This window comes from Flavobacterium sp. B167r, from assembly GCF_056824315.1.
Map to the genome: position 1 here is coordinate 4,116,438 of NZ_CP124859.1, position 57,671 is coordinate 4,174,108.

The 57,671-nt window shown below is 37.2% G+C and carries 44 protein-coding genes and 1 pseudogene (1 of these 45 only partly in view); 24 read left to right on the plus strand and 21 right to left on the minus strand.

The features are described from left to right. Nucleotides 1-477: 477 nt before the first annotated feature. The 5 genes from QLQ96_RS18345 to QLQ96_RS18365 all read left to right on the plus strand — a co-directional run bounded on the left by QLQ96_RS18345 (nt 478) and on the right by QLQ96_RS18365 (nt 4,671). Nucleotides 478-675, plus strand: a complete 198-nt coding sequence (locus QLQ96_RS18345; protein ID WP_482492357.1) for a helix-turn-helix domain-containing protein — start codon at nt 478-480, stop codon at nt 673-675. Between the two features lie 479 nt (nt 676-1,154). Beyond that, a complete protein-coding gene (locus tag QLQ96_RS18350; protein ID WP_482492358.1) occupies nt 1,155-1,727 on the plus strand; it encodes a hypothetical protein in 573 nt (190 codons plus the stop codon). A gap of 3 nt (nt 1,728-1,730) precedes the next feature. After that, nucleotides 1,731-3,848 carry a cation:proton antiporter gene (locus QLQ96_RS18355; RefSeq protein WP_482492359.1) on the plus strand — a complete coding sequence of 706 codons (2,118 nt, stop codon included), beginning with the start codon at nt 1,731-1,733 and terminating at the stop codon, nt 3,846-3,848. A 101-nt stretch (nt 3,849-3,949) separates the two neighbouring features. After that, complete coding sequence (locus tag QLQ96_RS18360; protein WP_482492360.1) at nt 3,950-4,297, plus strand: hypothetical protein; 348 nt, start codon at nt 3,950-3,952, stop codon at nt 4,295-4,297. A 17-nt stretch (nt 4,298-4,314) separates the two neighbouring features. Beyond that, nucleotides 4,315-4,671 (plus strand): hypothetical protein, encoded by a 357-nt coding sequence (locus QLQ96_RS18365; protein ID WP_482492361.1) that lies wholly within the window; start codon nt 4,315-4,317, stop codon nt 4,669-4,671. Between the two features lie 441 nt (nt 4,672-5,112). Here the strand turns inward: QLQ96_RS18365 and QLQ96_RS18370 are convergent, their stop codons facing one another. Genes QLQ96_RS18370 through QLQ96_RS18385 form a run of 4 tightly spaced genes read right to left on the minus strand, consistent with a single transcriptional unit; the run spans nt 5,113 to nt 12,908 of the window. Next, nucleotides 5,113-8,700 (minus strand): DUF8189 domain-containing protein, encoded by a 3,588-nt coding sequence (locus QLQ96_RS18370; RefSeq protein ID WP_482492363.1) that lies wholly within the window; start codon nt 8,698-8,700, stop codon nt 5,113-5,115. Then, complete coding sequence (locus tag QLQ96_RS18375; protein ID WP_482492364.1) at nt 8,690-9,577, minus strand: hypothetical protein; 888 nt, start codon at nt 9,575-9,577, stop codon at nt 8,690-8,692. Before QLQ96_RS18375 ends, QLQ96_RS18370 begins: the two co-directional genes overlap by 11 nt. Next, entirely contained in the window at nt 9,574-10,500 is a 927-nt protein-coding gene (locus QLQ96_RS18380) for a hypothetical protein (RefSeq protein WP_482492366.1), read from the minus strand. The genes QLQ96_RS18375 and QLQ96_RS18380 overlap by 4 nt, the downstream gene beginning before the upstream one ends. A 50-nt stretch (nt 10,501-10,550) precedes the next feature. Further along, on the minus strand, nt 10,551-12,908 hold the full coding sequence (locus tag QLQ96_RS18385) for a hypothetical protein (RefSeq protein ID WP_482492367.1): 2,358 nt from the start codon (nt 12,906-12,908) through the stop codon (nt 10,551-10,553). Nucleotides 12,909-13,862: 954 nt separating this feature from the next. On the opposite strand from QLQ96_RS18385, the gene QLQ96_RS18390 reads away from it, so the two are divergent. The 5 genes from QLQ96_RS18390 (at nt 13,863) to QLQ96_RS18410 (ending at nt 16,955) form a co-directional block, all read left to right on the plus strand. Next, nucleotides 13,863-14,150, plus strand: coding sequence for a hypothetical protein (locus QLQ96_RS18390; RefSeq protein ID WP_482492368.1), 288 nt, complete (start codon nt 13,863-13,865; stop codon nt 14,148-14,150). A gap of 171 nt (nt 14,151-14,321) precedes the next feature. Continuing rightward, nucleotides 14,322-14,492, plus strand: coding sequence for a hypothetical protein (locus QLQ96_RS18395; protein WP_482492369.1), 171 nt, complete (start codon nt 14,322-14,324; stop codon nt 14,490-14,492). A gap of 532 nt (nt 14,493-15,024) precedes the next feature. Continuing rightward, nucleotides 15,025-15,681, plus strand: a complete 657-nt coding sequence (locus QLQ96_RS18400; protein ID WP_482492370.1) for a DUF6766 family protein — start codon at nt 15,025-15,027, stop codon at nt 15,679-15,681. Between the two features lie 69 nt (nt 15,682-15,750). After that, on the plus strand, nt 15,751-16,506 hold the full coding sequence (locus QLQ96_RS18405; protein ID WP_482492371.1) for an SDR family oxidoreductase: 756 nt from the start codon (nt 15,751-15,753) through the stop codon (nt 16,504-16,506). Between the two features lie 149 nt (nt 16,507-16,655). Beyond that, on the plus strand, nt 16,656-16,955 hold the full coding sequence (locus tag QLQ96_RS18410) for a hypothetical protein (RefSeq protein ID WP_482492373.1): 300 nt from the start codon (nt 16,656-16,658) through the stop codon (nt 16,953-16,955). Nucleotides 16,956-17,014: 59 nt separating this feature from the next. On the opposite strand, the gene QLQ96_RS18415 is transcribed toward QLQ96_RS18410, so the two are convergent. Beyond that, nucleotides 17,015-18,154: a Gfo/Idh/MocA family protein gene (locus QLQ96_RS18415; RefSeq protein ID WP_482492374.1), complete on the minus strand. Its 1,140-nt coding sequence runs from the start codon at nt 18,152-18,154 to the stop codon at nt 17,015-17,017. A 51-nt stretch (nt 18,155-18,205) separates the two neighbouring features. Further along, nucleotides 18,206-20,398 carry a hypothetical protein gene (locus tag QLQ96_RS18420; protein WP_482492375.1) on the minus strand — a complete coding sequence of 731 codons (2,193 nt, stop codon included), beginning with the start codon at nt 20,396-20,398 and terminating at the stop codon, nt 18,206-18,208. A 273-nt stretch (nt 20,399-20,671) separates the two neighbouring features. Between QLQ96_RS18420 and QLQ96_RS18425 the strand changes: the two genes are divergently transcribed. Together QLQ96_RS18425 and QLQ96_RS18430 are read left to right on the plus strand one after the other, a co-directional pair. Continuing rightward, entirely contained in the window at nt 20,672-21,094 is a 423-nt protein-coding gene (locus tag QLQ96_RS18425) for a hypothetical protein (RefSeq protein WP_482492376.1), read from the plus strand. A 115-nt stretch (nt 21,095-21,209) separates the two neighbouring features. Further along, nucleotides 21,210-22,190: a hypothetical protein gene (locus QLQ96_RS18430; RefSeq protein WP_482492377.1), complete on the plus strand. Its 981-nt coding sequence runs from the start codon at nt 21,210-21,212 to the stop codon at nt 22,188-22,190. Nucleotides 22,191-22,258: 68 nt separating this feature from the next. On the opposite strand, the gene QLQ96_RS18435 is transcribed toward QLQ96_RS18430, so the two are convergent. Continuing rightward, nucleotides 22,259-22,504, minus strand: a complete 246-nt coding sequence (locus QLQ96_RS18435; RefSeq protein ID WP_482492379.1) for a hypothetical protein — start codon at nt 22,502-22,504, stop codon at nt 22,259-22,261. A gap of 222 nt (nt 22,505-22,726) precedes the next feature. Here QLQ96_RS18435 and QLQ96_RS18440 point away from each other — a divergent pair, with 222 nt between their 5' ends. The 8 genes from QLQ96_RS18440 (at nt 22,727) to QLQ96_RS18475 (ending at nt 36,103) form a co-directional block, all read left to right on the plus strand. After that, nucleotides 22,727-22,978: a hypothetical protein gene (locus tag QLQ96_RS18440; protein WP_482492380.1), complete on the plus strand. Its 252-nt coding sequence runs from the start codon at nt 22,727-22,729 to the stop codon at nt 22,976-22,978. Between the two features lie 163 nt (nt 22,979-23,141). Beyond that, a complete protein-coding gene (locus tag QLQ96_RS18445) occupies nt 23,142-26,396 on the plus strand; it encodes a PAS domain-containing sensor histidine kinase (protein WP_482492381.1) in 3,255 nt (1,084 codons plus the stop codon). Nucleotides 26,397-26,442: 46 nt separating this feature from the next. After that, entirely contained in the window at nt 26,443-26,835 is a 393-nt protein-coding gene (locus tag QLQ96_RS18450; protein ID WP_482492382.1) for a response regulator, read from the plus strand. 551 nt (nt 26,836-27,386) lie between these two features. Beyond that, nucleotides 27,387-30,623, plus strand: a complete 3,237-nt coding sequence (locus QLQ96_RS18455) for a CheR family methyltransferase (protein WP_482492383.1) — start codon at nt 27,387-27,389, stop codon at nt 30,621-30,623. Nucleotides 30,624-30,764: 141 nt separating this feature from the next. Further along, entirely contained in the window at nt 30,765-31,853 is a 1,089-nt protein-coding gene (locus tag QLQ96_RS18460) for a chemotaxis protein CheB (RefSeq protein ID WP_482492384.1), read from the plus strand. Nucleotides 31,854-31,876: 23 nt separating this feature from the next. Next, nucleotides 31,877-35,590 carry a CheR family methyltransferase gene (locus tag QLQ96_RS18465; protein WP_482492385.1) on the plus strand — a complete coding sequence of 1,238 codons (3,714 nt, stop codon included), beginning with the start codon at nt 31,877-31,879 and terminating at the stop codon, nt 35,588-35,590. After that, the gene (locus tag QLQ96_RS18470; RefSeq protein WP_482492386.1) at nt 35,566-35,793 is read left to right on the plus strand and encodes a hypothetical protein; all 228 of its coding nucleotides are present in this window, start codon (nt 35,566-35,568) and stop codon (nt 35,791-35,793) included. Before QLQ96_RS18465 ends, QLQ96_RS18470 begins: the two co-directional genes overlap by 25 nt. Then, nucleotides 35,741-36,103 carry an HNH endonuclease family protein gene (locus QLQ96_RS18475; RefSeq protein WP_482492387.1) on the plus strand — a complete coding sequence of 121 codons (363 nt, stop codon included), beginning with the start codon at nt 35,741-35,743 and terminating at the stop codon, nt 36,101-36,103. The genes QLQ96_RS18470 and QLQ96_RS18475 overlap by 53 nt, the downstream gene beginning before the upstream one ends. Before the next feature lie 335 nt (nt 36,104-36,438). Here the strand turns inward: QLQ96_RS18475 and QLQ96_RS18480 are convergent, their stop codons facing one another. The 5 genes from QLQ96_RS18480 to QLQ96_RS18500 all read right to left on the minus strand — a co-directional run bounded on the left by QLQ96_RS18480 (nt 36,439) and on the right by QLQ96_RS18500 (nt 44,742). Then, nucleotides 36,439-39,060 (minus strand): leucine-rich repeat domain-containing protein, encoded by a 2,622-nt coding sequence (locus QLQ96_RS18480; RefSeq protein WP_482492388.1) that lies wholly within the window; start codon nt 39,058-39,060, stop codon nt 36,439-36,441. 80 nt (nt 39,061-39,140) lie between these two features. Beyond that, the gene (locus QLQ96_RS18485) at nt 39,141-41,126 is read right to left on the minus strand and encodes a DKNYY domain-containing protein (protein WP_482492389.1); all 1,986 of its coding nucleotides are present in this window, start codon (nt 41,124-41,126) and stop codon (nt 39,141-39,143) included. Nucleotides 41,127-41,998: 872 nt separating this feature from the next. Beyond that, on the minus strand, nt 41,999-43,486 hold the full coding sequence (locus tag QLQ96_RS18490) for a hypothetical protein (protein WP_482492391.1): 1,488 nt from the start codon (nt 43,484-43,486) through the stop codon (nt 41,999-42,001). Nucleotides 43,487-43,874: 388 nt separating this feature from the next. Then, nucleotides 43,875-44,330 (minus strand): hypothetical protein, encoded by a 456-nt coding sequence (locus QLQ96_RS18495; protein WP_482492393.1) that lies wholly within the window; start codon nt 44,328-44,330, stop codon nt 43,875-43,877. Between the two features lie 19 nt (nt 44,331-44,349). After that, the gene (locus tag QLQ96_RS18500) at nt 44,350-44,742 is read right to left on the minus strand and encodes a hypothetical protein (protein ID WP_482492395.1); all 393 of its coding nucleotides are present in this window, start codon (nt 44,740-44,742) and stop codon (nt 44,350-44,352) included. Nucleotides 44,743-45,506: 764 nt separating this feature from the next. Here QLQ96_RS18500 and QLQ96_RS18505 point away from each other — a divergent pair. From QLQ96_RS18505 to QLQ96_RS18515, 3 genes and pseudogenes are all read left to right on the plus strand, one after another. Next, nucleotides 45,507-46,088 carry a TetR/AcrR family transcriptional regulator gene (locus QLQ96_RS18505; RefSeq protein ID WP_482492397.1) on the plus strand — a complete coding sequence of 194 codons (582 nt, stop codon included), beginning with the start codon at nt 45,507-45,509 and terminating at the stop codon, nt 46,086-46,088. Between the two features lie 307 nt (nt 46,089-46,395). Beyond that, entirely contained in the window at nt 46,396-47,568 is a 1,173-nt protein-coding gene (locus QLQ96_RS18510; RefSeq protein WP_482492398.1) for an MFS transporter, read from the plus strand. Nucleotides 47,569-48,753: 1,185 nt separating this feature from the next. After that, nucleotides 48,754-49,083 (plus strand): annotated as a pseudogene (locus QLQ96_RS18515) (helix-turn-helix domain-containing protein); the annotation flags it as partial. A gap of 432 nt (nt 49,084-49,515) precedes the next feature. Here the strand turns inward: QLQ96_RS18515 and QLQ96_RS18520 are convergent. The 5 genes from QLQ96_RS18520 to QLQ96_RS18540 form a co-directional block, all read right to left on the minus strand. Continuing rightward, complete coding sequence (locus tag QLQ96_RS18520; RefSeq protein WP_482492399.1) at nt 49,516-49,944, minus strand: response regulator; 429 nt, start codon at nt 49,942-49,944, stop codon at nt 49,516-49,518. A gap of 294 nt (nt 49,945-50,238) precedes the next feature. Continuing rightward, nucleotides 50,239-50,619 (minus strand): helix-turn-helix domain-containing protein, encoded by a 381-nt coding sequence (locus tag QLQ96_RS18525; protein ID WP_482492401.1) that lies wholly within the window; start codon nt 50,617-50,619, stop codon nt 50,239-50,241. Nucleotides 50,620-50,951: 332 nt separating this feature from the next. Then, nucleotides 50,952-52,931, minus strand: a complete 1,980-nt coding sequence (gene mobC / locus QLQ96_RS18530; RefSeq protein WP_482492403.1) for a conjugal transfer protein MobC — start codon at nt 52,929-52,931, stop codon at nt 50,952-50,954. A 31-nt stretch (nt 52,932-52,962) separates the two neighbouring features. After that, entirely contained in the window at nt 52,963-54,228 is a 1,266-nt protein-coding gene (locus QLQ96_RS18535) for a relaxase/mobilization nuclease domain-containing protein (protein ID WP_482492404.1), read from the minus strand. Next, entirely contained in the window at nt 54,213-54,605 is a 393-nt protein-coding gene (locus QLQ96_RS18540) for a plasmid mobilization protein (RefSeq protein WP_482492405.1), read from the minus strand. Before QLQ96_RS18540 ends, QLQ96_RS18535 begins: the two co-directional genes overlap by 16 nt. Nucleotides 54,606-54,917: 312 nt before the next feature. Between QLQ96_RS18540 and QLQ96_RS18545 the strand changes: the two genes are divergently transcribed. Beyond that, nucleotides 54,918-55,211, plus strand: a complete 294-nt coding sequence (locus QLQ96_RS18545; RefSeq protein WP_379799516.1) for a hypothetical protein — start codon at nt 54,918-54,920, stop codon at nt 55,209-55,211. A gap of 582 nt (nt 55,212-55,793) precedes the next feature. Here the strand turns inward: QLQ96_RS18545 and QLQ96_RS18550 are convergent. From QLQ96_RS18550 to QLQ96_RS18565, 4 genes are all read right to left on the minus strand, one after another. Further along, entirely contained in the window at nt 55,794-56,261 is a 468-nt protein-coding gene (locus QLQ96_RS18550) for a JAB domain-containing protein (RefSeq protein WP_482492407.1), read from the minus strand. Nucleotides 56,262-56,567: 306 nt separating this feature from the next. Further along, nucleotides 56,568-56,906: a hypothetical protein gene (locus tag QLQ96_RS18555; protein ID WP_482492409.1), complete on the minus strand. Its 339-nt coding sequence runs from the start codon at nt 56,904-56,906 to the stop codon at nt 56,568-56,570. 12 nt (nt 56,907-56,918) lie between these two features. Then, a complete protein-coding gene (locus QLQ96_RS18560) occupies nt 56,919-57,428 on the minus strand; it encodes a cyclophilin-like fold protein (RefSeq protein WP_482492411.1) in 510 nt (169 codons plus the stop codon). Continuing rightward, a protein-coding gene (locus QLQ96_RS18565; protein ID WP_482492412.1) for a sugar O-acetyltransferase crosses the window boundary here: on the minus strand, nt 57,421-57,671 show its final stretch. The gene runs 340 nt beyond the window's last position; 251 of the gene's 591 nt are visible here — the last part of the coding sequence; its start codon lies off the right edge, out of view; its stop codon occupies nt 57,421-57,423. The genes QLQ96_RS18560 and QLQ96_RS18565 overlap by 8 nt, the downstream gene beginning before the upstream one ends.

The following is a 57,671-nucleotide window of genomic DNA, read 5'->3' on the forward strand; positions in this document are numbered from 1 at the left end:
TTAATAAAATAAATAACGATCATAATAAAATTTATGGCTGATCAAATTCGTAATCTTTTTACTATAATTATAGAAATATAGTTAAAAAATTCCCGAATAATATATATATGGAGACAATTTCAATAGATACGTTAAAATTAAATGTATTTAAGATGAGAAAAATGTATGAACATAATCTATTACTTGTTAATAATTTAATAATTTTAAAGCCTTTTTATTTAAGTATTTTCCTAAACAATACATATAATTTACTAAAAATCAATGCTTTATTTTTAGCAACAGATTGTTTTTTTTTCTATCTTTAGTCTATAAATTTAACTTTCTAAAAAGTTTTTCAATTTAAAAAAACGTGCTGGAATTTAAAATTTAAATTAAAATTTATCTGTGTTTGGGATAATAATTTTAATAAATGATTGTTCTAATTACTACAGACATTAGTTTTAGTAATAGTATTAATTTTTTAATGCATTTAGTGATATGATTGGTATAAAAATTAAGGAAATCAGAGAAAGAAATAAGTTAACTACAGAATATGTGGCTATTCAGATGGAAATGTCATTAAGCCAATACAATAAAATTGAAACAGAAAATGTGGATTTAAAATTGTCTAAGCTTGATAAGATAGTAAAAATTATAGGTGCTAAAAAAAGTGAACTTTTTACAGGAATAACATAACAGAATTCCATTTTAATTATTTTTACAAAAAAGCATTTCTACAGTACCCAAATTCAAGGATAATTTATATTTTTCTTCACCTATTTCTACTTTGTAGTTAATAGGCAAAAATCAAATTGCGACAACATTCGGTTCAAATGTGTATTTCGCTGCATATTTTCTTTTTTAGTAGCTAAAATTTGCTGCGAGGGATAACTCACGACAAACTCAAAAGCATTGTCTTCCACATTATAAAATAGGCAGACAATGCTTTTTTTCTTCTTGATTCTGTTTTATCTGAAAATAAACCGATTCTTACCATTAACAAGCGCAAAATAATAAACAAGTGAGATCTGCATTTTTGCGTTATAATTCTTTGTCTGAAACCTATTTTTTTTATTCATTTCATCAGAATCTTTTGCATCAATTTTTATTTTATGACTCTTTTTTTTGGGAGAGCGGTATATAATGGCTAAATTGTAGATCCAAAAAAAAAATCTATGAAAAAATTACTTCTATCATTAGTACTTACATATATTTTAATTTCATGTGAAAGTAAAAAAGAGCTTGAACTGCAAAACCGAGAAAAAGCACTAAATTTAAAAGAAGAAGAATTTGAAAAAAAAGAGGCTGACTACAAAGCATTAGTGCTAATGCGCGACAGCATAGCGGCTTTAAGAGACACTGTAAAAGCACCTGAGTTTATTAAAGAATGGCCTGAAACTATTAAAGGTTTCTGGAATAGTAAAATGCTGTGCAAAGAATCTAGCTGTAATCAATATGTAATTGGAGATCAGCGCAATGAATCTTGGCAATTTGCATCTGATTCTACGGGAATATACACTTATGTCATCAACAACAAAAAAATTATTAGAGTATTTAAAGCAAAATATCTTGCCGATAAAATAATGCTCGAATTCAGCAGTGATAGTATTGCAAAAAATAAAGTAAAAATGAATGTTATTCTTGATGATATCAAAGACAATGTTATTAAAGGAACGCAAACCATAACCGGACAGGACAACTGCACGGCGAAATTCTCAGTTGAACTTACTCTAGCTCCAAAAAAATAATTTATGTTATTAAGTATCCAACACGTAAGTCTTCCTATTGAAGATCCTGTACTAAAATTCCTGATAGAGCTCATTATAATTCTGTGTATTCCTCTTTTATTGAATAAAATAAAAATACCTCATCTTTTAGGTCTTATCATAGCTGGGGCAGTTATAGGTCCAAACGGATTTAATGTTCTCGCCAGAGACAGCAGTATAGTCGTAACAGGAACTACAGGACTTTTATATATTATGTTTCTAGCAGGTCTAGAAATCGATATGGGAGATTTTAAAAAGAATAAATGGAAGAGCATCACCTTTTCAATATATACCTTCATCGTTCCATTTATATTGGGACTTGCAGGCGGGTACTATATTTTGAAATTCTCCTTTTTGACATCTGTGCTTTTTGCCAGTCTCTTTTCATCTCATACCTTGATTGTATATCCTATGGTGAGTAAATTGGGAATAGCTAAAAAATTAGCTGTAAATATTACTGTAGGCGGGACAATGATTACGGATGTTCTTTCACTTATAGTATTAGCTGTAGTTGTAGGCATGTCCCAAGGCGAAGTAGGAACTGCATTCTGGGTAAAACTGTCTTTATCAATGACGGTATTTGCTTTGATTGTTTTGCTTGTTTTTCCTATTATAGCACGCTGGTTCTTTAAAAATGTTGATGATAAGATCTCACAATATATTTTTGTAATCGTAATGATATACCTGGCTTCTTTGCTGGCAGAATTAGCAGGAATAGAAGCTATCATCGGGGCATTTTTTGCTGGTCTGGCGCTAAACAGGCTTATACCGCAAACTTCCTCGCTGATGAACAGGGTGGAATTTGTAGGTAATGCTATTTTTATTCCCTTTTTTCTTATCAGTGTAGGTATGCTGATTGATTTTAATGCTTTTATTCAAAGTTGGGAAACCATTGGGGTAGCCTTTGTTATGCTTGTCGCTTCTATAGGCGGAAAATATGTTGCAGCAATTCTTACCCAAAAGACCTTTAGACTTACAGATGACGAAGGAAGACTTATCTTCGGAATGAGCGCCGCGTCTGCAGCTGCAACTTTAGCATCTGTGATGGTCGGATATAATATCATTTTGTCTGAAAATGAAGCGGGAGAACCGATCAGACTTTTAAATGAGCATGTTCTTAATGGAAGTATCCTGCTGATATTAGTTTCATGTACTATTTCATCCTTTGTTTCAATGGCGAGCGCGCAAAGAATTGCAGATACAGATAAAGAAGAAACAGTTGCTGGTGCAGGTAATGAAGAAGAAAAGATTCTACTTGCCATTAATCATGAACATACAGTTGAAAAAATGGTTAACCTAGGGCTTATAATCAAAAGTAAAAGCAATATAGACAAGCTTTTTGCCCTAAATATCATTAATGAAGATAAAAGCGAGTCATCTTCAAAAAATGCCGAAAAACTACTTGGCTCAGCTGTAAATCTGGCAGCTGCAGCAGACGTTAAACTGATTCCAATAGCACGGCATGATAACGATGTGACTGCTGGCATCAATAATGTAGTAAAGGAGCAAAACATCACTGACCTGATTATAGGGATTGAAGAAGATAAGGGATTTTCCGCTTCTTTTATATATAATCTTTATAACGCTTACTTGCTTAACAAACTGATAAATGTAATTATATATCATGCCGTTCAGCCGGTCGCTACAATAAAAAAATATACAGTCATTATTCCTCCAAATGCTGAACATGAAGCAGGTTTTTTCCATTCCTTATTAAAGGTTTGGAATATAGGGAAAAATTCAGGCGCTAAAATGAGTTTTTATGCAAACGAAAAAACAATTGATATATTAAAAAATATTGTTGCAAAGGCAAATATTGAAGCTACTTTTAATAATGAAATCTCATGGACAGACATTCAAAATAAAGCTCAAAACCTAGAGCAAGATGAAGGTCTGATTGCTATAATGGCTGATAGAGGCATGCATTCGTATTTATCGCAAATGCAGGAATTGCCCGAAATTTTAAATAAGAAGATCAATAAAAACAATTATATATTAATTTATCCTTTTTCAAAAACTGATAATACGTTTACCGAAAAAAGAGCTGTAAGCAATCTTGATGATTTTGCAGATATCGGAAAAATTATACGCAAACTTTTTTAGCTGAAAGCAGTCTGACTTAATGTAAAAGATCTCAGAACATATTTAGTGCCAAACCCTCTATAGTACCAAAACGTTGCCGCCAATTTTTAACAAACAACACAATGAATATTAAAGATGAACTAAAGAATGAGGCTATTTCAAACACTCTTTCGGTTAAATGGAAAGTCCGCAGTACTATTGGGCCTAATTGGATTGGAAGCAACCGAGAAATTTGTTTTTACAAAAACTCAAAACCTACGGATGAAAACTTGGCTTATTCTTTTTTAAAAGAGTGCTTAATTGAAAAATTAAATATTCCTGAAAAGAGTGAAGACGATACGATTGAAGGTGAAGGCGATTTGTTTATGTTGGGTAATGATTTGTTTATAAAGTACACCATTTCATACACAATGCCATACGACTATCCTCACAAGTATGAAAACGGAGAAGTTGTTTTAATTTCCAAATAATTAAAAAATTCAAAAATATGGTTGGGATAAAATACGATTCGGAATATTTTGAAGGAATAACAGCACCGTATATCGATTGGATTGCGGGCGGAAACTTTGACGGATACCTGATACAAAAAAGTCTAATATTTAGAGAAGTTGATAGCAAGGTGGAATTATACTCGAAAGTTATTAACGCAGAAAGATATGATGGAAATGTTTCAGATACAGTATTGACAGGGCATTACCGAGAAACTGAAAAAAGAACGCTAACATTATTTTTTGATGATTTTGAAATGCGAGGGAAAATATTGGGCGATAACGAAGATATAATAGCATTCTCTGTTTGGGGCAAAACGCTGAACAAAAAGGAGGTCTATAAAATAAATGAATAAAAAAAATGGATGCAACACAAGCTACAAGCAATTTGGGCATTAGGCATAATTGAAATTGGGTTTGCATTTGGAAGATTTGCCTTCCCTATTCGCCATCACTCGAGCGGCAAATCTGAACAATGGGCTTAATTTAGTCGAAAACCTGCTGTAGTAACATACGTTTAAAACTAAAATTAGATATAAAATTTCCAAATAAAAAAAGCCTGAGAATCTGAATCCTCAGGCTTTTCATTTTTCCCCAGTACCCTTCATAGAATATGAATAACTTGATTTATATTAGTTTAGAATATCATTTTAAGATGCGAATACAAAAATTGCATAAAAATCTGCAATAATGTGGTTGAATAATTGGATTGCCTCCCACTATTAAATTGAGTTTAAGAGTATCTCAGAGATTTCCATTCAAACTAACTTTATCATTATTAGCTAAACAATAATTTTCTAAATAATCTCTTGAACAATATTATTTTCTAACAGAGCATCTTCTGCTTCTAATAGTGAAACATCGTCATCTGTAAGGTAAATAACTAATGATGAAGTATATCCTCCAAAGGTGAGTACTCCTAAAATTGCCTCAGGTATATAAAAAGTACCTGTGTTTAGTTCATTTAAAGACAAAAAACGTAATGTTTCACCGGGTATTGTTGCTGTAAGATTACGAGCTAATGTTTTGGGTTTCTTTTTTGAAGAAAGCACATATTCAACAACATATAATACACATCGAAGCGATCCCGCAATAGTCGATGAAAGCTCATTTACTTTAACAACAACAGTGGGTGGGAATTGTGGATTCTTCTTTTTAACAGCATAAACTACTACCCCTTTCACCACACTAACTACTGTAGCTAAATAACCAACATTAGAACTTGCTTCTCCATTAGCAACATCGCTTTTACCGCATAATAATTTACCTGGGTCTACTTCTACGATCCAAGGATTTGTAAATGCGGCAGCTGTTATACCTGCTCCAAGCGATACATACCCCAAAACATCATTAACCTGATTCGTAGAAGAAGCTATGGATGTACCGATATCTGACCATATTTTTACAAACATACTCACCGCAAAACCTGTCTTGAATAAATTTACCACTAAAGGATCAACAGTTTGCACAGCATTCCTCATTAAAATAGCTTCTTTTGAATTATCAATTCCAGATCGGCTTTTTAAATAGGCCAAATTGTAGGTGTTTTTAAAAGCAGTTACTGAATCATCAGTAGGAAAAGGCGCTTGTTTGTACACTACTTTAAACAATACACAAGTAGGAATTGCAATAAGATATGAAATAAGGTCTATAATACTGAAAGAAAGATCATGCCCTGTTATGAATTTAAAAATGTCGGACACTATAGGAATTCTCCATGTGGTATTTAACAAATCTTTAAAAGCTTCAATTAATAGTTTTACCACATCAAGAATAGTTCTCACCACACCTGCTCCAAAATCAATCAAGAACATGGCTACACTTTCTCCTATTTTAAGTAGCCCGCTGAGTACTAACTGCAAGGCTTGACTTGGGTTTTCTTTTATATTAGAAAAATACCCCAGCGCTTCATCAAATGCTTGTTTACCATCACCAAATTCGAAATTTTCAGAAAGAGCTTTCATTTGATCAAGCAAATCCATTATTGGACTGTTATCTTCAATAAAGAATTTAAATTCATTGACCGATGAGGCGTCATTATAATTTTCTTTTACCGAATTGAGCAAGATATTATGATCCAGTGCATGTTCTTTTTCTGGATCGCTCTTTTTGTATTGGTCTCCATAATTACCAAGTGTTGAACCAGTTCCGAGCTCATTAATATAATGATCTACAGCTTCTTTAAGAGTGTCCTTTAATTCGTGTATCCAGGTATCAAAAACACCCTTGACGTGATCAGTTGCAACAACCGAAAAATCAAGTATTGTATTGATATTAAACTTTACAATGTCTGCTGTTCTGCGTATGTCTTCCCATTCAAAAAGGAAGCCAAGCCATTCAAACAATTGTTCAACCTTTACTTTAAGCCAGTTCCATACTCCTTCTACAAAATCAAAGGCTTGCTGCACAAATTCTATTACGGTTTCAAAGACTTTTGTAATACCATCAATTATAAATTCAAAGGCTACTTTTATAACTTCACCTACAGAAACTATGATACGTTTAATCGTACTTACAACAGAACCTACACCTTCTTTAATGGCATTCCAGAAATCTCCCCAATCAATTCCGAGAAATCCTAAAGCATTAAAATTACTCTGTCTGTATAACGATACTTCTTCAAAAGTTAACGTTTTATATGTGGGAAATCCACCTCCAAAATCAATTTCCCAATGCTGTTGATTGACATTAGCCATATTAATGTTTGGAGACCATTTACCAAGTTTGCCTTTTGATTGGTATACAAAATTTTGTTTCCCTGTATTTTGCCCAGTTAGTGACATTGAACTTGTCATAATCTTTGCAATACTTTCGGCATTTTCTCGTGTTCGATCTTTTTCTGCAAGTAAATAATTGCCATTTTTATCTTTAGCATTCAATACACCATCTGTAGTTGTAAGTTTAATTTTTTCCTGCAGTTGGGCATTGGGTTCTACCTGTATGGGCATAGCACCTGTAAATTCAGTTTCGATAAAAATACTTGCTGCCGCTAAGCTATTTGCGCGCTGGTTGATTACTAATTTACCAGTGGTATCTGTTTTTACCTTAATTTTTCCCACTAAACTTGCCTGATAAGAAAGTCCATTGATGGATAAATTAGTGAGAAATGAAGCAGAAAGTCCAACTTCTGCATTGGGCTGCGGTACTCCATCATTATCAAGTACTGTAATTTCGAGCGCATGAGTAGGTACACTTACAACATTCTGGCTAGTTTTTTCGATTTCAATAGGCGTACTAAACCATTGAGAGGTTTCGGGATTTTGCCAAAAACGCAATACCAAATTGTCATTAGTTACGGTATATGCTTCTGAATAACCAGTATAACTCTTTGCCAATGTAAAAATAGAATTACCGACTCCATTACCCAAAGGAAAGAATTCTGCCCAAGTTTGTTTGGCAGTAGAATTAGTCAATTGATAGGTATGATAAAGTTTTCCGTCTTCTCCGATAGCAAACACTTCTAGGAAATTGTCCAATCTGATATTTGCAAATACACGTTTTAGTTTAACTGTTCCAAAGGCAGTAGCACTATTGGCAACTTTCTGCCAGTCATCAAAATCAATTTTGAAATTTGTCGAGTATTTCTTCTGACGTTTTACCCATAATATGCCTGTGTCCTTTTCAATCCCAAAAATATTAAGCAATTTATTTTCATCAAGTACTACAGATAAATCGATTACTTTCTTTCCGGCCAGATCGCGCATTTTTGTAAATGTAAAACTATCTTCAGCAAAAAGTACATGATCTTCAAATTTGTCTTCTTTACCAATAGCAAATAATGAAGATTGCACTTGACTGTTAGAACACATCGCAATTGATTTGACTTTAGCCTCATTTCCATTAGGATCTAAGACTTTTACCCAGCGTTCAGATTTCCATTTTAAATCAGTAGGCGAAAAGAAATTACTGGCTAACGTATCATCGTTAAGCAACACATTCGCATAAATATTTCCTGTAACGCCGCGTAAGCTTAAAAACTGTCTAATTTTTTCTGAAGCTTGAGAAGGCTGAAATACTTTTTGAGAATACGCTCCCGAAAATGATGCCAATGCAAGCTGCCCTGTACTATTAACTCCTAGAATAGAAGGATTTGCATTATCTCCTTTAATAGCTTGAAATAATGAAAGCTGTTCTAAATTTACTTTTAAATCTTCCAATAAATAGGGTGCCTGAGCATTATTTTTGGGTCTGAGACGATAAACTCTAAGATCTGTACCAACAGAATAGAGGTCAATTAGTTTATCATCATTCATAAACGCATGAATATCTGATCCTCCTGAAACAGGTTCAAGTTTCACAAGCGTTTCCATATAATTGCTGCTTGCCTTTAATACAGGCTTTTCTTTAATCTCATCTGTAATAAGTATATTTTTTTCAGTAATCATGATTAGATTCTTTAAAATGAATATTTTTTTGAAGTAAAATTGTTGGGGAATTAGCCAATTCAATAGAGCGGGCTATTTGAAGTGCTTTACTAAACCATAAGGGTTGTCCCCAGTCGTTGCAACATACCGGACGAATAACATTGTCCGTTCTGTGTGATTCAAAATATTGAAAAACATCAAGTTCGTTAGCCATCTCTACGACTCCAAAATTCGCAGCTCTTCTTATAGCTTCATACACTTCGCACGGGTGTGCGTAAAAAGGAGCGAGATGCCTCATGTGCAAAGGATCAAGATTTGTCAATCTAAAACCAAGCATAACTGATTCAAGCGCTTTACGATAAACATCTGTTTTTGTGCGTCCTAAATAGGCGTATAAAGCCAAAACATTTAGGTTTACACAACAATCGATAGGATTATCATGGTTATCACTAATCCACGTTTTGAATGTACCCGGTCTGACCCAAGCAGGATGTGCGTTGGTATATAACAACCTATTTTTTTCGAATACGTCTACTAAAATACTGTTAGCCCATTCTTTATCTCTTCTGCCAAAATATACCAGTGCCAATATTGATAACGCTGAATCATCTAAATCACCATGCAACGAAATATTAAGTTTTGCAGAGGATAATTTTTCAGGATAAAATCTAAAAATGCCTGAGTTGGGTTTTTCTTCACAGTTTTCAATAAAATCAAGTGCACGATTAATCGCATTTGTTACCTCGGTTTTTTTTTCCAGTCGAAATAATTCGAAAATCACCAGTACTGTAATGAACACATTTTCATCTTCGATAATTAGATTTCCCCTCATCATTACTTCCGACGAAAATGCACCATTTACAGTCTGTCTGTCTAAAAGATCAGATAATAGATTCATAAGAGTCCAACATCAACTGGACTTATCCCAGTAGTAAAATGAAGTTCTCCTTTTGTTCCTGCGACTACTCCTACCATACCATGAAAAGTATTAAGATCAGTATCACCATTTGCTTCTTCGGATAATTTACTATATAAAGCCATGTCCCAATTGTGTCTTTGCCCAATTCGCATTACATGCTTCCTTACGTTTTTATCAGAACCAATTGCAGAACTAGCAAAAGAATAAAAGGTTACGGTTTCCATTTTCTTGTCGCTTGACCATGCCATACTGAAACCAAGACTGCTCCAATCTAATGAACCGCTAAGGTTGCTCTCACAAAATTCTTCCAGCATTCCGAAAATTTCTTGAGTCCTATCTGGAAAACCGAAATAAGCTAACAGCCATTTCATGAAAGGACGGTCTAGCTTTGCAAGTTTAAAATAGATTTCAACTCCTCCTTTATCCATTGGCAAACCCAGCATAACGGGCTTTACTCCAAAATTTTTCAGAAGATCATATGATAGCTTTAAAGCATCAAAAAAGTCTGGTTTACAAGTATCGGCAACCTCTAGATATAATTTAGTGTTTACCTTATCCTCTCCTTCTCTGACTCCTAACCATGCTCCATATCTTAGCATTTTTTCTTCTTGCTGCTGCAAAAGATCGTTGTATATGTCTTGTTGAAATGTATTCCCGAATGATCCTGCCAAATTTAATGAACGTAGTATACGCTCTTTTGCAGTTCTGTGCGGCAAAACATCTACAGTACATCTCACACTGTGTGAGGGCCAAACTATCGCATATTCAATAGGCACCCCCTTTGCAGTTAGACGGCTTTCAGCATTAAATGCAATTGTTGAATTAAATTCATTTGCTTCAAACAATTTTGACAACCAAGCAAGTAATTCTGGATAATTCTCTAAGAGCATAAGACTTTGCATGACAGCATTCCGTTTTAAGGCACCGCTGTGCAAAACACTTTCGGCAATCATTATTCTTCAGATTCAATAACTGTGCTCTGCCCTTTTTCTATTACTTCTCTTCTTGCCTTTTTTAATGTCAGATTGCTTTTAGCATCAAGTGTTACAAATGCCAATTGTGCTTTTGGAGAATCTCCATTGGGTGGCAAAGTATAAAGTAATTTGTCCATTTTTACATCCACAAGATAACGCTTTGTGCCATCATTTTGATTATAAGTAATGCCCATCCAATATTCAAATTTGGGATCTTCAGGTTTTCTGGTTACATTATAGATAAGACGTGGTTTTTTAGTGCTTGTAGTAGACAGAAGAGGATAGCTTTGTTTATTTACTTCTTTAGGATCTGCTAAGCTTTCCAATTTATTTGGATGCAGCACTTTTAGTATGCGATCATTAGACATTGAACCATTTTCAGTCTGAAATAAGGTTATCTCTACATTGGCAACACTTTTCCAGTCTACATTATTCCAATCAATCAGCAAAGACGCTTGTTCTCTATCAGTATAAATCGTAAAATTTGATTGATTAGCCTGAATAAGATAATCATTAATGTCAACCTCATAATCTTTATAAAGTAATGTTCCATTGAATCTGTAATAAGCTCCATCCGGGTTTTTTACAGCTCTAAAGTTCCATTTGTCGTCATCTATAATAAATGTTTTTGATTTAAAATCAACTTCCCAAGGTTCAAAACTTTTAAATAACTTAATTTCGCTGTTTTGAGTATCTATATATTCTGCATCCAGTAAAACTACATCTAATAATTCTTTTCCATCTTTGCGGGCATAAAGTGAAAAAGTAATATCCTGAAGTGGAAAATTAATTAATACTGTATTACTGTTATCAGCACCAAAATTTCTTACCGGATCAATAACCAATTGCGTACGATCACTCATAATGTAAGTAAGCTTGTAAACGTAGCTATTTTCAATAGGAAGCATATAATAACTATTAAAAGTAATTACTTCATCATTTGATTTAATTTCTTTTTGTTCGGTCTTATTGGCAACTCCTTCCGGTCTATTAAAATAAAAATCAATAATTAATCGTTCAACAGTGACACCTCCTTTTGAAATAAATTTAGGAATCTCTGTTGTAAATGGAACATTCGTTGCTGTAAATTTAATACTTTGTATACCGAGCATCGCAGGAGTAATACTAACAATCGTCAAGTTTGATTTTATAGATTCACTCTCATATTTTTTACCGTTTTTAAAATGTATCGTGTATTCATATTCATAATAAGGATTAAAATCATCTCCTTCAAAATTTCCTGGAACTTGATAGGTAAAGTTATTTTTACCTTCAGTTGGATTTAATGTTTCTGTAAGTGGTGCTACACTTGGGTAAAAAACCGTAATCTCTACTTTTTCGACTCCTTCTTTTAGATCGGAAGCCAAGCTTCCTATAAGATTGAAATTAACAACTAATTGTCTTAAATCTACCTCATGATATACTTTGTTCCAAGTACTATTATCAAACATAGGCAGATTATCACTGCTGTTTACAGACCATTCGATTACCTCATTTTCTTGATAATTTTGAGTAAATGAACCTGTAGATTCAACTGGATCCTGGCTTGTTGCTGCAGCATTGGCGACCGCTACAGAATCAGAAACCATTTTTTCTAATGTAGTCCATGCCCAATCTTGTACTCTAGCCTTTGTTTCGTCACTTACAGGTTCTACCGGATCGATTAATACACTTCCAGCGCCAGATTGTTTAAGGTTTTTCTTAACCTCGGCAAGTACCGTTTTTGTGTTTCCCCAAGTATCTTTTTCTGTTTTATAGGTACGCTGCCATTCTACAGCAATAGAAGCATTGTAACCCACTGATGCTCTTATACCCACTAACTTAGTAAGGCTTGTCATATCATACTGTATGCTGAAAGGAGAAACAGAACCTGATCCATCGTGGAAAGCATTTGTAAAAATAGTTACATCTTCGTCTTTTTTTAATAAAACAACAAATGAAACTCTGTTCTGTCCGTACATAGAAGGCACTGCGTTTATAATTTCTTCTTCTCCGTTTAATATGAATTTAAAAAAAGTATTAACACTGACCCAATCAAACTGTCCTTGCACGTATTCTCCTTTTCCCTCTCTTTGGAGAGCATCCTTTACAGCATTCAATGCGTCTTGCGGTACGTAAAGCTCAACATCAAAAGTACAAACGCCGTTAATTCCTCCTTTGTTCGATTTATACTTTGTCAAAGAAAAAACGGGTACATCATTATCAGTAGCTTTCACTAAATGAGGTATTGGAACAATATAATATTTTTTTAAACTGTCATCAAAATCAAAATAAACAGTAATGTTTTTATTGCCATTGTCAAAGGTGACGATCTGGCTGTTTCTAATATTAATCATAATTGAAATAGTTTTTGGAAGGTTGATAAAATAATTAAGGTTTTGTTTTTCAATTGCTTAAAATAATAATCAAAATGTTCTTTTTTTTAAAGTGAATATGCTTCAAATTTTAGTAATTGATAATAGATTTTGGGATGGCCAGTCCTAATTGACATTGTAGTGATCTTACATTTACTTGTTAAAATTTAACAATTAAAAAACAGCAATCAAAATAACAACTATTTGAAATAAAACACAATAGGTATAATTACCTGTTTATTATCTTACAAAAAAAGTATTTAATTTTAGAAATACCACTGACAAAACACGAAATATTTTTTATCATTCCCTCAACATCTCTTAACTCAGTGCAAATCTTAATACGTTAAATGGAACCGTAATTTTCTACTTGTGATGTCTAAACAAAACATAAAAAAACCCTTGATTTAAGAAATGATCTCAATCAAAGGTTTGCCCTTATGAGCTAAAAATTCTAACCCTTTTACATTTCAGAAAATTTGAAGAATAGGCCTCTTCTGCCACAAATAGTTAAGGCAGTGCATATTTTATAAATTTGCATTAGCCGCTGGAAAGGAAGAGATATTAATGCTTTCATCTAATTGACTACTGATTTAAACATCTGCCATTTACATTTTGATTTTTTGGATACCTTATTTTATGATATCAAATTCCTCCAATAAACATATTCAATAGTATAATTTCTGTTTTATTGACATGACTTAGAAAAATAGGTGCCAGAGTAATTGATAATACTAAGAAGTAATATTTTTTCATGTTGGGATTTGCAGAATGTAGCCTTCGCGGTATGGGTCAAGAAGTTGCCATAAATCATTTTATCTGGCAGGTCTTGAAACTGGATTATAAACTTGAAAATAAAAAACTGCCGTTAGCTTTTACAGCCTCCTGCAAACCAAAAAAGCCATATCATCGTATATTTTAATAAAGTCTAATATCATGGATACGATGCCTACCCTTTTCATAAAAATTCTCGAATTGCTATCGGCACGGTACAGCGGAAGCATGTCTTTGGAAGAACTGGCCATCCGCGCAGGTTCTGACCTGAATATTAAAGATTTCTTCGGCGGGCATGTTTCCCTTGCAAATAGAAATCAGGCGGCTATGCTGGAAGCGCTGATGCAGATGCACAATGAAGGGCTTGTGTTTTTAAACTGCATTACCGATGAGAGTTTTATCACTTTAAAAGGACTTCTGGCCATAGACAGCAAAGTCTACTGCAATTAGTTTTTCACAAATCCCCATACTGTTCATTTTTAACCTCTTAAAGCATATAGTCCCAATAATCAAATCTTATAGCTGGCCAAAACCACAATAAAACATAAGAAAGAAAGAAAGAAAGAAAGAAAAACCATTGCAATAAAAAAAGAGCCAAAATGTTAAATTAATTATAGAAACATGTTAAACAAGCAGGGATTTAATGGCAATCTAGGAGAAACAAGAACCGCCGCGCTATTGGCAAAGGATTTTTTAGTTTCAACCATATCAGTTGGCATTGCAGGAGCAGATTTCATCGTAGAAATAATGCCTTCCAGTTTGGATGAAATTCAGGAATCCAAAAAAAAATAACCTGTAAAGGCATAATCCAAGCTAAATACTCTGAATATAGCAACGAAGTAAAAATCGCCCGGCACTATGTCGAAGACATGGAAGGTGCGAAAACTGATTTCTTCGCGCTGATACATACTGACGATATTGATGAGATAGCTCATGTATACTTTTTACGGCTTATGAAATTCAAAAAGAATTTGCCCTTCGAACGGACGAAAACAAGGATTATTACCGCTGGTTTGCCGTTAATGCTCTGCCTCTCAAGGACACGGAAGGCAATGTGGCCAAAATGTATGGCTCAGCCACGGACATCCATAACCGGATAGAATCGGAAGAGGCGTTGCGCCAAAGTGAAGAAAAATACCGCAGCCTATATCAATCAAAACTTTAAAAAGAACCATATCTAAAAAAGCAGAGCGGAATTTTAAGCAGATCCATGCCAAGAGGATAACTTTCAGTGCAAAAACTATAAACTTCATCCATAATTTTGTAAAATACGCATCTCCTTATATTTGATATTTGCTTTAAACATTCAAATTTAGAGCTATTCATGAAAAGGTATTTAAAAAACAATGGATTATCAATCTGCTTTGCTGTACTGTTTGTCGGATCACTTATTGGGCAGGTCTTCTTAGGCCTAAAGGAGCATAACAAAGAGCTCGTAGAGGAAGGCGCCACAATCATTACACTGGGCAGCTATCTAAATTCGGGACATTTTCTGCAATCCACTTTTGAAAATTGGGAAAGCGAATTCCTTCAGATGGCACTATTTGTAGTCTTTACCATTTTTTTACGACAGAGGGGCTCTTCGGAATCAAAAAAAGTGGATGAGACTGAAGAAGTCGACAGAGAACCCGATCCAGCAAGAAAAGATGCTCCAGCCGCGGTAAAAAAAGGCGGTTTCACGTTAAAAATTTATAAACACTCACTTACCATCTCACTGTTATTTTTATTTCTCATTTCATTTGTCATGCATTTCTACGGAAGTCTTAAAGATGAAAATGAAAAGCATATTCTGAAGGGGGAACCATTAGAAAATGTGTGGTATTATATTGGAAATTCAAGATTCTGGTTTGAGTCGTTTCAGAACTGGCAGAGCGAGTTTCTGTCCATCTTTGCCATTATAATGCTTTCTATCTACCTGCGCCAGATCGGATCTTCCCAATCAAAGCCTGTCGATGCTCCCAATATGGAAACAGGCAGTTAATTGCCACAATATCAATCTACCGAGAATCTTTATACTTAATTCTTTACATTTTTTTTAAAATTAATAAATATGGTAAATCTATCTAATTACTTCGGACAAAATATTGAACAAAAACGTATTGTAATAACAGGAGGCACTACTGGAATAGGAAGGGCTACGGCTGAATTGCTGGCTTCGTTGGGTGGTCATGTCTTTATTTTTGGAAGGGATTTCGATGACTTTGACCATGCTTACGAAACTATCAAAGCAGCGGCACAAGGAAAGGTATACGGTGTAACCGCTGATATCGCCTATACGGATAATGTCGAAATGATCTGGAAAGAAATAGATAAAACACTCGGCGGCGTAGATATTCTTATTAATAATGCGGCAGTTCCCGCAGACGGCATTATGGAAGAGGACAATGAAAACATCAGATATATTGTGGATACCAATATATTAGGTTATATGTCGTTTGCCAAAGAGGCAGCCTCAAGAATGAGAGTACAAAATTCTGGACACATTATCAATATAGGATCAATGAGTGCGGAAACACGCGAAGAAACCGGTACTGTTTATGTCGCTACCAAATCTGCTATTCGTGGATTTACAGCAGCGCTACGTAAAGAAATAAATAGCCACGGAATAAAAGTCTCTCTTATAGAACCTGGAGCAGTAACCAGCGATATGCAGCCTGCTCCGAAAGAACAGCAAAGGGAAAAGGTTCAAAAACTTGAAATGCTTGAAGCAGAAGACATTGCCGCAAGCATTGTATTTTGTCTGTCCCAACCCCAACGCTGTGATATTGTCACTATGCAGGTAAGACCGCATCTACAGATTATTTAGATATCCTATAACCCTAATAAACTAAAAGTCTTTTATATCTAAATTGTTTTTATTGTATAAACCTAGATTTCAATTATATAAATATTTTATAGATAAAGTGATTATTTTTAAGCAATAAACGAACTAAAAAACGATAAATTATTTACATTATGGAAAACTTAATTAACCAAGAGAATCTGGAAGATATAAGAACTTTTATTGAATCAAAAATTGAAGATGTGCCGGGGAGTTATATTCTAATAGGTGCTGTCGGTTCTCTGTTGCTTTCTTCTTATCTGAATAATAATGGATATGAGCAAGCTGGATCAATTATTGGCAAACTGGCTATACCGATTGCCGGTATTGGACTAGCTAAATACAAAGAAATATTGGCCGAGACTGCACAAAAAATCAAAGAAAAAGTAGATGATATTTTACCTGAACAGCAATCGCAAAGCCTTACAAACTAAAATATATTATTTTGCAAAAAGAAAAGTTCTGTCGAAAGCAGAACTTTTTTATTTGGATATTATTTTTTAGAGGCGAGAAGCGCGGTTTTTAATGCTTCTACTCCATCTTCAATAGTGATTTTAAGTTTATGATTTCGGTCTTCTATTTTAGAGATAATATCCAAAATAATGTCTTGTACACATTTTCCATATACTTCCCCCTTGGTTTGCGGTATTTCAAAAGCTCCTGTTATCAAATGTTCTGCGTGATATGAGATTCCGCCAACTTTAACAAGACCTGATTCTAAAGATGGTTTTCCCCCATTAGCGCCCCATCCTTCTGGTCTTGATTCGTCATTGCCACAACCTATTACATCCGCCGAAATTTCATTCCAACCTGGAAGATTCCCAAAAGCTTCTCTGCTCTTTGCATTGACAAGCGCTTTTACAGTTCCCTTCATCGGCATCCAGCCTTCAACTTCAAATCTCGCCAAATCATATGCAAGCTGAAGTGTAGTTTTCTCAAAATAGCCCGGTCCAGAAAAAGCATGATAATACTCTGCAATAAGTCCTTGATTATATATTACCATCGCAGCCATACGATCGCGCTGTTTTTCATTTCGCATATTCGAACAGCCATATACCTCAGTATATTTTTGTCCGCTGAGAGCACTTACTATATCAAAAAAGTGAACTCCGTGTTCTACCATAATGCCTCCTGAAATTTTTTCGTTCCAGAACCAGTGTTCAGGCGGTAGTGATTCATCCTGCGCATAATTGTGTACGGCTGCGTGACGCAGTTTACCAAGAGCACCTGTATTTCCTAAAGTTATTATCTCATTTATAATGGGATTGTAACGTATCATATGATCCACGGTGATTACTTTTCCCGTTTCGGTTTGTACTTGAAGTATGCGTTCTGCATCTTCCAATGTCAGCGCTGCAGGTTTTTCGAGGAGCACATGTTTACCCGCTTTCATAGCGGCGCAGGCCATATCGGCATGCAGCGCTGGAGGTGTAACAATGCTTACGATATCAATTTGAGGATCTTTAAGAAGGTCTTCCCATTTATCATGAAGCGTGAATGTTAGATTTTCCTCAGGACTGCCTGCAGGATCTGCTACAGCCACAACTTCAATCTGATCCAATTTTTCCCACCAATGATGCAGGAACTTTCCGAATCCGCCGTAGCCAATTAAACCAACTTTATATTTTTTCATAGCTATTCTTTTAAACCCTTTCGGGTTGATATTTTAATTAATTTGATTATTCTACCAACTTATACGCAAAATCGAATCTCCCAGTATTTGATATTCATTATCCGTATTGGCTTTTATTTCTACATAACTGGATTTATCTTTCATTTCTACTTTTATTTTCGACATTACCGTCTTTGTGAGTCCGTTAAATTTTAGTAATGCCGTAAATTGTTTACTTCCTAATACGTGGAAAGTGAGGCGTTTTTCGCCGAAACGAAACTTCGCTGCTGGATAATTGATAAACCCCGTAGCATTGAACTCTTTTAAGTTAAAATATTGTCTGGGAACTATTCCGAAGGCTAGTCCTGCTCCGTAGACTTCCTGGCCAACCTCGCCAGATTTCTCCCATCCATCGTGAATATCTTCTACAGGAACCCATAATTCTTTTTGGATTTCTCCGGTTTTAATTTCTTCTGCAATCATTTCTTCTGGAAGCAAAGGCGGATAATAATACGCCAGTCTGGCAGTCGCATATTTAATGAACTCCGGAATTAATACTTTCAATCCAGGAAGTATCTCAATGCCATCTGTAACCTCCATATAGTGATGCAGCGCTGCATAAACTTCAAATTCTTCATAGGCCGCAGTATAAGGCGCATCGTTTAGTGGAAAAACAGAAAAAAAGTTTGGAAAATTTTTACCATATCCATAGTCGCAGTTCCAAAGCTGGACATTTTTAAATATTCCTGCCAAACAGCTATAACTTAGCTTAAGAAACTTTTCATCATTAGTTTCACGATAGAGCTCTACTAATGCTCCGGCAGTAAAAGCAGTATTGTTTGCCTGATAGAAAATATCAAATCCGAGGCCTTCCAGACTTTTTAACGCACGAAGAGCTTCATTCAGAAAACGTTTTTCACCGGTCAGTTTATAGGCCATCAGCATCACATGGGCATAGGAGCCAGGCACATCTTTTTCTCCACCTTTCCCTGGCGCTGTTTCTTCCTTTATGACTTCGTAAGTAGTCATTTTATAGAAAACCGGCCAATCATAATCAAAATGTTTTGCAGTTTGAACCGCATAATCTACGGAATCCAGGAACAATTTTTCTGCAATTTTATCGCCTCTCAATGCCAAGCGGGCAAGATTCAATAAAGGATGATGCAGATACCAGGAATCCATCACCATGTCCTGTTTCTGTTCTTCAGATTTATCGAGCTGATCCACTAAAGCGGGATGCCATCTTACAATGCTTTTAATTCGTTCATCGTAAAAATCCTCCAACCCGATATTCAAATCATCAAAAAGCGGATGGGAGCTTTCTGACCATACTAAATACTCGTGAAGCGGCAATTTGACTGCTAATTGCACCATTATTTCGGCAGGCGTTTTGTAGTCGCATACATAGGCGTTTAGAAATGGCGAACTGTTTGCCATCGTCCAGCATCCTTTATTTAAATAGAGCTGGTCTTGAACTTTTTCTGCTATCGCTTTCCAGTCCTGATATTTTACCTCTGGTCTGGTTATATGCGGATAAATAGCACTTAGATGACTTAAAAATCGAGAAGTCATTTCACTTTCCTCTTTTATGACATTTTCTTCCAGCAGTACAAAGGCATCAGAAATGGTAAATTCCACACCTGCGGGAATTGGCTTTTCACCATTTACTGGAAATTCAAATCCTATTTCTGGCCAGCTCCCTCCTACAGTTTCTGCCAATGAAGTTTCAGATGCTTCACAATAGTCGGACATGGCGCTAAGATTCTGAAAATAAAAAACGGAGCCGTTTTCGGGTCTTGTCATACTAAAATAGATATGCCCAGAACGAGCTCCAACCTGATGAGAATGAATTACTCCCGAAGTATTTTCGACTCTTCCATCTGCCGTCAATGGCACTATGTCTCGTGGCCAAAAAGGTATTAAAAGAGGAAAGGAAGCTTTAAATGAAGTGGTATAACGGAACACAGCAGGTTCTGTTTCCGGAAAGGAAACGGTAACCTTATAAATTGCTAATCTCGTAGAAGCTTCAATTATTAAATTATTTTCCTCTTTAACGACTTCTGCCTTGTTAAACACACTGTTCATCCCAAAAGCAAGCCTGAAAGCAATTCTCCCGGCCTCGGGCCACTGGACTGTAAGCCAAAGAGAGTCTCCTGCATTATAAATTTGAAGCTGGTATTGCGCTAAAGAAATTTCATCGAGCAATTCAGCATTAACAATGTCAGCCTGTACAGTGGCTGTCCACGGAGTGACTGGATGCAGCATAAATAATCATTTAAATTAAACAATCAAATTTGTCATTTATACCAAATCACTGCTTACACATTAAATAATAAATATTATATAATTTAATTGATTCGGAAAGTATTTCCTCACTCAGTCAGCTGACATAGATCAATGGCAATTATACAACCCTTCAGTCAAACTTTATAAAAACGAATAAATTTCAAAAAATAAATTTGGAAAACATTGCCTTTATAGAGCTTCATCAAAAATTAAAACATAATACATTATAATACAAATATGGAAATTGTACTTATGATCGTGATAGCCACCATCGCCGCAACATCATTAATGACGTTATTTAGTTATGCTGTTTCAGCAGCAGCAAGAGAAGTTTATAAAGAGCCTTTACTTCTCACGTATGTGCTCCATTTTCTTCATGTTGAAACGTCTCGTCCAACTAAATCAATTTTAGCTTGGGCACTTCATTATTTTATTGGACTGCTTTTCGTAATAGGATATTACCTATTTTGGAATCACGGAATTATGGAAGTTTCCTGGCGGTCTACTTTCATTCTAGGCACCTGCATTGGCATAATAGGAATTCTTGGATGGATGTTTTTATTCAACCTGATTCCCCAAAAACTTTCAATAAATTATAAAGCTTATTACCTCCAACTCTTTATCGCTCATATTATATTTTCCATTACAGTATTTATAGTTTATTCAGTGTTTTAATAAACTAAATTAGCTGGATTGAAATTATAAAAGTTCTTCAAACAATTATGTAAGGGCAGCGTTTTTGCAAATGTAAAATTTGCAGCATGTTTCACACCTATAAGTCGTCTTTGTTATGTCTTTAAAAAATCGGTCAATATTTTTATTACTTTTTATTGCGATGTTTTTTTGCTCCTTTCCTGTAACCTACGCGCAGCTAAAACAATATAGCCCAAAAGTATCAACGGCGGTAGAAACATATGCTTTTCTTAGAGGACAGGATGCAGCGATCAGAGAGGTCTCAAAGCAATTTCCAAATCTTGAAAATGATGCAGAGGCTGTTAAAATGAGCCTAAAATTTTCTTTTGGACGAGCGGAAGAAAATATCGTGCAGTTCCTTAAAGAGGAACTAAATGATTCCCACTTCAAATTACTGCAAAAACAAATTGATTCTCTATTACAGCAGCAATTTAAAAATCCGATAGAAAAAGAACAATATGCACGGGATTTCCTAGCAAAAGCAAATCAGCGTTTACACTCAATGAGTGACACCATAATGCATAAGCGAATTATATCTTTTATCTACCACAATGCTCCTCATGAGGAAATCAAAGATGGATACTTAAATTTTTTTGAAACTGAAAATCATCCAAAAGCCCAACTGGCCGATATTAAAATTCCCATTCCAAAAAGCTGGGTTGCCGAAGAAGCTGCAAATCCGCAAACCATCCAGCAGTTTACAAGCTGCAACGGTACTGGAATCGAAAAATTAGTAATAACAGCCTATGATCTTCCTGAATCAAGGCACAATGTCATTCTCACCAAAAGTAGTGTCAGCGAAATGCTGTCTCCGCAGAGCAACCTCATACGAAGTGAAGCTGTTGCGATAGACGGAATTCCAGCAATGATGATTGAAGTTGAAGAAAGCTTTATCAGTGATGCGACTGCAATGAAGATACGCATGCTCCAATTTATGTTTGTACTGGATAAAAGATTATACTGCATACAGGGAAGCGTTGGTCCGGTCCAATCCAACAGAAATCTAGAAATGCATCTTAAGAAATATGAGCCTATGTTCAGACTAGTTGCTGCGAATACAGAAATAGACACTGACTAAACCTTTATAATTCTCAACTGGAGAATTATAAGATCAAAACACGTTACGGCCGATTTCCAATTATTCTACTATTTAAGAGAAATAGTTTCAGAAAGATTTTCTGCATCAATAAATGCCGCAATATACTGCTGGACTGCATTGAGGTTTTCGGACGCAGTTTCAAACGTATTGATATGAAAATCCTCATCCTTGTCTACTATGTGGATGATTTCTGTCCACCCTTTTGATATTAGACTTCCCTTTAATTTAATAAAAGTGAGCTGCTGTCGCGGATCCAAATCTTTTCTCACCTGTAATTGTATTGATTTTTCCATTTTAAAAAGATCTGCCCCTTAGAATTTAATAAATGTGTTTTTTCAAATTTAAAGCATAAAACTATTTAGATTATCTACAGGAATGTTAAAAATTTTATATCACACAAAATGAGAATTTAGAAATTTATAACAGAAATTTTATAACAGCTTCTTTCTTTTAAGATGCTATTTTCACCATAAATTCAGGATTATCGAAACTTTTACCACTCAAAGCAACTTTTTATGATGTCAAATAACCAGCCAGATGATTTTCAGCCAGATTTAAAACAAATTTCTTTTGAAGAAGAACTTCTTATCAATTATGACGATTATCTAAGGGCGCATAATTCCTATTCCATGAAAATGGAAAATCATTATGACTTGGAACTCGACGATCTCAATAAAGAATATGATGAAAATGATTGGGAAGAAGAAGAAGAAGAAGAAGAAAACAGCGATGGGGAAGTCTCCGATTCTGAAACCTTCTTAATGTAGATGCTATCAATTATTTGAAATCTAGCATCAAACCTCTCTTTTGAATAAATTTCAGCAAAACCAATAATTGGAGCGCTGCTCACACTAAATAAATAGTTTACATTTACTCAAAATCATTAACGCTTTTCTTCAGATCAGCTGCCACCCAGCCAAAAATACCATTTTGAATCTAGACATTACTAATTCCGATTATTATTTCCTTCAGAATGGAGGCGAATCTGCTCAGATTATTCACAATATAAACTGGAGTGAACATGCTCTTGGCTCTCCTTTGCACTGGCCCGAGAATTTGAAAAATACATTGGCAACGCTCCTTTCGTGCAAATTTCCGATGTTTCTCTGGTGGGGCGAGAATCTTACTCAGTTTTACAACGATTCTTATTTCCCCATCCTGGGAACAGCAAAGCACCCCCAAGCCCTTGGAGGTAAGGCTGTCGATTTTTGGCCGGAATGCTGGGATTTCATTCAGCCACTGATTAACAGGGTTCTAACCGATGGGGAAAGCATATGGTATGATGACCTCCTGATGCCGATTGAAAGAGACGGCATCATAAAAGACTGCTATTGGACTTTCAGCTATAGTCCGGTGCGCGACGACAATAGACAGATTAAAGGTGTATTGGTCATTGCCACGGAAACGACAGAGAAAGTACTAAATACGCAAAAAGTCAGCCAAAATAAAGAGGAGCTGGAATTTGCCATTAATGCCGCGGAGTTTGGAACTTTTGATCTTGATCCAAATACCCGCAGATTTTCAGCCAATGCCAGACTTAAGAATTGGTTCGGACTGAAATCCGATGACGAAATATTACTGACTCATGCCCTTGAAGCCATAGCAGAATACGATCGTCAGCGTGTAACGGAATCCATAAATAAAGCGCTCAACTATGATTCGGGAGGCCGTTATGACATTGAATATGATATAGTAGATCGCGATTCCAACAGCATCAGAAAAGTGCATGCGCTTGGAAAAGCATGGTTTGATAAAAACAATGCCGCATATCGTTTTAACGGAACAGTTCAGGATGTCACAGCGCAAAAAAAAGCGGAAGAGGAACTTTACAAGTCCCGTCAGCTTACAGATATGACCATCAAAAGCATGGGATTGGGAATCTTTAATGCAGATTATTCGGATAACAGCATCGACTATACACCAGAATTCAGCAGGCTTATCACCGGTAAGGAGCAGCCAAATCTTAGCAGAGAAGAGCTTTTACAGTACGTGCATCCTGATGACCTGCAGCAGCGTCTCGAGGTTATTAAAAAAGGCATTCAGAGCGGCAGTTTCTATTACACCCCTCGAGTCATCTGGGAAAATGGCAGCGTTCATAGAATTGCGGTTTCTGCATCCAGAATGCTAAACTCTCAGGGAAATGCAGCTGCATTCTCAGGAACCGTTGCCGATATCACAGAGCAGGAAAATAGCCGTATTGCACTGCAGCAGGCGGCCTCCGAGCTTGAAAAAACAAAACGGGAGGCAGACGCGCTTTTCAGAAATGTAACGGACAGCTCCCCTACCGGATTATGGCTTTCTGATGGGGAAGGAAGGATGACTTACTTCAATAAAACCCTCATTGAATTTACAGGCATGCCCTACGAATATCTGCTGGCCGGCAATTGGACCCATGCTATTGTGTCTGAAGACTACAATCGAGCAAAAGAATCCTATCTTGATTCTATTGCCGAAAAAAAACATTTTGACGTACTATTCAGGGCAAAAAAACATACAGGAGAGATTATCTGGTGCAGAGCTGCTGGAGATCCTTTTTATGACAGTGAAGGCCATTATACTGGCTATGCAGGATTCTGCATGGATATGGATGAAATCATATCCGGCAGGCAGGCTGTTACCGAAAGCCAGCATAAAGTCACATCTATGGTCGAGCAGTCTCCTGTTGGGATCTGCCTTTTCACCGGTGATGAGATGAAAATTGAAATCGCCAACGATATCATGATAGGCTACTGGGGCAAGGACAGAAGAGTTCTCGGACTTCCAATGGAGGAAGCCGTTCCCGAACTCAAAGGACAGCCTTTTATGGAAATCCTTAGAGAGGTCTACCGGACGGGAGAAACTTATTATGGGCGTGCCATGCCCGCAGAACTCATGGTGGATGGCGAACTTTCCACCTATTATTTTGAATTTACCTACACGCCCATACGGGATTCAAAAGGAGAAATTTACGGCATCATGGATATTGCTATAGATGTCACGCATCAGGTAACGGCTTCTAAAAAATTAGAACAAACCAGACAGGCCCTCTCGGGAGCTATTGAGCTGGCTGAACTGGCCACTTGGAATCTAAAGGCATCCGACGGAACCATTTCTTGTTCGGATCGTTTTAAGGAATGGCTTGGACTCCCTTTCAATACGGGCAGCAGCGAAATTTTTATGGAATGCATAGAAGATCCATACAGGCAAAAAATTAATTTATCTCTTAGTGAAGCGCTTAGCAGTTCTTCGGAAGATTTCTATGATTATGAATTTCCAATCCTGAATAAAATTACCGGTCAGCAGCGCATCATTCATGCCAATGCGCAGGTCTTGTATTCCAAAGACGGCCAGCGAGAAGGCATAAGCGGAACGGCACAGGATGTCACCAAAGAAAGACAGCTGCAGCAGGAACTCCAGTTTAAAGTAAAAGAACGAACAGCAGAACTGCATGCCGCAAATACAGAATTGGAATCCAGCAACCGCGAACTATCCCAGTTTGCGTACATTGCCTCACATGATCTTCAGGAACCAGTTCGAAAAATCAGCGTTTTTACCGATATGCTGAAAAGCAATCTGGATAAGAATCCGGAAAAAGTAAATCTGTATCTCGACAAAATAACCAGTTCTGCCAAAAGAATGGAAAATCTCATCAAGGATGTGCTGCAGTTTTCCAGACTTTCAGATGCCTCCCATAATTTTGAATCTGTAGACCTCAACACGATTGTTTTAGAAATTCTGGCTGATTTTGATCTGATAATCGAACAGAAAAATGCTGTAATAGCAAGTGATGTCCTGCCAGAAATACAGGCTATCCCGCTTCAGATGACTCAGCTTTTCGGAAATCTGATCTCCAATGCGCTGAAATATAGCAGACCCGATTCTGCACCGCATATAGCTATTAAATCTGGTCTGCTATCGCAAAGTGAAAAAGAAGATGCATTTCTTGACCGGGATCGGAATTACATAAAAATAGACATCATTGACAATGGAATTGGTTTTTCACAGCAGTATGCCGAACAGATTTTCAATATCTTCCAGAGGCTTCACGGCAATGAACAGTTTGCTGGAACGGGAATAGGACTGGCTATGTGCAAAAAAATACTTCAAAACCATTATGGGACTATTAGCGCCCGTTCAGAAGAGGGCGCCGGTTCAATATTTGCCATAATTTTGCCGGAGTCACAGGAAAAAAAAGGGGTCTACTAAATTATAATGTAAAAAGTGTATATTTACATACGTTTTACCTCATTTTATGAAAACCATATTTTTAATTGATGATGATGCCGATGACCGTGAAATTTTTGAGGAATCCTTAGCGGCAGAGCATCCATCAGTTTTTTACCAGGAAGCTGCCAACGGTGCAATTGCCTTTGAAAAATTACGTTCAGAATCCTTCAAGAAGCCTGACCTCATTTTTCTGGATCTCAATATGCCTGTTATGGACGGGAGAACGTTCTTGCAGAAAATAAAAGCAGATCCGGAATTCCGTGATATACCTGTAATAATCTATTCTACTTCTTCGAGCGATTTGGACAAAAAATTTGCGGCAGAAAATCATGCTTCAGAATTTTTGACCAAACAATATTCTCTCCATTTACTGCGCCAGGACATAAAAAAAACGGTGGAGCGCCTTTTACTGTCTTAAAATTAAATCCTCCTTCGGTAATTAACCAAGTAAATTTATATTGCTTATTGCAAATTACTCCTGTTGCGCACCTGCAAATTTTCCTTTCATCAACGCATTAACGTTATGCCTCACATTAAAATCACTTCGAATCTACTCAAAATCTTACAGCATAATTAAGTATTGCATAGTTAAAACCTTTTAACTTTAACATACTGTTCATCAATGCCTTAATAGACAACTAAAAAGGTAAGATGTGAGAATTATGATACAATTGAAAAAAATTATGTAAGAATCAGACCGTTCTTAAACATACTTTAGCCTACCACCAAAAAACTGTTCAAAAGCACCCGATTCATATCAGAATAAATTCGGCGCAATGAATTATAAATAACTGGACGCCTAATAAACGTCTTCGTTAAAAAAGAGATCTGCAGAACGACAACGAAAATTGTATTTCGCTGCAAACAGACTTTCTTATATTATTTGAAATTTATGCGGCTGTGTACCTTCGGCACTTCAGCTGGGGGATTGGACATTAATAGCAGGCAACTGTTTAAATACGCAAAGACATGGACAACCTCAATATAAAAACCAATCGAACAAATCTGCAGGTTATCGGCATCGGCTGTTCTGCAGCTACAATAAATAGTCTCATAGACTTAATAGGCTCGCTTCCCCAGCAAACCGATTCTTCTTTTTTAGTATTTCAGGATTTATCTCAACATCAGGAGCAAAATTTAGCTGAACTTCTCCAAGAAGCTACAAGTATTCCTATTCAGGAAATTGTAAATACTGCAGATCTTAAACCGAATCATATTTATATTATACCGGATGGAAGCATGCTTACTCTTGATCAGGATATCTTAAAAATAAAAAGAATAACCCGAGAGGAAAAAACATCGGAATGCCTGGACCGTTTCTTTGGAATACTTGCCGAAAAATTTGGCAGACATGCCATTGCAATTGCACTGGAATGGTCTGGCACAGATGGTGCTTTTGGACTTAAAAAAATCAGGGAAAAAGGAGGCATATCCATTGCTGCCATACAGCAGATCGGCTTTTCACTGAACGAAGCAACTCTCAGCTATTTTGATTACTCCGTTAAGCCTACGCAAGTTTCAGAACTGTTGGTCCAGTTTCGAACAGCTTTTCGGAACGAAGTCCAATTAACTGCAGAAGGACAGTCTTCTTACATTACTATAATTGAGGAAACTGGATTAAAATCGGATTTATCTTTATATAATTACACTTCCTTGGTACTGCAGCAAAAAATTGGCAAGCGAATGGTTGCCACACGACAGCCAAACCTGCAAAAATACTTAAATGTATTGAAGGATAATCCTGCTGAACAAAATCAGCTTTTTTTTGAAATCCATAACGCTACGGCATTTTTTCATGATCCTACTGCCGATTTTGATCTACTGACTGAGAAAGTATTTCCTGCCTTTATAGACAAAAAAACAGGCAGCGATCTGCGTATCTGGTCAGCGGGATGTTCAACAGGAGAAGAAGTGTATCTGCTGGCCATCATTTTAGATGAATTTTTGAACAAAAATCGCAGAAGCGATCTTAACGTCAAGATATTCGCCACCGATTTTTCCATCAAAAACATTGAAAAAGCAAGAACTGGAATCTATACAGAACAAGATTTAAAATATTTGGATGAAAAAAGAATTTCGCAGTACTTCATCAAAAAAGACAATAACTGGCATGTCAGCAGAATTATACGTGATAACTGCGTATTTGCGGTACATGATCTCGCTAAGGATTTTCCTTTCTCCGGCATTGACCTAATTTCATGCCGAAATGTACTTCACCTCTTTAATAAAGAACTGCAGCGGCAGATTGTTGCTTCCTTTCATTATGCCTTGAAAACTCAGGGTTTCCTTCATGTTGCAAAAACAGATGATCTACAGCCAGATATCGAATTGTTTAACACTGCCACGGAAAAAAAAGGATTATATATTCGAAAAAATACACCCTCACGATTCACCTCACGCACTGCTGTCACCACAAAACAGGAACTCACAAAAAACGAATCAGAACAGCAGTCAAAAGAAGCATTGAAGGATTTTCGTAAAATCACTGCTGAAGTATTGGCTGAACAATATGCTCCTGCAGCGGTACTGATTAATGAGCGTTTTGAAATAGTGCATTTTAATGGTGACACGAGTCCATTTTTACAGCCACCTGCTGGTACGCCAAGCTTTAATATATTAAATATGGTGCATCATGAGGTTCGCACTGTTCTTAAAAATGCAATCCTTAATGCTGGCAGTGAAAAAACAAACCAGCAGCATTACGTCCATATAACAACAAGTAAATCCTATATTATTTTTTTTGAAGTGATTTACCTGCCTTTGCATCCTGAACTCCTGCTAGTTATATTTCATAAAAAATACATTGCTGACATTTCACAGGGAGCGCAATCGGATGCTTCGAAAAAAAGCACCGCATTGAAAGCAAATAATGCCGAACAATTAAATGAAAAGCCGCAGCTCTTTTTTGAAGAACTGCAGACCACCAATCAAGAACTGCTCAGACGCACTGAAGAACTGGAGTCAATCAACGAACAGCTCGAAACCGTTGCAGAGGAACTCCGCTCAAATAATGAAGAGTTGTCCTGTACGAATGAAGAATTGAACGACAGAAGAAATGAACTTTCAATACTTCAAAACGTACATGCCTCACTCCTTAAAAATCTAAAGGAGCCGCTATTGATCATGGATCAGAATTTCATCATTTATAGCGCTACTCCTTCATTCTATCGCTACTTTAACATCCACGAAGAAAAGGTGGAAGGCTTCTCGATTTTGGAAGGCGCCCATATGCATTGGATATCCGCAGAATTTAAGGAACTGGTTCTTCAGAAAATCAACCGCAGGGAAATGGTGCAGGATGTAATTGTGAATTTCAAAATAGGTACGACCTCAAAAACCTGTCTTGTGTATGCTTCAATGATAGAAAATGAACAGTACAATCGACTGATGATTGTCTTTAAAGATATAACAGAAATCCAACAGCTTCAAAAACAGCTAGAAATACAAAATAAAAAACAGCAGGAATACATCCTTAAACTGGAATCATTTACGGCATCTGCGACGGATAAACTGCTTGATCCGGTTCGGAAAATCCAAATGTTCGGAAAGAAAATAGCAGAGGATGAAAAAACGCTCACGCAGGGTGGGAAATACAGTTTAGAAAGACTTCTGAACACCTCGCTAAATCTGGACAGGCTCATTGAAAGCCTGCTCCTGTATTCGAGAATTCATTTCGAGCAGAAAAAACCGAAAAAGACCGATTTAAACCAAATTCTCAGAAAAGCTATAAATGAACTGAAAGCGCCAATAAAAGAAAGCGGCGCACTTATAGAATCCGATGAGCTTCCGCAGCTGCCTGCCATACCCTGCCAGATGAGAATTCTTTTTATGAGTATCATAAACAATGCACTGCAGTTTTCTAACGAAACTTCAGCTCCGATACTAAAAATAAGTATTCAGCATGTAAGGAATATTTCCAAAGAAGCGCATGCATCTGATTCTGAAACAGAATATACAAAACTGTCTTTTAGCGATAATGGTCCAGGATTTCCACAGGATTATGAAAGCCTTGTTTTTGATCCGTTTTATAAACTGCATCGTGATGAAAAGCAATATGGAGCAGGGCTTGGACTTGCGCTGGTCAAGCAGATCGTTTATAACCACCATGGTATTGCAAAAGTAGAAAGCATTATTGGAGAGGGAACTTCGATTCACATATACCTCCCAGTAGTAGTATCTTTTGAGGAACATTACAGTCCCAATTAACCTGCACCTAACAAACGCTTATCGAAGCAGAATCTTGTTGTTCGCCTTTTCAATTTACTGTTTCAGCATTGAATAGATTGGAAAACTATTCACTCTTTATCCTATTTCTGTTTACTATTATAGAAATCAAAATAGCTTCAAATGACAAAAGATCCAATATCTAATTCGGGCAATGCCCGGACTGCCTTATTACCTGATGATTACGTCGTTGTCATAGGCGCATCTGCAGGTGGTTTTCAAGCAATAAAAAAAATCATTAAAGAACTGCCAAATGATTTCCGTCCGCCGATTTTTATAGTCTGGCACACAGGAGCGGAAACAGAGGGTGTGATGCCTAGCGTACTCAACAAAATAAACAGCATCTTTGCTTCTTATGCCGCCGACAACGAAGAAATAAAGCCCAACCGGATCTATATAGCTCCTCCGGATCATCATATGCTGCTTATTACAAATACTATCAAACTTTCTAAAGGACCTAAGGAAAATCATTTCCGTCCTGCTGTTGATCCCTTATTTCGTTCCGCCTCATATTACTTCAGCAGCAGAACAATAGGGATCATTCTTTCTGGAGCGCTTGATGACGGATCATCTGGTCTTTGGAAAATTAAAGCTGCAGGAGGTATCGCTGTTGTTCAGGACCCAAATGACGCTGAAGTGAGATCAATGCCAGAAACTGCAATGAGCAGCTTTAAAACTGACTATTGCGCACCTGCTTCAGAAATTGCGATGCTGCTCACACGGATTATTGAAAAAAAAACAGAAGGAAGACCCTATCAGGACGAACAGACAGCACTTGAAATACAAAGTGCAGCTGGTGACTTCAAAGCAGAACAGCGATCTTTTGATTTGGGAGAGCTTTCGCCTTTTACCTGCCCGGAATGCCACGGCGTATTATCAAGAATAAATGAGGGAAACATACAAAGATACCGCTGTCATACAGGACATGCATTTTCGGCTTCTGTCCTGCTTTCATCCATACGGACAAAAATTGAAAATGACCTTTACACCGCTATGGCAGCAATGGATGAATGCAGTATGCTGCTCAATCATCTCGGAGATCATCTTGCCGAGATGAACAATTCTTCAGCCGCCGCTTTTTACTTTATCAAAGCTAAGGAAACAGAAGTGCATGCGCAGTCTCTGAGAAAGAATTTAAAAGATTTCCAGCAGCTCGATTATTTAATGCCTGAAGCCGAGTTTAAAGATTTGAAAAATGGAACAAAATGTTAACTTTGTTATATTGATGCGGCAATATGAAAAAAAAAGACACTGACAGCACTGATATACGAGTGAAGCAATTGCAGGACAAGCCTGGCAAAAATGATTTTCTGATAACCGGAATTGGAGCATCTGCAGGAGGCATTCAGGCACTGCAGGACTTTTTTTCAAATGTGCCAGAAAAATCAGGTATTGCCTATGTGGTAATCCTCCACCTTTCGCCTGACTATGACAGCCACCTTACCGAAGTACTGCAGCGCCACAGCAAATTAACTGTCAAACAGGTTTTGGAAACGGAAATCCTGACGCCTGACCATGTCTACGTTATATCGTCCAGCAAGCATCTCACGATAGAAAACAACAAAATTACGGCCTCTGCCAATTTGCTGATGGAAGAGCACAGAGCTCCGGTTGACATCTTTTTCCGAAGCATGGCAGACGAATATGGCCCGCGATCCATAGCCATTATCCTTTCTGGAACAGGGGCTAACGGGTCTATGGGCCTAAAGCGTGTAAAGGAAAGAGGCGGCGCTTGTTTTGTTCAGAATCCGCGTGAAGCTGAATACAACGAAATGCCCCGAAGTGCCATCTCCACAAATATGGTTGATGAAGTACTGTCTGCATCCAAAATGCCGGAAAAAATTATTGCATACAAAAACAGCATTCAAAATATAGAAATCACAGATCATCCCGAAAAAAGAACGGATGACCAGCAGCAGGCGCTTCGTGAAATTTTCACGCAGCTGCGCATTCGCACAGGACATGATTTCACCAATTACAAACGTCCTACCCTTCTGAGAAGAATTGAAAGAAGAATCAACATAAGCGGTCTTCCTGACCTGCCGTCTTATGCCGACTTTCTTCATGCGAATCCCGCAGAACCTTCTGCCCTGCTCAAAGATCTGCTTATCTCAGTCACTAATTTTTTTAGGGATAAAAAGCCGTTTGAAGCAATCGAGCACGAAGTCCTGCCGCAGCTTTTCAAAGATAAGACCAGTCAGGATCAGGTGCGCATATGGGTTCCGGGATGTGCTACAGGTGAAGAAGCTTATTCACTGGCGATACTGTGTGCTGAAATTACCATGGGAGCAATCGACGCTCCTAAAGTACAGATTTTTGCCACCGACATTGATGATGCCGCCATTTCCCATGCCAGGGAAGGATTGTACAGCCTTAACGATACAGCGGATGTTTCTCCGGAAAGGCTTCGCCGTTTTTTTAACAAAGAAGGCGACCGCTATCGTATTCGAAGAGAAATAAGGGAAACGATTATGTTTGCCACTCATAATTTTCTTAAAGATCCGCCCTTCTCGCATCTCGATATGGTCAGCTGCCGCAACGTGATGATCTACCTGAATCATGTGGCACAGGAGAGAGTCATTGAAACCTTTCATTTTGCGCTCAAGCCCGGTGCCTTCCTATTTTTGGGAACCTCGGAATCGGTTGACGGTGCCAGTGATCTGTATTCAGTCTACAACCGTGAAAATCATATCTTCCAGCGAAGACAGGTTACCCCGAGATCGTATCCTATACCAGAATCGACTCCTACCCTTCATTTCGAAAAATTCAAAACCGATACCATTACGCAGGAACAGGAAAAGAAAATTCTGGACCGCATCTCTTTCGGCGACCTGCACCAGCAGCTGCTTGAAGAATATGCTCCGCCTTCCCTGGTTGTAAATGAAGAGTTTGAAATTCTGCATCTCACCGAGCGCGCAGGAAGATATCTGCAGATTTCAGGAGGAGAGCCGACCAAGAACCTTTTAAAACTCATTAAGCCGGAACTTCGACTTGAACTTCGTTCCGCACTGTATCAATCCGGACAGAGACAGGGTCCCGTTGAAGCGCGCGGACTTAAGGTTTCCATTAACGACAATACAGAAATACTTACCCTAAAGGTAAGACCTGTGCTGCGCCAGGGAGATACGGCCAAAGGCTTCATACTGGTCATTTTTGAACCCGGCCATGATGACACCCCACGTGAAATACTCCACTCCACTGACGAGTCTTTGGCTCGACAGATGGAAGAAGAACTCATACGCGTTAAAATCCAGCTCCGCACTGCCAATGAACAGCATGATTTTCAGGCTGAAGAAATGAAGGCTTCCAATGAAGAGCTTCAGGCAATGAATGAGGAACTTCGTTCTGCTGCCGAAGAACTCGAAACAAGCAAAGAAGAACTGCAATCGATAAACGAAGAGCTTCGCACCGTAAATCAAGAACTTAAAGTAAAAATAGAAGAAACCAGCGTAGCTAGCAACAACCTGCAGAACATCATCAATTCAACAGATATCGGGACGATATTTTTGGATAGAAGTTTCAGGGTTGCTTTATATACTCCGGCAGCTGCTTCGATCTTTAATTTAATTCCAGCCGACTATGGACGTCCGCTGACTGATATTACCCACAAACTGGAATACCAGCAATTGCAGCAGGATGCAGAAACAGTTCTGGAAAAACTAAATGTGATTGAAAAAGAAGTACGCACAACAGACGGCAGCATTTATTTAATGAGGCTTACCCCTTACCGTACCGATGAAGACCGCATTAATGGGATCATCATCACTTTCATCAATATAACCGAAAGAATAAAAGCAGAAGAAGCATTACGCACTGCTGAGGAACATTACAGACACCAGCTGGAGCAGCAGGTGCAAGAACGAACTGCACAGCTCAAAGAAAGCCGAGACCAGTACCTCACTCTTGTGGAAAACACTCCTGATATAATCACACGATGGGATAAAAACCTGAAGCTTATTTTTGCCAATTCCGCATTTGAGCTTAAAACCGGAGGCATAATAGAAGAGCTTATAGGAAAAACTTATCTGGAAATGGGACAGCCGCAGGAAACCGCCCATCCTTACTTTGAAAGCCTTCAAAAAGTGCTTTTGACCGGTGAAACTGTAGAACATCATAAAACTTTATCGACACCGGCAGGAACAGTTCATCTGCATTCCCGCATTATTCCTGAAAAAAATGATTTAGGAGAGGTAGAAACAATATTGGCTACGGCCCGAGATATAACCGAACTCAAAACGGCAGCTGAAGAAATTAAACGCAAACAGGAGCTCCTGCAGGCCACTATGGACAGTTCTCCAGATATGATTCAGGTCTTTGAATCGATAAGAGATGAAAGAGGTGAAATTGTAGATTTTAAATGGATACTAAACAACCATACCGCTATTGAGGCATACGGCGATGTAATAGGAAAAAATCTGCTCGAACTCAATCCCGGAGTAGCTGAGGAAGGAATTTTTGAAACTTTCAAGCAGGTTGTAGAAACCGGCGCATCCAGTTTTGCCGAACGCCATTACATTCACGAACAGTTCAATGACTGGTTTTACCAGTCTGCAGTAAAACTAAATGATGGGGTGGCGAGCACTACTGTAAAAATCACCAATCTTAAAAAAGCCGAGCAGGAAATTAAATCCAGCAGGGAATTCCTTCGATCCGTTCTAGACAGCTCACTGGATGTCATACAGGTATTAAAGGCGGTACGAAACTCGAGCGGAAAAATTATTGATTTCGAATGGGTGGTTCAGAACAGTAAAGGTTTTGAGCAGAATCAAAACGTTGTAGGGGAAAAACTCCTTGATAAAAATCCAGGAGTAATTGAGGCCGGCATTTTTGACAAACTGGTTCAGGTTACCGAAACCGGCATACGGTCGAAATGGAACAATACTACTCGACAGAGCAGTTTGACGACAGCTGGTTTTATCTGGCCATGGTTAGACAAGATGACGGAGTAGTGATGACTACCCGAAATATTACCGAACAGATCAGGTCAGAAAAAGAACTGCTGGCTTTAAAAGACGAGCTGGCTGAAAAAGCAAATGACCGCTATTTGGAATTGTTTAATTCCATCGATGAAGGCTTCTGTATCATAAAAGTTCTTTTTGATGATAATGGAACGCCTTATGAATTATCTGGATTATTTACTTTGGAAAAGTAACACAAATTTTAAAACTTTTGAGTTTACTTTTAGAAGTTCGGTAGAACATTATTATCCTCAAAACCCAATGGAAGGAAACAAAGAATTAGAAAAGGAGTACCTAGATAACTTCGGAAATCTTTGTTTGATTAGCAGTAGTAAAAATTCACGATTAAGTAATTACATGCCACAAGCCAAAAAAGACCATTATCAAAACAGTACATCAATTGACAGTATTAAACAAAGAATAATGATGGAAGAACCACAATGGGGTAAACAAGAAATCATAAATCACAATGCGCAAATGAAAAAAATATTATTAAATATCTAACAGCTTTGGTTGACATTCAATTTAAAATAAAACGTTATCCAATTTCTTCAAATCATTCACAAAATGGTTCGAAAATTGTCCCGTTAGGGCTACTAAAAACAAGAAACTCTTCTGAGCCCTAACGGGACAATTTTCGAACCGTTTTCATGAGGATTTGAAAAGGATAAATCTATTTCAATCATCAAGTTATGAATTTAATGTATAGGTTATATTAAATCTCATTTTTCTATTTTAGATCTTGACTTTTAATTGTTTTTTAAAGGTTTTAATTCATTCCGATTACTTTATGGTGTCAAATTCCTAGCATAAGAATATTCAATAGTATAATTTCTGTTCTATTGACATGATGTAGAAAAATCAACACCAGAATCTTTAAACCATCGGGAAGAAGGGAAATCTACTTTATCAACCTGAATGCATTTGAGGTTATCATTTTTAAGAGCAGAAACATAAGATATTGTGCTATTATTTCCGTTTTTGAGATTAAGAGAAATCAATTCATTCGAAGAACAAATTAAATCAATCAATGCTGTGTTTTTGGATAAATCTAAAGTTTTGATCTTGTTTTCTTCACATGAAACTCTCATTAATTGCAGATTGTGAGACAGATCTAAATTTTCAAGTTTATTTTGCTGGCAACGAAATTCTTTTAAAGCTGTGTTTTTAGTGATATCTAAAGTTTTCAATAGATTAGAGTTACATTCAAAATGCATTAAAAGAGTATTTTTACTCAGATCCAAATTAGTTAATTTATTTGAACTACAATTTAAATACCATAAAACTGTATTTTTAGAGACATCCAAAGTGTTTAGTTGATTCGATACACAGCTAAAATTATTCAATACTTTGTTTAGACTTATATCCAATGTTTTTAATTTATTCTCATTGCAATACAACATTTTTAAGTCTTTATTTTTAGAAGTATCAAGGTTTGTCAATTGATTATTTGCACAAGCAAGTTTTTCCAATTTTGGGTTCAGGTTTGTGTTTAAAACAGATAAGAGATTATTACTGCAAAACAACTCATCTAAAATTACATTTTTAGATAAATTCAAAGTTGTTAATTTATTATTGTCACACCGTAAAATTGTCAAAGCAATATTGTTAGAAACATCTAAATTTGCTATTTCGTTAGATTGACAATCAATATAGTCTAAATGTAAATTTTTAGATAAATCGAGGTTTGTTATTTGATTCGCATGACAGCCCAATTCGATTAATGAAGTGTTTTTAGTAACACTTAAGTCAGTTAATAAGTTATTGTTACAATATAAGGTAGTCAGTACTTTATTTTCTGAAAGTTCTAAAGTTGTTAATTTATTGCCATCACAATTTAAATTGGTTAGCAATTTATTTTTAGACAATTTCAAAGATTTTAAGTTGTTGTAATCACAATTCAAAGTAATCAACGCTTTATTTTGGCTAACATCTAAAGAAGTCATGTGATTGCGCTGACAATTTAATAAAGTCAGTGCTTTATTATTCGAAACATCTAAATCGATACTATTAGATTCACAATCTAGTTCTTTTAGCACCTTATTTCCCGAAATATCTAAAGTATTAAGATAATTTTCCTGACAGTAAAGCGCAGTTAAATTTTTATTTTTGTTTACAATTAAGGAAGTTATTAGGTTTTTAGTACAAATTAGTTTTGTTAAAGCTTTATATTCGGTAATGTCTAGATTTTTAATGCTATTTCTAGAGCAATCTAATGTTTTTAAAGCGACAAAATCTTCCAAACCTTTCAAGTCTTGGATTTGTCTATTGGAAACATCCAAATCTGTAATCGAGGCAATATTTGCTGTAAAGACTCTTCCGTCTGGTTCACCAGAATCATATTTTAGTGCAATAAGAGCTTTCTCAAAATTAAGATCTGGAATCACCGTGTATCCAGGTTCGATTTCTGCGCATATTATTTTGCATTTTGAAAAGTCTGAAACATCATTGACATGATAAGGTGTTCCATCAAAATCTGCACTAATACATTTTAGATCAGGATTTTCCTCAGTAAACATATAACTTATAAGAGGACAATTTTTAATATTCAAATCAGTTAATTGATTTTTAGAACAATCAAAACCTTTTAAAGAAAGACTGTTTGATAAATCCAATGTTTTTAGCTGATTCTTACTGCATTCCAAACCAGTCAAAGCTTTGTTAGTGCTAAGATCCAATGCAGTCAATTGATTATTGGAACAGTTAATTTCAGTAAGGCTATTATTTTTTGAAAAACTTATAGCTGTCAATTGATTTTCCTGACATTGTATAGAGCCTAGATTAATATTTTGAGTTAAATTCAATTGGGTTAATTTATTATTATTGCATTCCAAAATAATCAAATTTGAATTTTGGCTTAAATTCAGAAAAGCCAATTCATTATTAGAGCATTGTAAATACTCTAAAGTGCTATTTTTATTCAAGTTTAAAGAGGTTAACTGATTTTTGGAACACATTAAATAGTGTAAGACAGTGTTTTTACTCAGGTCTAAAGTTGCTAATTTGTTGTTGGAACAATCTAACTGATTTAATTTTGCATTTTGCGTTACATCTAAAGCTTTCAATTGATTATCATAACACAACAAGTGAGTTAGAATAGTGTTTTTTGTTATATTCAATGATTTTAGTTTGTTATTGCTACAGGATAAAAAGGTTAAGACGGTATTTTTGCTGAGGTCCAGTTTTGTTAATTTATTTCCGAAACAGGTTAAATCATCTAATGCTTCAAAATCTTGTATTCCAGTTAAATCTGAAATGCTTTTTTCTGAAATATTTAGTGATTTTACTTTAGAAATTACAGTCGTTAATACTTTTCCGTCAGGTTTACCAGAATCATATCCCATATCTATCAGGCACTTTTCAAAATTAGCATCAGGAATTAAGGTATATCCTGTTATTGTTTGTGAAAACAAATTAAGTGGCGCGCAACAAAACAAAATAATGAATAGTATTCTTTTCATAAATATTTCTTTTATAAAAAATGGAAAAACAGAATATGATTTTTCAAGCATAAAAAGGGATAATAATCTCTGATTATAATTTATTTATGAATAAGGAAAACAGTAGAATAAAGACATCGAACCGTTTTTCCTTTTATCTGTCCTGGAATCCATTTTGGCATTTTATTCAAAACTCTCAAAGCTTCTGGACCGGAACCATAACCATAATCTCTTAATACTTTTTGATTCGTAATTGTGCCGTCTTTTTCTATTATAAAAGACAAATAAACTTTTCCCTGAAGTATTTCTCCGTCATCTTTTGGTGCTTTAAAGTTTTTATCTATAAATTTCACTTTTGCAGCCATTCCACCATTATAATCGGGCAATACATCGAGTTCTGCTGTATTATAAATTTTGTTTTCGTCTATAGTTCCGGGCGTGATTATTGCCGGACCAGTATATAGAGTGCCAATATTTCCTGTCCCTTCAATGGGTTCATTGCCTAAATATTTAATCTTAACAACATTTGAAATTAGAGCTAGCCAATATCCTTCATCATTTTTAAGAAGATAATAATCAGATGCCGGAGTTGTATCTGAACCACAACCAAGTCTGTAGCCAGTCATAATGGCTAATATTTCGACATTCTTATTTTTAATTATTTTATTAATGCCCCGATAGATATAATCTTTGTCGGCTAGAAAATTGCAGAATGTCTTAACGCTTTGTGCATCAATACCTTTTATGGGAATAAGTTTTTGACCGCCATAATAAATGTAAACGTTATTTTTGTCTTTGTAATAATTCAGAATTCTTTCAAACGTTTCAGCATCTGCAGTGGTTTCTTTACTATTAATGTATATTTTGTTATTCGCTTTATACAATTGATATTCATAATGATTAGTTTGTGTTGAATTGAGGATATCTGTTTTAGCATTTTTTGCGGCATTGATTTGCGCTGGAGAAAGATTTTTATACATTTTCTTCTCATAAAAATCGTAAACCTGATTTTCATAGATTAAATAATAATAACCATGAAAAGTATTTTTGGATGTAACTTTTCGTGTGTATACAAAAGGAAATTTTTTAAGTTCAGATTTTCCTTCTTTTTCGTTCCATTCTTGTCCATAAATTCCATTTTTGTCAAAGTACCAATCTGAAGATGGAATCATTCCAAAAGTTTTAGCGTCAACTGAAGTAAATGGAAAATTTGCGCCCGCATACACCATTTTACCATCAGAAATATAACGGCTGTTTACCTGATCCCAAACTTTAATATTTTCTGGATTTTTGGCTATTAGTGCCGTTTTTTTGCCATCATAATACACAAAATTCTTATCTATAGAATAATGTTTAGACAATGGTCGAATAGTTTTTGCATCAATATTTGGAACAACTGACCTGCCTCCTAATATTAGTACGTCGGTTGAAGTTTTCATTAAATAATGATTTACAGGCCGAAGAGTATCCCCGTTATGCAACCCAATCTCACCATCTATATAAATATAATTTTTATCATAGATGACGGTATTAAAAGTTTCTGAAATTGAATTTACATCAGCGTTTTTTATTTTTTTTAAATTGTAATAAAGATGATTTTTGTCTTTAAAATAAAGTGTTGAAAAATCGGTCGATATGAAACTTTCGACATCAATATCTTCCTTGATTTCGATATTGTTTTTAAAAAGTTTATACTTTGTTTTCCACACTAAATCCGGGCGAATAAGGTAATCAGTATTCCTGATTTCGGCAATAATTTTAAAACCTGTTGTATCAATTGCTATAAAATCTCCATTATAATAAATGCCATTTTTGTCTAAAGCAAAAAGACCATATTTATTGAATCTTGGAAATCTAAAAGATTCAACATCTGCATCTTTTAGAATTTTTCTTTCACTGGTATTCTTTTGAAAAACAATATAGTTTTTATTTTTGATATAAAGCGGAGCCTCAAAACCAGCATTAGGATTTATTACTAAAGTAGTATCTACAACAGGATCTATTATAGAAAAAGAATCTGGAGTTTGTGCACAGCTTAAATTTGAAATCAATATAATTGATAATACTAAGAAGTAATATTTATTCATGTTGTGGTATGTATTGTGGTTTTTTAGGCTCTCTTTATTATATGGATGCGTTAAAATCTAAAAAGGTTGGAGAGAGAAGAATTTTTTTGCTGTTTTTGCATGTTCCAGATAAATTTTTATGCCATGTTTATTTTTTGTTGAGCGCAAAAAACTTAATAATTGGAATAAAAAAAAGGCAAACAACTGTTTCATAGTTTGAAATTATTGAATTGATTTGAGATTAATTACTTTAAAATCAGTGTTTTTATATTTTTATCTCTTATTTTAATTTTTCAGAATTTCTTTATTCTCTCTAAAATAAAGAAATTGATTTCATCAAATTAACAATAAAAAAAGTGTTTTTGACGAATAAATTGCTCTTCATAAGTACATATGCTTGAAATTCGGAAAAGGTTGTGACTAAGTTGATTATTTATGACTTTTGCTTTACGAAAAAATCAATTGTAATTGGAGGTTTAACTTAACGGGACTCGAACCAAATTTGCTTGTAACCGGAGGAGTTTAAAAATTTAAGTAATTGAAACAAGATTTTTCGAACCACAAAAAAGCCTGAGAAATCTATATTTCTCAGGCTTTTACTTTAAAGTAGTAGCCGGAACAGGACTCGAACCAACATCTTATTAAACAATTACCTAATAATTTTATATTATTAAATCATCGCGAATTAAAATGTAAAATAATGTTCCCCGTCAAATCAACACCACGCTCCAACTAACCTCCCCATCGCCGGCCCAAATCAAAAAAAACTAAAAACAATCAAAAAAGAAACTAACTAACTAACTAACTATTTAATACTCTTTCATTTAAATAAACGAAGCTATCCAACCTGCTTTTTTTAACGGTTCATAAATACGGTTAATTAAACTGCAAACTTATTCCGTAAACAAAATTACTTTATAATATTTCTTGTTATCTGTTTCTACCATCCAGATTCCCTGGTCAGAATAAAGCGTTTCAAAATACAATCTATCTCCCTTTTCTGGGATACTTTTTAGGTAATCCATAACTTTTGGATTTATACTTACTGCAGCGAAACCTATCTGAGAAAATACTTTATTTTTCAATTCCTTACAGTCATAAGTATTACTAATAAAATAGGAGTATTTTCCATGACTTAAGTTATTGTTATATTCTATAAAACTGCTTTTAAGCACAGAACCTGATGTTTTATCTATAATTGCTGCATTTGTAAATTCTGTAAAAGAATTAATTGAACATGAAAAAATAAGATTTTTATTGTAATTTGATAAATTTACTTGAAAGGCAGAACTATTGCGAACCTTCTCAAAATAATCCTTGCTGTCTATGTGGTTAACAGATTCCCACAATTTGTTTCCGTTTTTGTCAAATTTAAAAACGTAAAATCCTTTCGGGAAAGCTTTACCTCCTATTTGTTTTGGAGCCTGATCACTAAAAAGCCCATAAATATACATCTCTCCGTTTTCTTGATCTTCATAGTAATTATTGATTGATAAAACATCCAAAGCATACGAGTCGTTTGTAAAACGGGCACTCTGCATACTTTGAGTAGATGTATCAGTCTTTAGGCCTCCACCATTTGAAGAGGTAATAAAATAATTATTGTTTAAGTGGATTGTAAAGGGTTGCGTTTTTATTTTTTTACCTTCAAAATTATAGGCTGTTTTGTACAAAATAACAGTCTGCGAATCTGCCGATAGTGATTTGGTAATCAAATCAAAGTTTTCATTATTATTTAATCTACATACAAAAGTCGGTTCGAAATCAGTTTTAGCAAATTGATCTCCTTTTACTAATGTAAAATCCGGTTTTTCTAATTTTACTCTTGTCTTAGAATTGCTTTTAATTTCGATAACCTCTAAATAGACATCTTCTTTTTCCAAGCTTTTAATACGCCAGCTATTTTCAGCATTTGTAAAACCTAAAACATAATGATCATTTACAGCGCCTGAAAAATCACGCACACTTCCATTGGCATCATAAATATTGTTTCTATTAAAACTTCCAAAATACATGAAGTTAACATCTTTAAACTTATCTTTTGTAATCAATTGCTGTTCACCGTCTATAATAAGATTATAATCTGGAGTCCAGCCCTGATCTTTAGGATCGGTGGTTATATAGCTTTTTTCTGTTCTAGAATAATTACGATAACTTCTCGTATCATTTTCAAACAAAAATGTTTTTTTTCTGCTGCTATCTATGGTAAAAACAGAATTCCCTTTTGATTTGGAAGCGACAGAGAAAACCATTTTTTTTAATTTGGGTAGATATTGAAAAGATCCAGGCGAATTTTCTTTATCTATTTTTTCATCCAATAAAACAGTTTGGGCTGATAGATTGAAAGTTGCTAAGAGCATACATAAAAGTATTTTTTTCATACAATTTGTTTTGTTAATTTAATGCCAAATATAAAATATTTTAACACAAAAAAAACTTCAAAAAAGAAATATTTTTCTTAAAAAAATGACCTGCATTTATCGCGTTTCAATTACCATTTATCCACTCATTTTATTGAATTTGAAATGCATAAAAAACCTAAAATCGTATTTTCAAATAATAAAAAAAATAAAAAGTTCTTATATTTAAAGAGATTCAAAGTGATTAGATTACTATCCTTTCGGACGATTAGTGCCTGTCAGACATGGCAGCAGTGATAACTTTCGTTATGGTTTCCAAGATCAGGTTTCGCGATTATTCCACAGGCTTATCTTTAATAACGATAATTCCACTAAAGCCCAATCTCGCTTAACTTTGCTATAGGCAGTTTTATTCTGATGTTTTAATGTAGAATGGAAGTCTATACTGCGTATTACATGTATCAAAAATGGTTGTTTCATTCTTTTGTCTTATCACTGCCATTAATTCTTTACAGAAATCTTCAACTCCCGCTGCGGCACAATTGCTTTTTCCTTTCGTATCGATCTTGTAATTTGAAATTAAGCAATTGGAGTCGATGGTGAAATTAACATACACCGTTTCATTTTCTACAAAACATTCGTCCGCTAACCAAATGGAACTTCTGATTTGTGAAGACTTCCAATCTTGCCTAATACTTTTGGTTACGATAAGTTCTCCAAACTTTATTTTAATTCGCTTGGTAATCAATGTATCTTTTATATTGTTTTGAGAATAGGTGAAAGAAATCATCAGCATAATAGACAGCTGTAATACTTTTTTAAAAATCGATTTTTCTTTCATTACAATTGCGTGATTAATTGCCAAAATTTGTTTTTAGGAGCTGTTAGTGGCAGTTTTTTATCTTTTCAAACAATTCAAAAATATATTTCTTTAAAAATTCGGTATTAAAAGCTTTGTGATATATTTCATTATTATCTTTTTGGTGTTCTATAACAATTCCATTAATTTTTGAATAATAACTTTCCTTTTGATAAAATATTTTCCCATCATTAAATTGGAATACATTAGTACGCCAATTATCTTCAGAATTTTTACTTTTCTCTTGAACTACAATGAGATGAAAAGTTTTGTTGTCCTCTTCTAGATAATATATTGTACTTAATTTACTTTTGCTATTTTTAAAGTAGCTTTCTGCTTCAATTCCACCAAATTTTTCATTGTAATTGAATTTTATATCAATACTGTCAAGCGTAATTGTTCGTAAAGTTGTTGACATATAGTTTTGGCTAAATAAAAGCACACTTTTAAAACACAAAATAAACAATATTAAGCTTTTCATAAGTTGTCTTTAAATAGTTAGGTCTTAAGAATGACCGCTAACTAGAATATACTACTTAAAACATTAGGCATATTTTCAGCCCAAAATTAGGTAGATATGTCTGATTAACGTCAGCGCTTATTTATTATCAAATATATAATAATAAGCTTTAAAATGATTGAAAGTTTTTTTTATAATTTGTCCTATACTTCTCGTACAAGATGAATAGTAACGCGATAGCTGACCACTACTTGAATAATATAAATTCAAACGGTTATACCTCTTTTAAAATCTTTAAATCTTCCATTAAGTGGTTCGAATTCTGTACCGTCAAGGTCACAAAAAATTCCATTTTCTAACGAAATGGATTTTTTTTATGTGTAATTATTGCTAAGTGGGCTTTCTGTGATCTTATAAAATTTTCAAAACTCCCCAACTAACTTCCAAATAAATTTTAGTGGGAAGTTTCAACAATTGCTGTTTACTGGTATATAAAAATTGAGTCAATGAAACAATTAAATATTGAACTTTATAGCACCACTAGCAGGGAATTGTTTCAGAAGGAAAATTAAAAATTTTAGTGAAAAAATATTACGAAATAGTAAATGCACCTAAACCTAAAAATATTAAAAAATAATCCTCTCGATATTCCAAGAAAAAAAAATAAAAATAATCTGCAATTAATAATAAACTGACCAGTTTATTATTATATTTGCATCGTTATGGCAAGAACAAAGGAATTTGATTATGAACAGAAATTGGATATTGCGCTGGAACTTTTCTGGACGCAGGGATATCATGTGACTTCTATCACTGACTTGGAGACGCACTTAGGAATTAATCGAAGCAGTATTTATCCAACTTATGGAGATAAAAAAGCGCTGCTTATTAAATGCCTGAATAAGTATATGAAATCTAAAGTATCAGAATATGAAGGTATTTTAAAACCCGGCCAGACTGATGCAGTTGAAACTTTAAGAGCATTATTAAAGCTGGCAGTAGATCAAAGCATAAAAGAAGACAGAATATGTCTGGCTGTTAAAATTGCATTTGAACTGGCATTAACTGACAAGGAGGTCAGACATCTGCTTGCAGCGAATGAGAAAAAGATAGAACACATCTATTTTGAAGCATTAAAGCTTGGGCAGCGCCAGGGGAGCATTAAAGCTGGTTTAGACACAAAACTGGCTGCTGATTTCTTTGCCAGTTCCTCTAGTGCAATGTTCAAGAATTATGCATTAAATAAAAATCGGAAATATATCTACGATATGATAGAGACTTTAATCCTAATGGCTAAAGCCTAAATAGTTCGCCTTGAAACGAAATTAATTATAATAAAATATTTTTTTAACCTTTTTTAAACCGATCAGTTTAATATGAAATAAATGTAAACAAAAGAATTGCATACTTGGAATGCATTGACGTTATCAAAATAATTAAGTACAGATTTCGCTGCGCTTGCAAGCTAAACTGTACATTATATAAAAATCGAAGGTGTCGTTGTGGCATTTTAAAAACTTTAACCACTGCGATTAAAATGAACTGGAAACTTTCGAACAGAATTAATAAGTAATAAAATTTTTTAACCTTTTTTAAACCGAACAGTTTAATATGAATTCAAATTTAAATAAAAGAATAGCGTACATCGGATGTCTGGGCGTTATCGGAATTATAAGCACAGAATTTGGCGTAATTGGCATCTTGCCTCAGATTGCTGACCACTACAAAATAAATATTGGAACCGCAGGGTATCTCTTGAGCATATTTGCTTTAACTATTGCCCTTACAGGACCTTTCATGGTTTTATACGTATCAAAATTTGACAAAAAGAAAATTATGATGTATGCCTTGGGATTTTTCCTGATTTCTAATTTCTTTTCCATTTTCAGCCCTCCTTTCTGGCTTCTGATGATACTTCGAATACTGCCCACGATTTTGCATCCAGCATTTTTTTCAATGGTAATTGCCGCTGCAACAAAAGACACATCTGCTCAAATGCAGATGCGCTTAACCAGTATTATAATTGGAGGCATAGCCCTTGCACAGGTAACACTTATTCCATTCACCACATTTATTGCAAGTATTTACACCTGGCAGTTAAGTTATGTTATTCAGGGCTTGCTCATTTTGATAACATTGATCATCATTTACAAGTTTCTGCCCTCTATGCCCAACAAGGAGGTGAAGTCTTTTAAAAACCAATTGAGCATACTCAAAAGACCCAGGTTTATTGCCGGGACTGCTTTAAACCTGCTTCTTATAACTGCCTGGTTTTGTTCCTATAGTTATTTTGCCGATTATCTTTCGAAAGAAAAAGGCTTAAGTGCGCAGCAGATCAGCTATATGCTGCTTTTGTTTGGAATAATGGGTGTGATATCTAACTTTCTGGCAGGCCGTTTACTGGGAAGATATATGTTCTGGACTACCCTATTTTTCCTTGCAGGTACATTTCTGCTTCCATTTGCATTTCAATATACTGGTAGTTCACTGCTCAGCATATCAATTGTGGTGGGGTTTTGGGGAATTATGTATGGACCATGTTTCCTAATTGGCGTCGGCCATATGGTATCGGCTGCATCCGATGCAAAAGAATTCGCGAACAGTCTTCAGACTTCGTTTGGAAATCTTGGTGTTTCACTAGGCACTGCTATTGGCGGATGGTTTATTAATCATTACGGAATATCAATTACGCCATGGATTGGTCTGGCTTTCGGTGTACTGGCTGTAATTGTAATTTTTTGGAGAGCCTGGCTTGATCGAGCTGTTACAGCTGAGAATCTTTAAAGATTTGCAAAAAATATTATTTAAAATGCGGTATTTGAAGACCGCAATTTTTTTTGAAAAAAGTGTATCTAATTTGATTCCTTTGTATGGCATATGCAGTATGGAATCGATTCTATTTTCAAACAAAACGCCAAAGCGAGAATAAATGCCAATTTAGTCTAAAAGGCTGGGGAAAAACATGTTTTTTTTTTTCAATTTCCATCTTAATTAAATTTTGGTCACATCCCCTATTGACGCGTGCCTACCGCTGGTGAACGCAGCGAAATGCTGACAAATATGGCCAAAACAAAAAAACTCTAGATTTCTGTAAAGCTTTTTCTTAACAGCGGAAACATGACTCTAACCTCTCCTGCAAATCTCAATAAATTATACAAAATCAAACGACGACTAAGTAATTATCCCATTCAAATCAACGCCCATCTCCAACCAACTTCCCCTTCACCGGCCAAAATCAAAAAAAACTGAATAATTAAAACAATCTAGATAGGAAAGAAAAACATATCAAAACTAACTAACTAACTAACTAACTAACTAACTAACTAACTAACTAACTAACTAACTAACTAACTAACTAACTAACTAACTAACTAACTAACTAACTAACTAACTAACTAACTAACTAACTAACTAACTAACTAACTAACTAACTAACTAACTAACTAACTAACTAACTAACTAACTAACTAACTAACTAACTAACTAACTTTTTTGCCAGATCTTTTACCGCAAGAAACAGCCTGATAGCATGGCATTTAACTAATTTATCCCTCCAGCACTTGCACATTCTCCTTGAGAAGATCTAATATTCTGAAGCTGTCCGTATTTCCCTTAAACCCCCTTAGTCCCATACTTGCAGAACTCTTTTAACGGTGGCTCCGAAAATAAGCGCTTTATGCGCCCGCAATTGCTATTGCCCTGCAGCCATGCGCTATACTATCGCAAAACATCGCCGCCGGCTTATAGGCTCCAACCATTTTTATATCTTTCCAAAAAAGCTCCAATTAGACAAAACTGAAACATTTTTAATCAAATTTAAAAGTCTCTGAGAGCGTCTGGGTTTACTTTTGCACATCCAATAAATTGCATGATGATTTAACCATTAAAGAGACATATATAAGGAAAAGAGTTAATTGATCTGTTTTAAGCATAACCTAAACTGCGCCATTAAAAAAACAGTATTAATTTTTCGAAGAACCCCATAAGATTGATCTGGCCGCATTTATGGAGAAGAACTTTATGTTTAACATGCCATTGGAAAAGTTTGCCTATTTGGCAGGCCGGAGCCTTACAACCTTTAAGCGGGATTTCAATAAGGCCTTCAATAGTACGCCGCAGCGCTGGCTGACCAAAAAAAGATTGGAGCTGGCGTATTACCAGCTTGCCGAAAAAAATAAAAAACCTGCTGAGGTCTATTGCGAGACCGGATTTGAGAATTTATCGCATTTTTCATTTGCCTTCAAAAAACAATTCGGCTATCCGCCAACCGAATTGCTGAAAATAAATAAGAACTGCTAAAGAGACTGTATTAATGCTTTTTTATGCAAAATCATGTGGCTCTATACAGCTGCCATCTCCATTGAAAGCATTATTAGCTTGGCGTCAAAATCCATTCCACAGGCTAATTGGAACTGATACCTTTCTTTCCATAAAATTTTAAGGCTGGCTATTATGATTTGCAAATTATCTGAATATATGCTGCGTAAATAATACATGCCACTTTTAAGGCAATTATACTTCAATCCCCAGCCTAGACAACCAAACCAACTTTACGGCATTAAAAGGCAGGCACTGCCAATAGTATACCCATCACTTCAGATCTTCCATAAAATTTACACAAAATCTGCAGTCAGGCCAGTAAAAACACATGCGGCTTCTTTTTTGCAAATGCCTTAAGCTAAGACTACCTCTTCAGCCCTATAGACAGCCCGACTACAAGCAAAGCGCTCCCTAATCTGCAAGAGGAAAATCACTGCGAATCATCTCCAGCTTATCTCTGCTGATAGGCTTGTTTATAAACCCGCTGACAAGAGGATTGCCTTGGGCCCGCTCAATGTCATCGGGATGCAGAGAAGTTGTGAGCATCAGAATTTTGCTTTTTGCTTTAGCATCGTCGGGAAACGTGCCATACTGCTCCAGAAACCCATACCCGTCCATGCCCGGCATGTTGATGTCCAGAAAAATAAATTCCGGCAAGGAATCGGGCTCATCTTTCAGCGACCTGAGATACTCTAATGCCTCAAAAGCAGTTTGACTCAAAATTACTTCTTGGGCAAAGCTGCATTTTTCAACCATTTTTTTTGCAATAAATCGGTCTGTTGGATTGTCATCGACAACCATAATCTTTTTGTAAAATGTTTTTTGCGGTACTGCGTCCATCAATTATTTATTATTTATTTATTTTGAAATTGGTATAAAAAAGCGGTCCCCTCTTCCATATCGGAAGACCGCTTTATCTTTCTGGCAGGGCTGCTTGCAGCTTCCTGTACGATAGACAGTCTAGACGTGATTGCATGCCCGATGAAAATATAGCAGATCCTAGTAGAGGACTCTTATGGAGTGCAAGCCAGACCATAAGCTAAAAGACCAAAGGCTCTGGGTTTCTTCATCAATAATGGAATTTCATTTGCCAGCCCCCAAATCCGCCTTTAGCCGCATAAAAGAACTACTGCTCTACATTGGATTTCCTCTGGCCAGTTTTAAATATTCCGAAGGCGTCTGTCCCGCAAGTTTTATAAACGCCCTGTAGCAGGTGGCTCTGGATTTAAATCCGCAGGCCGCTGTCATTTTTTCGAGCGTTAAGTCTTTCCACTCAGAATCGTTTAACCTTTCTTTGAAATGCCTGATTCTCCATAAATGCATATAATCGCTGAAACTGAGCCCCATTTCCGAATTAATCAGATAGGAAAGATTGTGGAGCTTTATTCCCGTTTCTTCCGCAAGATCAGGGAGAGAAAAATTGCTTTTCAAATAAAGCCTTTTCGAAGTTAGAGCTCTTTCTATATCTGCCAAATAAGCCTGTTTCTGCTCTGGCGCCAGTTTTTTAAAATCCATGTTTTTTTTTAAATTGCAGTAATATAAAATAGGTAAAGCAAAATGATACGCTAAAGGATGGCAGCGCTGTGCTGGCCCATCCGAAAAGCATAGGGCCGAAAACAGAAGGCTAAATTTAGAAATTATTTTAAAACAAAGCTTATTTTAAGCAAAAAAATAAGCAGTTCTCCATCTGCGCTGGAATTCTATTTAAATTTCTTCACAAGATTTCAAGCTAAACTTAATACCGCGCCGCCGCAAGCCAATAGCATGCATGCTTTGCGGCTCCGGAAGCAATTATTTGGAAGACTGCTGCCTGGAAAATCTGCAACCGGATCATCTGGCCAAAAACCTCAGCGCTTCATCACAACCTGATGCTTCAATGCAGGATCATGGAGCAGCCTGTCCATCTCGGTATGGATAATATCCTGAACATCGCGTTTGATCTGCATGTAGTTCTGCTGGACCATTGCATGCTCCAGCGTTCTAACAGGCGGTATTTCCCTGTAGCTTTCCTCCTCTTTTCGAAGCGCCTCATGATCGTTTAAAATCTCAGAATGAAATATTTTAAGCTTGATTCTGCACTGCGGATCATCGGCTGCCAACCCGACAAATTCCCCCGAGCTCAATGATGAGATCTTCGATGGGGGAACGGCCGCTTCAAGCTGTCTGGAACGGCTGATGGAGGTATCGGCACTGCTAATCGAAATGCTTTCCCGATCCTGCATGATCTTGCCGAACCGTTCCGAGAGCTGCTTGGCCGTATCTCCTGTGACCTGTCCGGAAATGATATTTCCGGTGATGTTCATAATCACATCGGCCTGCTCGCGCCCATAGTCTTTGCGCAGCTGGCTGAAGTCCTGAACCCCGAGGCAGGTGCTCACCCTGTTGCTTCTGGCCGTCGCAATCAGGCTGTCCATATTATTGAGGTAGATGGTCGGAAACTCATCGAAAATGAGGCTGGATTTGAGCTTTCCCTTTTTGTTGACCAGCTTCACCAGACGGTTCACATACAGCGACAATACGGCTCCGTAAATCTGCATCTTCTGCGGATTGTTTCCCATGCAGACTATCTTGGGTTCCAAAGGATTATTGATGTCAAGCGTAAAATCATTTCCCGACAGCACATAATAGAGCTGGGGAGAAGACAGCCTTGCCATGGCTATTTTTGCCGAGGCAATCTGCCCTTCGAGCTGCTCCATGGCATCATTGAGATAGGCATTGACAAAAGGGTTGATGAGCACCTCGATTTCCCTGTCGGTGCGCAGCAGGGTGAAGAGGCTGTCGTAGTCTGCCTGCATGAGCTCAATGACATGCGGCAGGGTGCAGAATTCCCCTTCTTTATACCTTCTGAGATACCAGATCACCGCCGACAGAAAGTTGATCGGAGACTCCACAAAAAAGTCCCCCTGCTTTCTGATCCACTCGCGGTTGAGCCCCATCAGGATCGTCCGCGCCGATTCCGAAGCATCGGTGATGTCCTCCATGCTCTGGGGATCCAAAGGATTGCATCGGTGCATGATGCTGTCAAAATTAATGAAGTAGCATTTCGGCATCACCTCATACGCATGCTTGCATTTTTCAAAGGTATTGTAGACAATTTTGGAAAGGTCATCGTACTTGAAATCATACACAAACATGCTGAACCCCTTGGCAATATGCTGGGTGATGACGTGGCGTATCACAAAGTAGGATTTGCCGGAACCCGGGCTGCCTAAAACCAGCAGTCCGCGGAAGGGATTGATGATGTTGATCCAGCTGCTGCGCAGCTTATCCTTGAGATAATATCTCGCTGGCAGGTTGATGGAGTATTCATTTTCCAGCAGCCGCTCTTCCTGTGGGAAGGTCTCGTTTTCGCTGTTGAATATATCGGCGGCGGCCAGTCTGTTTCTAATAATTCTGGAAAGCAGCGTGCCGCCCGAAAGCACCAGCAGAAATCCCAAAACCGTAACCGCCATATACAGCATGGCATATGCTGAAGCCGCTCCTCCGCAATGCAGCAGCAGGCCGCTCAGAAAATAGGCCGCCAGCCCTGAAGCCATATAATAAAGCGCCGTTTTAAGCCGCAGCTTCTCCTCCTTTCTCCCCTTTGCTCCCAACAGCGAAATCAGCAGAAGTCCAAGCGCTAAAATCTTGGACATATGAAAACTTTCAAACAGTCCCGTCCTGTAAACCGCGGCTAAAATTTTATCCCCAAAAGCCCCCGTAAGCTCCCAAAAACGGAATGCCCTATAGCAGCAATAATAAAAATGCAGCATCAGCGCCATGATGCCCATCAGTCTTGTCATATCGAGTATTTTTCTCAGTGCCTGTTCATTTTCTCCTGTCTGCATAGCTGTAGTTTTTCCCTGTTAATAATCTGGATCAGTTCAGATCCGAACGTCCTTTTCTTTTTCTCTTTTTCCTCCTTCCCTTAAACTTTTCGCCGGCATAATCGCCCTGCCATTCGGGTTTCATAAGCCCGTCCAGCACTTTGGCATACATGCCTTCAGATGCCTCTTCTGAGGACTGATGGCCGCCGCCAGCCATACGCTTCTGAAGGGCCTCTTCAGGCGATGCCGGCTGCTGTTTCTCTGCTGCTTTCCCACAGCGTTCCAATACCGCTTTGGCGCTGTAATTTCTTCCCAGCGCGCTGCCGTTAAACACGCATCTGGTCACATGATCCACATAGGTCACACCATACGCCATACCTGCATCGCTCTTTCGCAGCACGGCATTGATTCCTTCCTTTTCGAGCAGCAGAACCAGCCTGTCCAAAGTCAGATTCCTTCCGAAAAAAGCACTGTCCACAGCACTGCGGATCCTCTTTTTTTCAAAGGCCCTTTCGGCATTGTTCACAGCAAATTTTCTTTCCAGAAAAGCCAGTGTCGGACGCATCGGAAAATCGCTTGCCTTGATGGGAACACCTATCGGTTTTCCGCTCTGGTCCACTATGCGGTACAGCAGGCCTCCCGAGGTGAATACGCGCGAGTTTTCGCTTCCTCTGTCCGCTTTAACATTGTAAAGCTGCAGCACAGCGTTGAGCTCCGCCAGCGATGTGTATTTATAGGATGGCAGCACCGAATGCAGCACAGCTGAAATGGCTTTTTTAGACTCCATTTTCCCATACTGCGCTTTAGCGGCGGGCACCGGCTTCAGGGAAGAAAACAGCTCCCTTTTTGCATCCCCGGCCCGCACCAGTCCGAAGCCTTTCTCAATCTCTTTCCTTGCCTTTTCCGACTGGTTTCTCCCGATGTTCTGCATGTCGATCCTCGAGCCGTCTGGCCTCACTTTTATCGACACCAGATGAATGTGCGGGTGCCCTGCATCGTGATGCCGGTAGGCCAGATAAGGCTGCTCTGCAAAACCTATTTTCTCCATATAGGCATGGGCGATTTCCATGAGCCTTTCCGGGGAATAATTTTCGGACGGGTGAAAGTTTAAGGAGATGTGCACGCTGCCTCTTTTCACATTCCCGTTAAGGGCATTCTGATGCAGCAGCCTGCCCAATTTCATTGCAGGATTCATGCGCGAAACATCCATCGGATAATTGCCCTCTCCGATGCACTCCGCCGCCCCTTCGCTGACCTTGTTTTCATTGTAATTGAAAACGCTGCGCACCGAATGCCCCGTGTTTATGACTGCAACCATTTCCCTGCTGTTTTTTCCATGACCTTCTGGATTTCTTCCACCTTTTCCAGCAGGGCTGCACGCTGGGCTTCACTCTGCATGATCCAGTCCCTGAACTCCGGAATCTGCCTGAGGGTATGGAGCTTTTTAACCGCCTGGTTAAAGTTGTTTGCAAGGGTGTTAAGCTCTTTGCGCAGGCGGATGATTTCCAGCATCATCTCATCCAGGGATGCATTGCGGCACTTGGCGGTAATGGGTTTATCCAGTACGCATTTTCTTAGATATTCGCTCATCCGCCGGCAGTCGGTCCCCTTAAGCCTTTTCACTAGTCTGCCATATTCTTCAGCGGTAAAGCGCACCGCGGCAATGCGGTTTCTGTTTAAATTCTCTTTCTCCATCGTCTCTCCTTTTCATTTTTTAAACTTAAATCTTTCCAAACTTATCTTTCAGAATCACTGCCGCGAGTTCCGAGCATAAGGCAGCCGGATGCGTTTGTTAAACAAACGGACATCTGGCCGACTGCAGGAACGGGGCAGTCCGCTTGAACCCTTAAAACCATACAGCATTAAGAAGCTTCCTGCAGCGATTCTTCAGCTAATGTAGAAAAGCAGGATGGATGCCGCCTATCCCCGCCATATTTTGAACGGGGTGTTTTCAGCCCCTCATCGTATCTTTGAAAGAATCAATTAGTAATTTAAAACGCGGGAATTATGCTGACGGAAAATGATGCGGTGAGGGTGTTCGATACGATTATGAGCAGCCCTGGAATGAATGAGATGGTGAGAATGGATCTGAAGATTTCGCGAAAAAATGTGCTGCTGCTGCATCATGCGATTGGGCGCGGCATTGCGGAAAATGGCGGCAGCCTTTCGGCGCTGCTCCAGAGCACTTCAAAGGAAAATGCCCAAGAGCTCAAACAGCTCTCCGAGGAGTGCCTGCAGCGCGCCGGACTTACCGAACTGAACCAGAAGCTCTCTGAATTGGGAGCGGGCAAGAAGCAGTAGAAGAACAGAAAAAGCCGCTGGCGCTCCCATGCTGGCGGCTTTGCCATTTATGGCTCTCTCTTATTCAACCAGGCTATAATCATTCTTTTTTTACAGGGGTGGAAAAAACTGCCGCATAAAAGGCGAATTTAAATCCAGCCCCAGCTAATCCAAACAAAAAAGCCCCTTAAGACTAAGGAGCTTCGTGGCAGCCGGCGGGTGCCTGAAAAGGTATGCGGTAACTAACTAAATCATTGTACAGAACCTTCAGACGAACCCCGCCGGTTCCCTGTTTTTTTTTCTGACTGACTATAAGTTTTACCGTACCAGCATAACGCAAAATTACGCAATGCAGCCCATCAGACCCTTACAGCATATGATCCAAAAATTACAGCTTTTTAAGGTCAGCGCCAGAAGCCTATCCGAATCGCAGCGGCAGATTAAAATATATCAGGGCATGAAGGCATTCATACCGTCTAACGCTTTATAAAAAGCTCAAAAACTGTATCCCCGTAAGCACTTTCCTGCCTAGTCTATTTCTTCTTTCTGAAGAGAATCAGAAAAGAAAGAAAGAAAGAAAGAATAATGAAATAAAAAAAGGCGCTATAAAGCGCCTTCATCCGCAAAGGAGTAATAGCTTTCCTCTGTAATGATCAGATGGTCCAGCAGCTTGATATCGAGCAGCTCGCCTGCCTGTGCAATTTTCGCGGTAATGCACCTGTCTGGATTTGAAGGCAGCAGAGATCCCGAAGGATGGTTGTGGGCGATGACCAGTCCTACTGCGCCTGCTTTAAGCGCAGCGGCAAACAGCAGCCTGATATCTACGACGGTTCCCGTAATGCCTCCTGAAGAGGCTTCATAAATGCCCAGCACTTTATTAGACTGGTTAAGCAGCAGCACTTTGAACTGCTCCAGAAATCCGATCTTTCCGGGGTCCCAGCAGCCCTTCAAAAGCGTAAAGGCATATGCGGAGGATGCAATATGCGGCCTTTCGGAATTCTTAACTTTTGTCTTATAGATCAGATCGATTTCTGAAACGATTTTCCAATTGCTGTTTTCTGCTGTTTCCATGATGCTAAATATTTAAGATTAATTTTAGCACCGCCTTCGGGCAGAAGGGAGCAAGCGCAGAAAGCAACGCAATAAAGCAGGCGCATGCCCTGCATTTATGGGGGAATTTTGTGCGGCGCCCCGAACCGCTGTGCCCGACCTTTGTGATGGAATTAAACGGTATTTACATCCCCTCCTATTTCCCTCATCCGTGAAGAAAAAAGAATCGGGGAAGACCGAAAAAGCCGCATGACAGCAGAGCCGACTCATTAAATGCTGCAGTTAAGGCGCCGGCACGCATCTGGTTCCCAGCACAGTGATAAAACACTATAGAAAATGAAGTGTTAAATATGCGGTAAAACCAATGCCTGCCTTGCCTGATGTGGTGTTTTGAATTATTTTTGCAGCATGAATTACGAAGATATAAAACGCCATTTTGAGAACAATCCCCCTCCGAAAGAAGTCGTGTGGACAGAATGGGCAAAGATCACCGATACGCAGGTTTTCCTTAAAAGCTGCTATATAGGAATCAGAAACTTTAACGGTCCTCCAGACCGCTGTCCGGCATGGTGGCATCTGAGGGATTTCTATCTTCTCATGAAAAAAACTGCCCAGCAGACTGCTGCAAATTATAAGTGTCACTGCTATTTTTAAATTACTTTTCATAATGATCCTGTTTTAATTGTTTTCAAATTTAACCACTACGTTTCCATTACCCAATGCATCGGCCAGTCCCGCAGGATTGTCAATGTATCCGAGTTTTGTATAACTATAGGAAGTGCTGAAACTTTTATAAAAAAGCACCAGCACATTGTCGCCGTAAAGCATTAAATCACCCGCTTTTATATCGCCTCCAACTGAAGCATTTGTTGGAAGCGGACCAGGGAGATCGTAGTACTTTTCATTGCCGTTCAGTTCGTTCATATTTATGGTCAAGGGAAGCTTTGCTTTTAGTGCAGCGGCGCTCGGGTTGTTATACAATGTCGCCGTAAAAACTGCTGTACCAATTGTAATTTTCATTTTACTTGTTGAATTAGTATTAGTATTTTCATTTCCATTCTCATTGTTTTGCGGTAGCGTTTCATTGTCCTTGCTGCAGCCTGCATTACAAAAACAAAAAACGAAAACAACAGCCGTAACGCTTAGAAAAGATTTCAGTTTCATACGATATGCTTTAAGGTTAAACATTTTTAATGAATTTTGCAGGAATCCCGCCAACTATGGTGTTATCGGGAACATCTTTGGAAACTACTGCCCCTGCCGCGACAACTGCATTTTCCCCAATAGTAACGCCGGGCAAAATAGTGGCATTGGCACCAATCCATGCATTTTTTTTAATGTGGATAGGTTTTCCAATCAGTCCTTTTCTCTCCTTGGGATCTAAGGGATGGTTTTCGGTAATAAGGCTGACTTTCGGGCCAATTAAAACAT

Excerpts from the sequence above, each read along its gene's own strand:
- QLQ96_RS18525 (WP_482492401.1), bottom strand. The coding sequence starts at position 50,619 with ATGGATTTTAAAAAACTGGCGCCAGAGCAGAAACAGGCTTATTTGGCA.
- QLQ96_RS18555 (WP_482492409.1), bottom strand. The coding sequence starts at position 56,906 with ATGAAAAGTAATTTAAAAATAGCAGTGACACTTATAATTTGCAGCAGT.
- QLQ96_RS18465 (WP_482492385.1), top strand. The coding sequence starts at position 31,877 with ATGAAAAAAAAAGACACTGACAGCACTGATATACGAGTGAAGCAATTG.
- QLQ96_RS18415 (WP_482492374.1), bottom strand. The coding sequence starts at position 18,154 with ATGAAAAAATATAAAGTTGGTTTAATTGGCTACGGCGGATTCGGAAAG.
- QLQ96_RS18400 (WP_482492370.1), top strand. The coding sequence starts at position 15,025 with ATGAAAAGGTATTTAAAAAACAATGGATTATCAATCTGCTTTGCTGTA.
- QLQ96_RS18510 (WP_482492398.1), top strand. The coding sequence starts at position 46,396 with ATGAATTCAAATTTAAATAAAAGAATAGCGTACATCGGATGTCTGGGC.
- QLQ96_RS18420 (WP_482492375.1), bottom strand. The coding sequence starts at position 20,398 with ATGCTGCATCCAGTCACTCCGTGGACAGCCACTGTACAGGCTGACATT.
- QLQ96_RS18505 (WP_482492397.1), top strand. The coding sequence starts at position 45,507 with ATGGCAAGAACAAAGGAATTTGATTATGAACAGAAATTGGATATTGCG.
- QLQ96_RS18520 (WP_482492399.1), bottom strand. The coding sequence starts at position 49,944 with ATGGACGCAGTACCGCAAAAAACATTTTACAAAAAGATTATGGTTGTC.
- QLQ96_RS18475 (WP_482492387.1), top strand. The coding sequence starts at position 35,741 with ATGATAATGGAACGCCTTATGAATTATCTGGATTATTTACTTTGGAAA.
- QLQ96_RS18380 (WP_482492366.1), bottom strand. The coding sequence starts at position 10,500 with ATGCAAAGTCTTATGCTCTTAGAGAATTATCCAGAATTACTTGCTTGG.
- QLQ96_RS18385 (WP_482492367.1), bottom strand. The coding sequence starts at position 12,908 with ATGATTAATATTAGAAACAGCCAGATCGTCACCTTTGACAATGGCAAT.
- QLQ96_RS18395 (WP_482492369.1), top strand. The coding sequence starts at position 14,322 with ATGTTAAACAAGCAGGGATTTAATGGCAATCTAGGAGAAACAAGAACC.
- QLQ96_RS18430 (WP_482492377.1), top strand. The coding sequence starts at position 21,210 with ATGTCTTTAAAAAATCGGTCAATATTTTTATTACTTTTTATTGCGATG.
- QLQ96_RS18545 (WP_379799516.1), top strand. The coding sequence starts at position 54,918 with ATGCTGACGGAAAATGATGCGGTGAGGGTGTTCGATACGATTATGAGC.
- QLQ96_RS18390 (WP_482492368.1), top strand. The coding sequence starts at position 13,863 with ATGGATACGATGCCTACCCTTTTCATAAAAATTCTCGAATTGCTATCG.
- QLQ96_RS18535 (WP_482492404.1), bottom strand. The coding sequence starts at position 54,228 with ATGGTTGCAGTCATAAACACGGGGCATTCGGTGCGCAGCGTTTTCAAT.
- QLQ96_RS18470 (WP_482492386.1), top strand. The coding sequence starts at position 35,566 with ATGGTTAGACAAGATGACGGAGTAGTGATGACTACCCGAAATATTACC.
- mobC (WP_482492403.1), bottom strand. The coding sequence starts at position 52,931 with ATGCAGACAGGAGAAAATGAACAGGCACTGAGAAAAATACTCGATATG.
- QLQ96_RS18500 (WP_482492395.1), bottom strand. The coding sequence starts at position 44,742 with ATGTCAACAACTTTACGAACAATTACGCTTGACAGTATTGATATAAAA.
- QLQ96_RS18460 (WP_482492384.1), top strand. The coding sequence starts at position 30,765 with ATGACAAAAGATCCAATATCTAATTCGGGCAATGCCCGGACTGCCTTA.
- QLQ96_RS18345 (WP_482492357.1), top strand. The coding sequence starts at position 478 with ATGATTGGTATAAAAATTAAGGAAATCAGAGAAAGAAATAAGTTAACT.
- QLQ96_RS18350 (WP_482492358.1), top strand. The coding sequence starts at position 1,155 with ATGAAAAAATTACTTCTATCATTAGTACTTACATATATTTTAATTTCA.
- QLQ96_RS18455 (WP_482492383.1), top strand. The coding sequence starts at position 27,387 with ATGGACAACCTCAATATAAAAACCAATCGAACAAATCTGCAGGTTATC.
- QLQ96_RS18490 (WP_482492391.1), bottom strand. The coding sequence starts at position 43,486 with ATGAAAAAAATACTTTTATGTATGCTCTTAGCAACTTTCAATCTATCA.
- QLQ96_RS18435 (WP_482492379.1), bottom strand. The coding sequence starts at position 22,504 with ATGGAAAAATCAATACAATTACAGGTGAGAAAAGATTTGGATCCGCGA.
- QLQ96_RS18405 (WP_482492371.1), top strand. The coding sequence starts at position 15,751 with ATGGTAAATCTATCTAATTACTTCGGACAAAATATTGAACAAAAACGT.
- QLQ96_RS18360 (WP_482492360.1), top strand. The coding sequence starts at position 3,950 with ATGAATATTAAAGATGAACTAAAGAATGAGGCTATTTCAAACACTCTT.
- QLQ96_RS18375 (WP_482492364.1), bottom strand. The coding sequence starts at position 9,577 with ATGAATCTATTATCTGATCTTTTAGACAGACAGACTGTAAATGGTGCA.
- QLQ96_RS18550 (WP_482492407.1), bottom strand. The coding sequence starts at position 56,261 with ATGGAAACAGCAGAAAACAGCAATTGGAAAATCGTTTCAGAAATCGAT.
- QLQ96_RS18540 (WP_482492405.1), bottom strand. The coding sequence starts at position 54,605 with ATGGAGAAAGAGAATTTAAACAGAAACCGCATTGCCGCGGTGCGCTTT.
- QLQ96_RS18440 (WP_482492380.1), top strand. The coding sequence starts at position 22,727 with ATGATGTCAAATAACCAGCCAGATGATTTTCAGCCAGATTTAAAACAA.
- QLQ96_RS18370 (WP_482492363.1), bottom strand. The coding sequence starts at position 8,700 with ATGATTACTGAAAAAAATATACTTATTACAGATGAGATTAAAGAAAAG.
- QLQ96_RS18355 (WP_482492359.1), top strand. The coding sequence starts at position 1,731 with ATGTTATTAAGTATCCAACACGTAAGTCTTCCTATTGAAGATCCTGTA.
- QLQ96_RS18450 (WP_482492382.1), top strand. The coding sequence starts at position 26,443 with ATGAAAACCATATTTTTAATTGATGATGATGCCGATGACCGTGAAATT.
- QLQ96_RS18480 (WP_482492388.1), bottom strand. The coding sequence starts at position 39,060 with ATGAAAAGAATACTATTCATTATTTTGTTTTGTTGCGCGCCACTTAAT.
- QLQ96_RS18425 (WP_482492376.1), top strand. The coding sequence starts at position 20,672 with ATGATCGTGATAGCCACCATCGCCGCAACATCATTAATGACGTTATTT.
- QLQ96_RS18410 (WP_482492373.1), top strand. The coding sequence starts at position 16,656 with ATGGAAAACTTAATTAACCAAGAGAATCTGGAAGATATAAGAACTTTT.
- QLQ96_RS18560 (WP_482492411.1), bottom strand. The coding sequence starts at position 57,428 with ATGTTTAACCTTAAAGCATATCGTATGAAACTGAAATCTTTTCTAAGC.
- QLQ96_RS18485 (WP_482492389.1), bottom strand. The coding sequence starts at position 41,126 with ATGAATAAATATTACTTCTTAGTATTATCAATTATATTGATTTCAAAT.
- QLQ96_RS18365 (WP_482492361.1), top strand. The coding sequence starts at position 4,315 with ATGGTTGGGATAAAATACGATTCGGAATATTTTGAAGGAATAACAGCA.